This is a genomic window from Streptomyces hokutonensis (assembly GCF_042751305.1).
GTDB classification, from domain to species: domain Bacteria; phylum Actinomycetota; class Actinomycetes; order Streptomycetales; family Streptomycetaceae; genus Streptomyces; species Streptomyces hokutonensis_A.
The window spans coordinates 1-52482 of the sequence record NZ_JBHYWD010000024.1; the positions used below are offsets into that span (position 1 = coordinate 1).

48 protein-coding genes and 5 pseudogenes are annotated in these 52482 nt (G+C 68.9%); 36 read left to right on the forward strand and 17 right to left on the reverse strand.

Translation table 11 applies throughout. From position 1 onward, the window contains the following. Positions 1-134: 134 nt before the first annotated feature. The gene (locus ACFXC1_RS40860) at positions 135-2831 is read right to left on the reverse strand and encodes an ABC transporter permease subunit (RefSeq protein ID WP_381252629.1); all 2697 of its coding nucleotides are present in this window, start codon (positions 2829-2831) and stop codon (positions 135-137) included. 155 nt (positions 2832-2986) lie between these two features. Between ACFXC1_RS40860 and ACFXC1_RS40865 the strand changes: the two genes are divergently transcribed. The 4 genes from ACFXC1_RS40865 to ACFXC1_RS40880 all read left to right on the forward strand — a co-directional run bounded on the left by ACFXC1_RS40865 (position 2987) and on the right by ACFXC1_RS40880 (position 7745). Continuing rightward, positions 2987-4222 carry an ABC transporter substrate-binding protein gene (locus ACFXC1_RS40865; RefSeq protein ID WP_381252632.1) on the forward strand — a complete coding sequence of 412 codons (1236 nt, stop codon included), beginning with the start codon at positions 2987-2989 and terminating at the stop codon, positions 4220-4222. An 80-nt stretch (positions 4223-4302) separates the two neighbouring features. Then, positions 4303-5007 (forward strand): ABC transporter ATP-binding protein, encoded by a 705-nt coding sequence (locus ACFXC1_RS40870; RefSeq protein ID WP_381252635.1) that lies wholly within the window; start codon positions 4303-4305, stop codon positions 5005-5007. 18 nt (positions 5008-5025) lie between these two features. Further along, positions 5026-6369 (forward strand): phenylacetate--CoA ligase family protein, encoded by a 1344-nt coding sequence (locus ACFXC1_RS40875; protein ID WP_381252637.1) that lies wholly within the window; start codon positions 5026-5028, stop codon positions 6367-6369. Then, positions 6366-7745 carry an acyl-CoA reductase gene (locus tag ACFXC1_RS40880; RefSeq protein WP_381252640.1) on the forward strand — a complete coding sequence of 460 codons (1380 nt, stop codon included), beginning with the start codon at positions 6366-6368 and terminating at the stop codon, positions 7743-7745. The genes ACFXC1_RS40875 and ACFXC1_RS40880 overlap by 4 nt, the downstream gene beginning before the upstream one ends. Positions 7746-7877: 132 nt before the next feature. Here ACFXC1_RS40880 and ACFXC1_RS40885 read toward each other — a convergent pair whose 3' ends face one another. Together ACFXC1_RS40885 and ACFXC1_RS40890 are read right to left on the reverse strand one after the other, a co-directional pair. Further along, complete coding sequence (locus ACFXC1_RS40885) at positions 7878-8249, reverse strand: DUF2255 family protein (protein ID WP_381252643.1); 372 nt, start codon at positions 8247-8249, stop codon at positions 7878-7880. Between the two features lie 89 nt (positions 8250-8338). Then, positions 8339-9355: a zinc-dependent alcohol dehydrogenase family protein gene (locus ACFXC1_RS40890; RefSeq protein ID WP_381252646.1), complete on the reverse strand. Its 1017-nt coding sequence runs from the start codon at positions 9353-9355 to the stop codon at positions 8339-8341. Between the two features lie 236 nt (positions 9356-9591). Here ACFXC1_RS40890 and ACFXC1_RS40895 point away from each other — a divergent pair, with 236 nt between their 5' ends. From ACFXC1_RS40895 to ACFXC1_RS40905, 3 genes are all read left to right on the forward strand, one after another. After that, complete coding sequence (locus ACFXC1_RS40895) at positions 9592-10440, forward strand: helix-turn-helix domain-containing protein (protein WP_381252649.1); 849 nt, start codon at positions 9592-9594, stop codon at positions 10438-10440. Positions 10441-10568: 128 nt separating this feature from the next. After that, positions 10569-11168 carry a flavodoxin family protein gene (locus ACFXC1_RS40900; protein WP_381252652.1) on the forward strand — a complete coding sequence of 200 codons (600 nt, stop codon included), beginning with the start codon at positions 10569-10571 and terminating at the stop codon, positions 11166-11168. Between the two features lie 45 nt (positions 11169-11213). Further along, positions 11214-11603, forward strand: a complete 390-nt coding sequence (locus ACFXC1_RS40905) for a nuclear transport factor 2 family protein (protein WP_381252654.1) — start codon at positions 11214-11216, stop codon at positions 11601-11603. Positions 11604-11639: 36 nt separating this feature from the next. On the opposite strand, the gene ACFXC1_RS40910 is transcribed toward ACFXC1_RS40905, so the two are convergent. Then, positions 11640-12842, reverse strand: coding sequence for an IS110 family RNA-guided transposase (locus ACFXC1_RS40910; protein WP_381252657.1), 1203 nt, complete (start codon positions 12840-12842; stop codon positions 11640-11642). 213 nt (positions 12843-13055) lie between these two features. Between ACFXC1_RS40910 and ACFXC1_RS40915 the strand changes: the two genes are divergently transcribed. The 7 genes from ACFXC1_RS40915 to ACFXC1_RS40945 all read left to right on the forward strand — a co-directional run bounded on the left by ACFXC1_RS40915 (position 13056) and on the right by ACFXC1_RS40945 (position 20744). Further along, positions 13056-13757, forward strand: coding sequence for a type 1 glutamine amidotransferase domain-containing protein (locus tag ACFXC1_RS40915; RefSeq protein WP_381252660.1), 702 nt, complete (start codon positions 13056-13058; stop codon positions 13755-13757). A 37-nt stretch (positions 13758-13794) separates the two neighbouring features. After that, on the forward strand, positions 13795-14133 hold the full coding sequence (locus ACFXC1_RS40920; RefSeq protein WP_381252663.1) for a MoaF-related domain-containing protein: 339 nt from the start codon (positions 13795-13797) through the stop codon (positions 14131-14133). A gap of 92 nt (positions 14134-14225) precedes the next feature. Next, the gene (locus ACFXC1_RS40925) at positions 14226-15095 is read left to right on the forward strand and encodes a helix-turn-helix transcriptional regulator (protein ID WP_381252666.1); all 870 of its coding nucleotides are present in this window, start codon (positions 14226-14228) and stop codon (positions 15093-15095) included. Between the two features lie 224 nt (positions 15096-15319). Then, entirely contained in the window at positions 15320-16741 is a 1422-nt protein-coding gene (locus ACFXC1_RS40930; RefSeq protein WP_381252669.1) for an MFS transporter, read from the forward strand. A 475-nt stretch (positions 16742-17216) separates the two neighbouring features. Then, positions 17217-17753, forward strand: coding sequence for a (2Fe-2S)-binding protein (locus tag ACFXC1_RS40935; RefSeq protein ID WP_381252672.1), 537 nt, complete (start codon positions 17217-17219; stop codon positions 17751-17753). A gap of 37 nt (positions 17754-17790) precedes the next feature. Beyond that, on the forward strand, positions 17791-18771 hold the full coding sequence (locus tag ACFXC1_RS40940; protein WP_381252675.1) for an FAD binding domain-containing protein: 981 nt from the start codon (positions 17791-17793) through the stop codon (positions 18769-18771). Continuing rightward, positions 18768-20744, forward strand: coding sequence for a xanthine dehydrogenase family protein molybdopterin-binding subunit (locus ACFXC1_RS40945; RefSeq protein ID WP_381252678.1), 1977 nt, complete (start codon positions 18768-18770; stop codon positions 20742-20744). Before ACFXC1_RS40940 ends, ACFXC1_RS40945 begins: the two co-directional genes overlap by 4 nt. Before the next feature lie 252 nt (positions 20745-20996). Here the strand turns inward: ACFXC1_RS40945 and ACFXC1_RS40950 are convergent, their stop codons facing one another. From ACFXC1_RS40950 to ACFXC1_RS40970, 5 genes are all read right to left on the reverse strand, one after another. Next, positions 20997-22097 (reverse strand): PDR/VanB family oxidoreductase, encoded by a 1101-nt coding sequence (locus tag ACFXC1_RS40950; RefSeq protein WP_381252681.1) that lies wholly within the window; start codon positions 22095-22097, stop codon positions 20997-20999. A 23-nt stretch (positions 22098-22120) separates the two neighbouring features. Continuing rightward, positions 22121-23032, reverse strand: a complete 912-nt coding sequence (locus ACFXC1_RS40955; RefSeq protein WP_381252683.1) for a metal-dependent hydrolase — start codon at positions 23030-23032, stop codon at positions 22121-22123. Positions 23033-23138: 106 nt separating this feature from the next. Continuing rightward, positions 23139-24071 (reverse strand): alpha/beta fold hydrolase, encoded by a 933-nt coding sequence (locus ACFXC1_RS40960; RefSeq protein ID WP_381252686.1) that lies wholly within the window; start codon positions 24069-24071, stop codon positions 23139-23141. Next, positions 24068-25204 (reverse strand): MBL fold metallo-hydrolase, encoded by a 1137-nt coding sequence (locus ACFXC1_RS40965; RefSeq protein ID WP_381252688.1) that lies wholly within the window; start codon positions 25202-25204, stop codon positions 24068-24070. The genes ACFXC1_RS40960 and ACFXC1_RS40965 overlap by 4 nt, the downstream gene beginning before the upstream one ends. 4 nt (positions 25205-25208) lie before the next feature. Beyond that, positions 25209-26120 (reverse strand): SDR family oxidoreductase, encoded by a 912-nt coding sequence (locus tag ACFXC1_RS40970; RefSeq protein WP_381252691.1) that lies wholly within the window; start codon positions 26118-26120, stop codon positions 25209-25211. Positions 26121-26272: 152 nt separating this feature from the next. Here ACFXC1_RS40970 and ACFXC1_RS40975 point away from each other — a divergent pair, with 152 nt between their 5' ends. The 5 genes from ACFXC1_RS40975 to ACFXC1_RS40995 all read left to right on the forward strand — a co-directional run bounded on the left by ACFXC1_RS40975 (position 26273) and on the right by ACFXC1_RS40995 (position 31530). After that, positions 26273-26914, forward strand: a complete 642-nt coding sequence (locus tag ACFXC1_RS40975; protein WP_381252694.1) for a TetR/AcrR family transcriptional regulator — start codon at positions 26273-26275, stop codon at positions 26912-26914. Positions 26915-27813: 899 nt separating this feature from the next. Next, complete coding sequence (locus ACFXC1_RS40980) at positions 27814-28626, forward strand: oxidoreductase (protein WP_381252697.1); 813 nt, start codon at positions 27814-27816, stop codon at positions 28624-28626. An 80-nt stretch (positions 28627-28706) separates the two neighbouring features. Further along, a complete protein-coding gene (locus ACFXC1_RS40985; protein WP_381252700.1) occupies positions 28707-29219 on the forward strand; it encodes a nuclear transport factor 2 family protein in 513 nt (170 codons plus the stop codon). A 297-nt stretch (positions 29220-29516) separates the two neighbouring features. Next, positions 29517-30680, forward strand: coding sequence for an L-dopachrome tautomerase-related protein (locus tag ACFXC1_RS40990; protein WP_381252703.1), 1164 nt, complete (start codon positions 29517-29519; stop codon positions 30678-30680). Positions 30681-31161: 481 nt separating this feature from the next. Continuing rightward, positions 31162-31530 (forward strand): DUF1330 domain-containing protein, encoded by a 369-nt coding sequence (locus tag ACFXC1_RS40995; protein ID WP_381252706.1) that lies wholly within the window; start codon positions 31162-31164, stop codon positions 31528-31530. Positions 31531-32095: 565 nt separating this feature from the next. On the opposite strand, the gene ACFXC1_RS41000 is transcribed toward ACFXC1_RS40995, so the two are convergent. The 4 genes and pseudogenes from ACFXC1_RS41000 to ACFXC1_RS41015 form a co-directional block, all read right to left on the reverse strand. Continuing rightward, positions 32096-32341, reverse strand: coding sequence for a DUF2283 domain-containing protein (locus ACFXC1_RS41000; protein ID WP_381252708.1), 246 nt, complete (start codon positions 32339-32341; stop codon positions 32096-32098). 69 nt (positions 32342-32410) lie between these two features. After that, a pseudogene (locus ACFXC1_RS41005) lies at positions 32411-33165 on the reverse strand (transposase family protein). A 152-nt stretch (positions 33166-33317) separates the two neighbouring features. After that, positions 33318-33797: pseudogene (locus tag ACFXC1_RS41010) on the reverse strand (PIG-L family deacetylase); the annotation flags it as partial. After that, positions 33796-34431 (reverse strand): TetR/AcrR family transcriptional regulator, encoded by a 636-nt coding sequence (locus ACFXC1_RS41015; protein WP_381252710.1) that lies wholly within the window; start codon positions 34429-34431, stop codon positions 33796-33798. The pseudogene ACFXC1_RS41010 and the gene ACFXC1_RS41015, both read right to left, overlap by 2 nt. 266 nt (positions 34432-34697) lie before the next feature. Between ACFXC1_RS41015 and ACFXC1_RS41020 the strand changes: the two genes are divergently transcribed. Beyond that, positions 34698-36875 (forward strand): MMPL family transporter, encoded by a 2178-nt coding sequence (locus ACFXC1_RS41020; RefSeq protein WP_381252713.1) that lies wholly within the window; start codon positions 34698-34700, stop codon positions 36873-36875. 94 nt (positions 36876-36969) lie between these two features. On the opposite strand, the gene ACFXC1_RS41025 is transcribed toward ACFXC1_RS41020, so the two are convergent. Beyond that, complete coding sequence (locus tag ACFXC1_RS41025) at positions 36970-37680, reverse strand: MerR family transcriptional regulator (RefSeq protein WP_381252716.1); 711 nt, start codon at positions 37678-37680, stop codon at positions 36970-36972. A gap of 271 nt (positions 37681-37951) precedes the next feature. Between ACFXC1_RS41025 and ACFXC1_RS41030 the strand changes: the two genes are divergently transcribed. From ACFXC1_RS41030 to ACFXC1_RS41055, 6 genes are all read left to right on the forward strand, one after another. Next, a complete protein-coding gene (locus tag ACFXC1_RS41030; protein WP_381252719.1) occupies positions 37952-38566 on the forward strand; it encodes a DUF6230 family protein in 615 nt (204 codons plus the stop codon). 118 nt (positions 38567-38684) lie between these two features. Continuing rightward, positions 38685-39167 carry a DUF6114 domain-containing protein gene (locus ACFXC1_RS41035; RefSeq protein ID WP_381252721.1) on the forward strand — a complete coding sequence of 161 codons (483 nt, stop codon included), beginning with the start codon at positions 38685-38687 and terminating at the stop codon, positions 39165-39167. Between the two features lie 770 nt (positions 39168-39937). Next, positions 39938-40381: a hypothetical protein gene (locus ACFXC1_RS41040; protein WP_381252723.1), complete on the forward strand. Its 444-nt coding sequence runs from the start codon at positions 39938-39940 to the stop codon at positions 40379-40381. A gap of 94 nt (positions 40382-40475) precedes the next feature. Then, the gene (gene lipB, locus ACFXC1_RS41045; RefSeq protein WP_381252725.1) at positions 40476-41144 is read left to right on the forward strand and encodes a lipoyl(octanoyl) transferase LipB; all 669 of its coding nucleotides are present in this window, start codon (positions 40476-40478) and stop codon (positions 41142-41144) included. Between the two features lie 481 nt (positions 41145-41625). Continuing rightward, positions 41626-42924 carry an SNG1 family protein gene (locus ACFXC1_RS41050; protein WP_381252729.1) on the forward strand — a complete coding sequence of 433 codons (1299 nt, stop codon included), beginning with the start codon at positions 41626-41628 and terminating at the stop codon, positions 42922-42924. A gap of 249 nt (positions 42925-43173) precedes the next feature. Next, on the forward strand, positions 43174-43743 hold the full coding sequence (locus ACFXC1_RS41055; protein ID WP_381252732.1) for a TetR/AcrR family transcriptional regulator: 570 nt from the start codon (positions 43174-43176) through the stop codon (positions 43741-43743). Positions 43744-43831: 88 nt separating this feature from the next. On the opposite strand, the gene ACFXC1_RS41060 is transcribed toward ACFXC1_RS41055, so the two are convergent. Continuing rightward, complete coding sequence (locus tag ACFXC1_RS41060; RefSeq protein ID WP_381252733.1) at positions 43832-44365, reverse strand: TetR/AcrR family transcriptional regulator; 534 nt, start codon at positions 44363-44365, stop codon at positions 43832-43834. A 107-nt stretch (positions 44366-44472) separates the two neighbouring features. Here ACFXC1_RS41060 and ACFXC1_RS41065 point away from each other — a divergent pair, with 107 nt between their 5' ends. From ACFXC1_RS41065 to ACFXC1_RS41100, 8 genes and pseudogenes are all read left to right on the forward strand, one after another. Continuing rightward, positions 44473-44595, forward strand: a complete 123-nt coding sequence (locus ACFXC1_RS41065; protein WP_381252968.1) for a hypothetical protein — start codon at positions 44473-44475, stop codon at positions 44593-44595. A 72-nt stretch (positions 44596-44667) separates the two neighbouring features. After that, positions 44668-45486, forward strand: a pseudogene (locus ACFXC1_RS41070) (oxidoreductase). A gap of 92 nt (positions 45487-45578) precedes the next feature. Further along, entirely contained in the window at positions 45579-45743 is a 165-nt protein-coding gene (locus ACFXC1_RS41075; RefSeq protein WP_381252971.1) for a CocE/NonD family hydrolase, read from the forward strand. Next, positions 45722-45790: pseudogene (locus ACFXC1_RS41080) on the forward strand (hypothetical protein); the annotation flags it as partial. The gene ACFXC1_RS41075 and the pseudogene ACFXC1_RS41080, both read left to right, overlap by 22 nt. A gap of 17 nt (positions 45791-45807) precedes the next feature. Then, positions 45808-46008, forward strand: a complete 201-nt coding sequence (locus ACFXC1_RS41085; RefSeq protein WP_381252979.1) for a hypothetical protein — start codon at positions 45808-45810, stop codon at positions 46006-46008. A gap of 646 nt (positions 46009-46654) precedes the next feature. Continuing rightward, positions 46655-47356, forward strand: a complete 702-nt coding sequence (locus ACFXC1_RS41090) for an SDR family oxidoreductase (RefSeq protein ID WP_351907020.1) — start codon at positions 46655-46657, stop codon at positions 47354-47356. A gap of 368 nt (positions 47357-47724) precedes the next feature. Further along, positions 47725-47991, forward strand: a pseudogene (locus ACFXC1_RS41095) (heavy metal transporter CzcB); the annotation flags it as partial. Positions 47992-48181: 190 nt separating this feature from the next. After that, positions 48182-48703: a DUF2231 domain-containing protein gene (locus tag ACFXC1_RS41100; RefSeq protein ID WP_381252734.1), complete on the forward strand. Its 522-nt coding sequence runs from the start codon at positions 48182-48184 to the stop codon at positions 48701-48703. Between the two features lie 188 nt (positions 48704-48891). Here ACFXC1_RS41100 and ACFXC1_RS41105 read toward each other — a convergent pair whose 3' ends face one another. Continuing rightward, positions 48892-49914 carry an alpha/beta hydrolase gene (locus ACFXC1_RS41105; protein WP_381252736.1) on the reverse strand — a complete coding sequence of 341 codons (1023 nt, stop codon included), beginning with the start codon at positions 49912-49914 and terminating at the stop codon, positions 48892-48894. Positions 49915-50007: 93 nt separating this feature from the next. Further along, positions 50008-50325, reverse strand: coding sequence for a putative quinol monooxygenase (locus ACFXC1_RS41110; RefSeq protein WP_381252739.1), 318 nt, complete (start codon positions 50323-50325; stop codon positions 50008-50010). Positions 50326-50466: 141 nt separating this feature from the next. Here ACFXC1_RS41110 and ACFXC1_RS41115 point away from each other — a divergent pair, with 141 nt between their 5' ends. Both ACFXC1_RS41115 and ACFXC1_RS41120 read left to right on the forward strand, forming a co-directional pair. Next, entirely contained in the window at positions 50467-51372 is a 906-nt protein-coding gene (locus tag ACFXC1_RS41115) for an AraC family transcriptional regulator (RefSeq protein WP_381252742.1), read from the forward strand. Between the two features lie 157 nt (positions 51373-51529). After that, positions 51530-52279, forward strand: a complete 750-nt coding sequence (locus ACFXC1_RS41120) for an SDR family oxidoreductase (protein ID WP_381252745.1) — start codon at positions 51530-51532, stop codon at positions 52277-52279. Positions 52280-52482 lie beyond the last annotated feature (203 nt).

Here is a 52482-nt window from a genome sequence, read left to right on the forward strand (position 1 = left end):
GCCCGCCCCCGGGGCCCGAGAGGCGGCGGCCCGGGCGCGGCGCCCGGCCGGCGTGGCGGGCCGGCGGGGGGGGGGCAGGCCGGGCCCGGGCCGAGGCGGAAGTCATCGCCTCGGCCCGGGCCTGCCGTTCGCTCTCAGGCCGTCGTCTCCGGCTCCAGGTCACCCAGGTAGGCCGCCCGGACCGCCGGAGCGCGGCGTACCTCGTCCGGGGTGCCGACGCAGATCCGGCGGCCGAAGTCGAGGACCACGACCTGGTCGCAGACGCTCATCACCATGTCGACGTCATGCTCGACGAGCAGCACCCCCATGCCCCAGTCCTCGGCCAGTCGTCGCACGAGCTGGGCCAACTCCCGTGTCTCGTCGTCCGACAGCCCCGCCGCCGGTTCGTCCAGCAGCAGCACCGACGGCGAGGTGGCCACCGCCCGCGCGATCGCCAGCAACCGCCGCTCGCCGTACGACAGATCGCCCACCGGCCGGTCCAGACTGTCCTGGAGCCCGAACTCCCGTACGGCGACGAGTACTTGGGCGGGCAACGGGCGACTGCCCGGACGGATCAGGTCGGTGAGCCAGGCCCACCGGCCCGGTCGCTCGCAGGCGGCGTAGAGGTTGTCCAGGACCGTCATGTCCTCGAACAGCTCCAGCGACTGGAAGGACCGGCTCAGCCCCGCTGCGGCCCGCCGGTGCACCGGCACCCGGGTCACATCCCGCTCGCCGAGGCGGACACTGCCCGACGCGGCCCGGGTGAAGCCGGTGACGGCGTCGATGGCGGATGTCTTGCCGGCGCCGTTGGGGCCGATGAGGCCCACCACCCGGCCCGGTTCGACGTCCAGCGAGAGTCCGTCGACGGCGACGACACCGCCGTAGCGGACGGTGAGGTCCCGCACGTGCAGGGGGAGCGGTGCGGCGCGCGGTACGTCCGGCAGGGGAGCCGTGTTCTTCTCGGGTACGACGGCAGCGCGCTGTGGGCGCAGCTTTCGCTCAAGTCCCCTTGCCTGCCTGCCGATTTCCTTGCCGATGCCGTCCTGGTTGCCCACCAGGGTCAGCACCAGGACGATCCCGCCGATCAGCGGCATCCACTCGCTCAGCCCGGGGAGCACCAGGTCCCCGAACCGGGCGCCGACCGTGCCCGCGGCGAACGTGGCGCCGAAGAGCGGGCCGACGAGGAAGCCGACCCCGCCGATGACGGCGAGCCCGAGCGCGGTGACGGAGTCGAAGCTCGCGAAGTCGGAGAACACCACCGATGTCGAGCGGAAGCCGGTCAGTACTCCGGCGAGCGCGGCGATGGCCGAGGACAGGCCGAAGGCGTAGAGCTTTGCCGCGCGGACGTCGATGCCGAGGGCGGCGGCGGCCCGCTCGTTGGCCCGTACGGCGATGAGACGGCGGCCGGTGCGGCTGCGCCGGACGTTGGCGACCACGAGCGTGGCGGCGACGAACAGGACCAGCACCACGGCGGCGTAGCGCTGCGGATGGTCGACGCCGGAGATGCTGATGCCGAAGAGTGTTTGGTTGCCGACCGCGATGCCGTCGCTTCCGGGCGTCGTCGAGAGGTCGGTGTTCTGGAAGACCATCGCCTCCAGGGTGGTGCCGAGCCCGAGCGTGATGATCGCGAGGTTGACCCCGCGCGTGCGCACGGCCGGCAGCGCGAACAGCAGGCCGATCGGTACGGTGCCCAACACGCCTGCCAGCAGGGCGAGTTCGAAGGGCCAGCCCCAGTCCGCCGCCGCGTGCCCGGCGATGAAGGCGCCGGTCCCGGCGAGGGCGTAGGCCGCGAGGGAGACCTGGCCCGCGTAACCGGTGACCACGATGATCGACAGGATGATGAGGGAGAGCACCAGGGTGCTGGTGATCGCGTCGGCCCACAGCGGCGTCGACAGGCTGACCAGCACCAGGCCGACCACCACGGCCAGCGCGAGCGGGACGGGGCGTACCCTGCCGGTGCCCAGTGCCGGGAGGCGGTCGAGGAACGTGCCGCGCAGTGGCAGTGCCCGGCCGCGCACGACCAGCACCAGGGCGATGAAGAGGAACGGTACCGACGAGGCGAGTCCGGTGACGCCCGAGCCGAAGCGCGTCAGTTCGGACTGTGCGACCCCGATGACCAGACCGCCCGCCAGCGTGATCGGGAACGACGAGAACCTGCCGACCAGGGCGGCGGCCAGCGCGCTCAGCAGCAGCGTGGTCAGCCCGGTCACCGACAGACCGATCACCGGCACGATCAGGATGGCGGTGAGCCCCGCCAGCGCGGAGCCCAGCGCCCAGTTGCCGGCGGCGATCAGGTCCGGGGACCAGCCGAGCGAGGCGGCGATGCCCTCGTTCTCGGCGACCGCGGTGGTGCCCAGGCCGAACAGCGTGCGCTTGTAGAGGAGATGGAGTACGGCCGTCACGGCGATCGCGATGCCGAGCAGCCACACACGGTCCTCGGAGACCGTCGCTCCGGCGATCGTCAGCAGCCGGGTGGGCAGCTTGCCCGGCACCAACTGCAGGCTGTCGCCGTAGCGTTTGACGGCGATCGCGGTGAGCACGATGAACACCGCGAGGGTGCCGACCAGTCGGGCCAGGGTGGATGCCCTGCGCAGCGGACGGATCACCAACAGGTGGGTGAGCACGCCCAGTACGGCGGAGGTGAGGACGCCGCACGCGGTGGCGGGCCAGTACGGCACGCCATGGTTCGTGGCGAGTTCCCACTGCACGTAGGCGCCGGCCATTCCGATCGCGCCGTGCGCGAAGTTCAGGACGCCGGAGCCCCGGTAGACCAGCACGATGCCGTGCGCGGTGAGCGCGTAGAGGGCGCCGAGCCCCAGGCCGAGCAGCGCGAAGCGCAGGACGTCGTCCATCCGAGGAACCTCCCAGACACGGGCCAGACACGGGACGAGACAGTGCATTCATTTAAATAATTGTGCCGAGAGTACTTCACTAACCCAAAAATGCACCCCATGCTGTTCGGCATCTCGACGTCGCCCACTTTGGGCGCGAGCCCCGCGGAGGGACCATGAACGACTCACGCCGACGCAGAAGCGTCGCGGCCGGCTGTCTCACGGCGACCGGAGCCCTGCTCCTGGCAGGGTGCGGGGGAGAGGCGGCAAGCAGTTCGGCCGAGACCTCCTCGCTGAAGGGCACCCCGGTGAAGGTGATGGTCTGGGCACCGGAGAACACCCAGGGCAGCGCCCAGCCCGGGATCCACCTCACCGCCACGGCCTACGAGAAGTGGATCAACGCCAACGGCGGGATCAAGGGCGGACCCCTCAAGGTCGAGTTCTGCAACGAGAAGGGCGACCCCGACGAGGCCGAGAAGTGCGCCCAGCAGGCCGTCGCCGACAAGGTGACCGCGGTCGTCGGCTCCTACAGCCTCGCCGGGGACCGCTACATGCCCATCCTCCAGAAGGCCGGCATCCCCTACATCGGCGGCACCGGCGTCTCCGCCGCGGAGTTCTCCAACCCGCTGTCCTTCCCGGTCAACGGCGGCACCCCGGTGGTGTTCGCCGCCCACGGCCGCCAACTGGTCGAGCAGGGCTGCAAGAAGATCACCGGCGTCCGGTACGACGTGGCCGCCGCGGCCGTGGTCTCGCAGTTCCTCACCCTCGGCGTGGTCTCCGCCGGAGGAGCGTCGCCCAAGGACCTCAAGGTGCCGCTCACCGCCACCGACCTCGCCCCCCAGGTCGCCGCGACCAAGGGCAGCGACTGCGTGAGCGTCATCATGGGCACCGCCTCCGGCCTGTTCGTGAAGTCGTACGTCCAGTCCGGCGACAAGACCAAGCTCGCCAGCGTCGTCGGCAACCTCACTCCGCAGCTGGCCGCGAGCACCGGCGGCAGCGGCAGCCCGCTGGAGGGCGCCGCGATCACCGGCTACTACCCGCCGACCTCCGACGCCGTCTGGAAGGACTTCGTGACGGCGGCCAAGGGCAAGGACATCGACACCACCAACGGCGCCAACGCCACGACCTGGGTGGCCTTCAAGGTCTTCACCGAGGCCGCCAAGAAGCTGCCGACGATCTCGGCCGAGGCGCTGGTGAAGGAACTGAACACCACCTCCGGCATCGACACCGGAGGCCTGACCCCGCCCCTGAACTGGAAGGCGTCGACGGCCCTGCCGATCAAGGGACTTGACCGCATCCACAACACGACCGCCACCGAACTCACCATCCGCGACGGGAAGATCGAGTGGGCCAAGGCCGGGTCGACCTTCGTCGACGTCCGCAAGGTGCTGACGGCCGCGTCGCACGGCTGAGCCCGCTTCGGCGCGGCTGAGTCCGCTTCGGTACGGCCGACGCTGCCGCCCCCGGCCGACTCCGGTTGAGGAGAGACCTCGTGCACGACACAGATGTGCCCCTGATAGCGACCCGCGCCCTGTCCGCCGGATACGGCACCCGACCCGTCGTGAGCGACCTCGACCTGGAGGTCCGGCCGGGCGAGGTCGTCGCCCTGCTCGGCCCCAACGGCGCGGGCAAGACCACCACCCTCAGGGCGCTGTCCGGCGACCTGACCCCGATGAGCGGCGAGGTCCGCTGGCTGGGCACCCCCGGCCACGCGCCCCTGCACCGCCGCGCCCGCGAGGGCCTCGCCTACGTCGGTGAGCGGGCCGTTTTCACCCGCCTCGACACCACCGACAACCTACGGGTCGGACGCGTGCCGCCCGACCGGGCCGTCGCCCTCTTCCCCGAACTGGAGAAACGCCTGAAGACCGGCGCGGGCATGCTGTCCGGCGGCGAACAGCAGATGCTGTCGCTGGCGCGCGCGCTGTGCCGGACCCCCCGGCTCCTGCTGGCCGACGAACTCTCCCTGGGCCTCGCCCCGTTGGTCGTCGACCGGCTCCTGCGCGCCGTCCGCGAGGCGGCCGACCAGGGCCTGGGCGCACTGCTGGTCGAACAGCACGTACGCAAGGTGCTCGACATCGCCGACCGCGTCTACGTCCTGCGCCGCGGCCGGGTCGTCATGACCGGCACTCCGAAGGAACTGCGCGGAGACCTCGACGCCATCGAGTCCTCCTATCTCGCGAACAACCCGACGTCATGACTGATGGAGGCGGTTGCCGTGCCCAGCGCACGTGAGCAGATCCGGACCCTCGTCCGGTCCGGTGACACATTCGACCAACCCGCCCGGGAACTACGGGAGTTGCAGCTCGAAGCGGCGCGCGAGGCCTTCGCCGCGCACCGCGAGCGCATCCCGCTGCTGCGCACCCGGGCGGCGGAGAGCAACGTCCACGGGATCGAGAGCCCCGACGACCTCGTCCCCCTGCTGTTCTCCCACACCAGCTACAAGTCGTACCCCCTCTCCCTCATCACCGGCGGCCGATGGGACCGGCTCCTGCGCTGGTACACGACGGTGTCGGTGGTGGAGCCGGGCGATGTCGACGTCGAGGGCGTGACCGACATCGACGGATGGGCGGACCGCGTCACCGCCGCCGGCCACCGCCCGTACATCACGAGCGGTACCTCGGGAAAGGTCTCCTTCCTCAACTGCGATGCGAGCGACCTGAGTTTCCTGCACGACATCCTCGCGAACCTCACCTGCTGGCCCGACCCGCTGCCACCCGAGCGGACCCGCCGCGGCTATCTCCTGGCACCGGCGAGCGGCCCGATGCGCTCCATCGACGGCTATCGCTGGCACGCGGACGTCTTCGCACGGCCAGGAGAGACACGGCTGCTCACCGAGGACCCCATGCGTGTCTCGGAGTTGATGAGCAGCGCCCTGCTGCGCCGCCGGATGGCGGAGGGCACGGCGACCCCGCAGGAGATCAGCTCCTTCGAGGCCGCGTCCGGGGCCCGCGAGGCCGAACTCGGCGCGGCAGTCGCGCAGATCGTCGACGACATCGCCGCACACCGGACCGAGCCGCTGCTGATCGCCGGGATGAACAACCAGCAGTTCACCCTGATCCAGGCACTGCGGGCCCAGGGCGTACCCGACGGGAGCCTCCACCCGGACACGCTGGTCCTCAGTGGCGGCGGCAACAAGGGTGGGGTCCTGCCCGACGACTACCAGCAGCAGTTCGCCGCCTTCTACGACGGTGTACGGCGGGTGCGCAGTTATGGCATGACGGAGCTTCAGGGCTCCTGCCTGGCTTGCGAGTTGGGCAACTACCACATACCGCCGTGGGTGATCCCGCTGGTCCTGGACGAGCCGGGCGAGAAGCTGCTCAACACCGAACAGGGCGTGGTGGAGGGCCGGTTCGCGTTCCTGGACGTCTCGCTGGAGGGCCGCTGGGGCGGACTGATCAGCGGCGACCGGGTCTTCGTCGACTTCTCGCCCTGCGCCTGCGGCCGACCGGGACCGGCCGTCCTGCCCGACATCCGCCGCTACGGCGACCTCGGCGGCGAGGACAAGATCACCTGCGCCGCGACACTCGACTCCTATGTGCGGGGGATGATCCACGGATGAGCACCACGACCGACACCGAGGTCGTGCACGTGGTGCGCGGCGAGGTCGACCACGGCCCACCCGTCGCGTACGGCCGCGCCGGTTCCGCCTTCACCGCACCGGCACTCGACCTGGACCGCCTCGTCTGGCCGCGCACCGAACCCGGCCCCGCCTTCCACGTGCCCGTCGCGGAGATCGTCGACCTGCTGGTGGAGACCGGCGAAGCCCTCAAGGCGGACCGCGAGGGCCTGCTCGCCGAGGCCCTCGACCGCATGGTCGGGGTCAGCCCGCTGCCCGCGGAGGTCCTCGAACGCGCCTACGCCGTGCTGTGGCGCAGTTTCCAACGGCCGGGCCTGTACGCCCAGATCGACCACGAACTCGGCGGAGCGGACGTGCTTGACGGCTGGCGCGAGGTGCACCTGCCCGAGAACCGGACGGCAGCCATCCGCGCGTTCCCACCCCGCCTCGTGCACGTCATCGCCGGCAACGCACCCGGCGTGGCCGCGATGTCCGTCGTGCGCGGCGCCCTCACCAAGGGCGTCAACCTGCTGAAGCTGCCCTCGAACGACCTGTTCACCGCGACCGCGATCCTGCGCACGATGGCGGCGGTGGCTCCCGGTCACCCCGTGGTCCGCTCGTTCTCGGCCGTGTACTGGCGCGGCGGCGACGAGACGGTGGAGAGCGTGCTGTTCCGCCCCCAGTTCTTCGACAAACTGGTCGCCTGGGGCGGCGAGTCCACGATCCGCGGGGCACTGCGGTACGTCGGCCCGGGCTTCGAACTCGTCTCCTTCGACCCCAAGACCTCCATCTCGCTCATCGGCCGCGAGGCCTTCGAGACCCCCGAGGCACTCGCCCGAGCCGCTGACTCGGGGGCCGCCGACGCCACCTTCTTCAACCAACAGGCCTGCGTGGCCAGCCGCTTCCAGTTCGTCGAGGGCTCCTGGGAGGACGCCGACCGCTACGCCGCCCTGCTGTGCGAACGCCTGGGCGTGGCAAGGGAGTTCAGCTCGGCCGACGGCCCGCGGGTCGCCGCAGGACTCCGCGAGGAGATCGACGTCCTGCGCTCCCTGACCCCCGACTACCGGGTATGGGGCGGCTACGACGGCCGGGGCCTCGTCATCCGCTCGCCCGAACCGGTCGACTTCCACCCCGACGGAAAGATCGTCGACGTCGTCCCCGTCGGCACGCTGACGGAAGCCGTCGCACACGCCGGAGTCGCCACACAGACGGTCGGCGTGTACCCGGACACCCGCAAGGCGGAACTGCGCGACGCCCTCGCCTGCGCCGGAGTCCAGCGCGTGGTCTCCCTCGGCAGAGCGGGCGGAATGCCGCCGGGCCTCTCCCACGACGGCTTCTACCCGCTGCAGCGACTCATGCGCTGGGTGAACGACGAGTGAGAGACCTTTGTCCGCTGGTGACAAAAGGAGTAGATGTTTAGGACGTTGCCCACCAGCACGGCCACGCCCAGGACCACGACGAGTTCGAGACCGAGCAAGGTGCTTCTCCTGGAGGGGTGGAAGAGCCGATGTTCAGCGGGGTGCGAGCTTCAGGGTCGTGTCCCGCGCGTCCATCAGGGGATCGATGTAACTCGCGCCGTAGCGGCCGTACTTGGTGCGGTAGGCGGCATCGATGCGGTCGTTGACGCCGGGGTCGGTGACCTCGACGAGGGTGACGGTCTTGTCGACGCCGCCGGAGCGGATACGGCCCTCGTGGCTGGCCCGGGCCGCCCGGTACCACGCGCCGGCGCTGCCGCGGAAAGAGCGGACGTAGAGGTCGTCGCCGTCGCGGACGACCCAGATCGGCACGGGTGTGCGCGGTGTTCCGTCGCTGCGCGCGGGGGCCATCTGAAGTTCCTCGGCGTGCTCGATCCGGGTCAGTTCGTCGTTCGTCCAGACCGTCATGGGCTTGCCTCCTTCACGACCGTGCGGCGGGGTGTGCCCTCGCGGGCGTGAGTGCGGCCGGCGCAGCTCACGCCCACGAGGCGATCGGGTCAGGGCTTGAGGAGAGCCTTGATGGCGCGGCGCTCGTCCATCGCCTTGTAGCCCTCGGCGACCTGCTCCAGAGGCAGGGTGAGGTCGAAGACCTTGCCCGGGTTGATGTGACCGGACAGCACGCGGTCGATCAGATCGGGCAGGTAGCGGCGGACGGGAGCCGGGCCGCCGCGCAGGCCGACCTGGGAGAAGAACAGCTCCTGGCCGTCGACGGCCACCTCGTGCGGGACGCCGACGAAGCCGACGTTGCCACCCGGCCGCGCGGAGTGCAGGGCCTGGCTCATGGACTGCGAGGTGCCGACGCACTCCAGGACGGAGTCGGCGCCGATTCCGCCGGTGAGGTCCTTGATGCGGGCGATGCCTTCCTCGCCGCGCTCGCTGACGATGTCGGTGGCGCCGAACTCCAGGGCCAGCTTCTGCCGGGACTCGTGCCGGGACATGGCGATGACCCGCTCCGCGCCGAGCTCCTTCGCGGCGATGACACCGCACAGGCCGACCGCTCCGTCACCGACCACGACGGCCGTCGAGCCGGGCTTGACCTCGGCGGCGAGGGCCGCGTACCAGCCGGTGCCCATCACGTCGGACACGGCCAGCAGGCCCGGCACCAACTCGCCGGAGGGGTGCTCGTCGGTGGCGACCAGGGTGCCGTGGGCATTGGGAATGCGTACGTACTCGGCCTGGCAGGTGCCCATGAACTCGCGGTTCAGACAGGAGGACTGCCAGCCCTTCTGGCAGTTCGCACAGGTGTTGTCGGAGGTGGCGAAGGAGCCGACCACGAACTGGTCCGGCTTCACGTTGCCGACCTCGCTGCCGACCTCCTCGACGATGCCGACGTACTCGTGGCCCATCGGGTGCGGGTCGCCGACCGGCTCCAGGCCGCGGTAGGGCCACAGGTCCGAGCCGCAGACGCAGGTGGCGACCGTGCGGATGATCGCGTCCGTCGGCTTGAGGATCTTGGGCTCGGGGGCGTCCTCCACCCGGATGTCACCGGGGGCGTGGATCACGGTTGCGCGCATAACTTTTCTCCTGATGCGTTTCTCGGGCAGCAGTGCAACCCGGACGTGCCGGATTCGTCGACGAGGGGCAAAAGGGTGTACAGAAGCGCCGACGGCCTGTGGAAAACAATTGTCGGTCTCTGACTCTGTCACCGCCCGCAAGGCCCGTACAGAGGAGAATTTCACCCCCGGAGGGATGTATCCAGGGATAAAACCTTCCTACCCAGCCGAGTGGCGGACCGCGCAGACTGGACAGTATGAAAAGCAGTGCGCACCGTAAGGAGCTGGGTCAATTCCTGAAGGCCCGCCGGGCCGAGCTCAGCCCCCGTACGGTCGGTCTGCCCGAAACCGACCGGCGCCGCCGCGTGGCCGGACTGCGCCGGGACGAGGTGGCCGTGCTGGCCGCCATCAGCGTCGACTATTACACCCGTCTGGAGCAGGGCCGTAAGGCCCCCTCCTCGTCCGTGCTGGCCGAGCTCGTCCGGGTCCTGCATCTCAGTGACGACCAGCGAGACCGTCTGTTCGAGCTGGCCGGAAAGGAAGCCGGTCGGGCACGGCGGCGGGCCCCGCAGAAGGCGCATCCCCGGCTGTGCACCGTACTGAACGAGCTCAACGTGACCCCCGGCGTGATCCTGGGCCGGCACCTGGACATCCTGGCGTGGAATCCGATGGCCGCCACCCTGTTCGGCACCGATTTCGCGACGGTCCCGCAGCAGCAGCGCAACTACGTCCGGCAGCTCTTCGACGTCCCGGCCATGAGAACGCTGTACGTCGACTGGGAGGACTCCGCCCGCAACGCCGTGGCCGTGCTGCGGCAACAGGCCGCGGCCTGCCCCGACGACCGGAGACTGGCCGACCTCGTCGGTGAGCTGTCGGTCAAGGACGACCAGTTCCGCCAGTGGTGGGGAGGCCACCCTGTGGTGCCCCGGACCGGCGGCACCAAGGTGTTCCACCACCCGGTCGCCGGTGAACTCTCCCTCGCCTGGGACACCTTCACCTGCATGACCGACCCCGATCAGCAGCTGATCGTCTGGAGCGCCGAACCCGACTCGCGCACGTACGAGGGCCTGCGTTTCCTTTCCTCCTGGGCGGCGCCCCCGTCATGAATTCGTGAAATCGGCAGGTGATTCCCGGCGTAAAGCCAGGGACAAATCCTTCCTACCTTGGCTCTTGAATTCCGTGCCATGCTTCCAGAGCACGATTCAAGCAATCATTTCCGAGGAGTAATACCCCCATGTCCTCCACCTCCCGCCCCACGGTCGCCGTAGCTTTCCATTCCGGATACGGTCACACCGCCGTCATAGCCGAGGCCGTGGCGCGCGGTGCCGCCGAAGCCGGTGCCGAGGTGATCTCCGTCCCCGTGGACACGATCACCGACGAGCAGTGGGCGCAGCTGGACGCCGCCGACGCCATCATCTTTGGTGCCCCCACCTACATGGGCACCGCCTCCGCGGCCTTCCACACCTTCGCCGAGGCCAGCAGCAAGCGCTGGTACACCCAGACCTGGGTCGACAAGATCGCCGCCGGATTCACCAACTCCGGTGCCAAGAACGGCGACAAGTCCTCGACCCTGGGCTACTTCTTCACCATGGCCGCCCAGCACGGCATGCACTGGGTGAGCCTCGGCGTGCAGCCGGGCTGGGCCTCCACCGAGGGCAGTGAGAACGACATCAACCGTCTGGGCTACTTCGTCGGTGCCGGCGCCCAGACTCCGGTCGACGCTGGTCCGGAGGCCGTCCACAAGTCGGACATCGCCACCGCCGAGGGCCTCGGCGTCCGCGTCGCGCAGCAGACCGCGTTCTTCCGCGCCGGCCGCGCCGCCCTCGCCGCCTGAACCCCAAAAGCTCACCCGCAGCCTGACCCGCAAAGGAGCAGCACCATGTCCGACTCTCCGAACCTCGCTCTCGTCCGCCGCCTCTACGACTCCGGCATGGCCCCGGACGTGGCCGCCGAGGTCATCGACCCCGACATCGTCTGGGACATCACCCCCGGCTTCCCCTACGGCGGCGTCTACAAGACCTGGGCGAGCGCCGGCGGCGACTTCTTCGGCCGGCTCGCGCCCCGCTTCACCTCCTTCGGCGCGGTGGCCGAGAACTTCTACGACGCCGGTGAGCACGTGTTCGTCCGTGGCCACTACCGCGCGGTGTCCAAGTCCGGCGCGGAGTCGGATGCCCGCTTCATCCATCTGTGGACGGTGCGCGACGGCAAGCTCACCCACCTCGTGCAGGCAGCCGACAGCCACGTCGTGCAGCAGGCCGCGAACAACTGACTGCCCGCATCCACCCAGGGAGTCTCAATGACGAAGTCAAGACACTCGCGTGACCGGCGGAGCGGAGGTGAAGACACGGTTGTCACGCAGCAGCGCCCACAACACGCTCGCCCGTCGGCGGGCGAGGGCGATGACGGCCTGGACGTGCTTGCAGCCCTCACCGCGCTTCTTGAGGTAGAAGTCCCGGTTCGGTCCCTCGCGGATGATGCTGGTCTGCGCGGACATGTAGAACACTCGGCGCAGGCGGCGGCTGTAACGCTTGGGCCGGTGGAAGTTGCCGGTGCGGCGGCCGGAGTCACGCGGGACGGGCACGAGCCCGGCAGCCGAGGCCATGTGGCCGGCGTCCGCGTAGGCCGCGAGGTCCCCGGCGGCGACGACGAACTCGGCCCCGAGTATCGGGCCCATGCCGGGCAGAGACTCGATGATCTCCGCCTGCGGATGGGCGCGGAACGTCTCGCGGATCTGCTTGTCGATTCGCTTCAGCCGGTCGTCCAGAGCCAGGATCTGACCGGCCAGGTCGGCGACGATCTGCGCAGCGACATCCTCGCCGGGCAGCGCGGTCTGCTGGGCCCGTGCCGCCTCCAGCGCGGTCGCGGCGACCGTGTCCGCGCTGCGGACGCCGCGGTTGGCCAGCCAGGCCGTCAGGCGGGCCCGGCCGCGGCGACGGATCACTCCCGGAGTCTGATAGCCGGTCAGCAAGACGAGCGCGCCCTTCTGCGAGCTGTAGTCGAAGGCACGCTCCAGCGCGGGGAAGACACCGGTCAGCACGTCGCGCAGCCGGTTGATCATCCTCGTGCGGTCTGCCACCAGGTCGGAGCGGTGGGCTGTCAGCAGCGCGAGGTCAGCGGCCAGCTGGGCAGGCACGTCGATGGTGGCGAAGTCGCCTCGGTGGCGTGCGGTTTCGGCGATGACGTAGGCGTCGCGGGCATCAGTCTTCGCCTCGCCCCGGTAGGCACCCGACATGCGATTGACCGTGCGGCCGGGCACGTAGACGGCCTGCTGGCCGTGGGCCGCCAGCAAGGCGAGCAACAGCGCGGAGGCCGTGCCGGAGATGTCCACCGCCCAGCGGACCTCGTCCGCCAGGCCGAGGATCTCGCCGAGCTCGGCCAGGATCGCGGACTCGTCGTTGTCGATCTTCTTCGACCACAGGGTTGCGCCGGTCTCGTCCACCACTGCCGCCCAGTGATGGCCCTTGCCCGCATCGATGCCGCACCACACACAGCCAGGCCGCTTGCTCACTTGCCCCTCCTCGCACCGTTCGGCATGCCGTCGGCCCGAGGAACACCCCGCTGTCATCTCCGTAATCAGCGACCGCACACAGCGCGCACATCTCAATCAGCAGCCAGGGCGCCCCGGAGAGCCGGACGGCCACTCCCTGGGAGCCACAACAGGCAAGACCCCATCAGCCACATCCGACCCTCCCGGGCCGCCTAACAACTTACGGAGCACCCCATGGCGAAGATCCTCTTCCTCATCACCGCCGCCGACCACTGGACGCTGGCCGACGGGTTCGAGCAGCCGTCCGGCTTCTGGGCCGAGGAGGCCATCGGCCCGTACGGCGTCTTCAAGGAGGCCGGCTACGAGATCACCGCGGCCACCCCGGGCGGCGTCCCGCCGACCGCCGACGCGCTCAGCCTCACACCTGACTTCAACGGCGGCGAGGAGGGCGCCGAGCAGATGAAGACCGCCCTGCGCGAGGCCACCGAACTGGCGAACCCGATCCGCATCGAGGACGTCAACATCGACGGCTACGACGCCGTGTTCGTCCCCGGCGGCTGGGGCCCGATGGAGGACCTGTCCGACGACCCCGCGGCCGGCAAGCTGCTCAGCGACTGGCTGGCCTCCGGCAAGCTCGTGACGCTGGTCTGCCACGGGCCGGCCGCTCTGCTGTCCACAGTGGACGCAGACGGCAAGTCCCCGTTCTCCGGCTACCGCCTGACCGGTCTGTCCAACTCCGAGGAGATCCAGAACGGCCTCGCCGACCGGGCGAAGTGGCTTCTGCAGGACCGCCTCGTCTCGGACGTCGGCGCGGACTACCACAAGGGCGAGGAGAACTTCGCTCCCCACCTCGAAGTGGACCGCACCCTCATCACCGGCCAGAACCCCGCCTCGGCCGTCCCGCTCGCCCTGGAAGTCGTCAAGACCCTCGGCTGACCCACCGCACCGCCGCTCAAAAAAGGAGGCACTACTGATGGACAGCAACGCGACGCTCCCCAGCGTGGGCCAGACCTGGCTGGCGGACCTCGGCCAGGACACCCCGCTCGGCCACTTCACGGTGGAGATCACCTTCGATTCGGCGACCCAGGTCAGCTTCGAGGTCACGAGCGGTGCCATCAAGGGCCGCAAGCAGACGATGGAGTACACCACAACGCAGCTCCGCGACGGCCTGTTCGTCGTCCGCTGGACCGAGCCCGACGCCGGTGACCACGTCACTCACATCGAGGACTACACCGAGGGCACCTGCATGGCCAGCTCCGTCATCGGCGGCGAGTTCGTCCAGCTCCACGGGAAGTGGACCCGCGTCCGCTGAACCCGCAGGGCAGCCGGCTTCTCGACGGTGAGGACTTCCAGGGACAAAACTCTCCCCCTGACAACACCGGTTTCCGATGCCAGGGTGATGGCATGAACCGCGATCCTTACCGCCACGATCTGGGGGAATTCCTCAAGGCGCGCCGCGCCGAGCTCGACCCGGCCGCCGTCGGCCTGCCCGACGGCGGCTCGCGTCGTGTCGCGGGCCTGCGCCGTGAGGAGGTCGCCGTACTGGCGGCCATCAGCACCGACTACTACGCCCGCCTCGAACAGGGCCGCATCCAGCCGTCGCCTTCCGTACTGGAGGCCCTGGCCCGGGTGTTGCACCTAGACGACGACCAGCGCGCCTACATGTACGAGCTCGCGGCCAAGGACGACTTCCGCCCGCCACGCCGACAGCCGCGCCTCAAGGCGCAGCCGCAGCTGCAGCGCATGCTCGACGACATGGCGCACACCCCCGCCTTCGTGATCGGCCCGCGCACCGAGATCGTCGCCTGGAACGCCATGGGCGCCGCCCTGATCACCGACTTCGGAAAGATCCCCGAGAAACAGCGCTACTACATAAGGCTGCTCATCACCGACCCCACCATGCGCGAGCTGTACGCGGACTGGGAAGGCGTCACCGGGCTTGCCATCGCCCAGATGCGGATGCACAACGCGAACAACCCCGGGGACAAGCAGCTCGCCGCCCTGGTGGGCGAACTCTCGGTCAGAGACGACCAGTTCCGCCAGTGGTGGGGCTCCCACCACGTCGCCGTCCGGGACACCGGGACCAAGCACCTGCGCCACCCCGTCGTCGGCGACCTGCACCTCGACTGGAACGCCGTCACCTGGGCCGCCGACCCCGCCCTGCAGATCATCGTGTGGACCGCCGAATCCGGCACACCCACCCACGACAGCCTGCGCATGCTGGCGTCCTGGGCGGCGGACCCCAGCCACTCGACCAGCGACAGCTCCGCCTGACCTCAGCTCAGGTATTCCCTTCAAAGGGGGAGCCTTTTCTCCTACGTGCCCCGGGCCTAGGAAAAGGCTCTCCCTTCTTCGTGTACGGCACTCCTGGCACGCTCGTCACGAGGCCGACCGCGCCGCGTGTCCCCGCCCCCGGTCCGGCCCCCTTCCTACCGGTTCCTCAGCGCCGAGGCGTCCGACCTGCCTGCTCATACGCCAGGAAAGAGATCCACCTCCCCATGTCCCTGACCCAGTCCCATCCCGTGACCTTGCCCTCGGCCGCCCCGGAACCGCGCTGGACCGCCCGCCTCTGGGCCGTCCTCGCCGTGCTGTGCCTGGTGCTGTTCCTCGACGGCCTCGACGTTTCCATGGTCGGCGTCGCCCTGCCCTCCATCGGCCACGACCTCGGCATGGCCACCGGCTCACTGCAGTGGATCATCAACGGCTACGTCCTCGGCTACGGCGGCCTGATGCTGCTCGGCGGTCGCACCGCCGACCTGCTCGGACGCCGCCGGGTCTTCCTCGTCGCGCTGGCCGTCTTCGCCGCCGCCTCGCTGCTCGGTGGCCTCGTCGACAGCGGTTCGCTGCTGATCGCCACCCGCTTCGTCAAGGGCCTGGCCGCCGCATTCACCGCGCCCGCCGGCCTGTCGATCCTCACCACGACGTTCCCGGAGGGCCCGCAGCGCAACCGGGCGCTGTCGGTCTTCAGCCTCTTCGGTGCCCTGGGCTACTCCTCGGGCCTGATCCTGGGCGGTCTGCTCACCGGGATCGGCTGGCGCTGGACCTTCCTGATGCCGGTCCCGCTCGCCCTGCTCGCGCTGGTCGTCGGCCTGATACTCATCCCGCGCGACCGCCGCGCCGAAACCGGCGGCCAGGATCCGGCCGGAGCGGTCACCCTCACCGCGGGCATGCTGCTCGCCGTCTACGCCGTGGTCACCGCGCCGCAGACGGGTTGGACCTCCGCGGCGACGCTCGCAGCCTTCGGTGTCGCCGCCCTGTTGCTGCTCGCCTTCGTCCTGATAGAGAAGCGGGTCCGGCACCCGCTGGTCCGCTTCGGCATCCTGCGCAAGGCCACCACGGTCCGGGCCAACCTCAGCATCGTCGCGCTGATGGGCTCCTACCTCAGCTTCCAGTTCATGATGACGCTGTACCTCCAGGACGGCCTCGGCTGGTCGCCCCTTCGCATGGCCTTCGCACTGCTGCCGGTCGGCCTGATCGTCGCCGTCGGCTCGCCCCTCACCGGCCGACTCGTCAACCGCTTCGGCACAGCGCCGCTGATCATCACCTCGATGACCTCGCTGACCCTTGGCTACATCTGGTTCCTCGCCACCGCCGGCTCCTCACCCGACTACGTCACCGCCATGCTCCCGTCCCTGCTGCTCCTGGGCGGCGGCTTCGCGTTCGGCTACAGCGCCATCATGGCCCAGGCCACCGAAGGCATCGCCGACTCCGAACAGGGCCTCGCCTCCGGCCTGGTCCAAACCTCCGGCCAGGTCGGCGCCGCTCTCGTCCTCGCCGTCCTCACCGCCGTGATCGCCCAAGCCGGCGACAGCGGCGGTGACTTCACCGCCTACCGCCCCGGCCTGAACCTGGTCACCGGCGTCGCGGCGATCGGGCTGCTCCTGAACCTGGTCCCCGTGCTGCGCCTCCGGCGCCGCTGAGCCCTGACAGACGGAAACCCGACCCCGGGGGCCGCCCGAGGAGGGTTTCCGCGAGCAGCGGTCATGCCAGGTTCCAACTCCTTTGGCTCCGCGGCGAGATCGACGCGAAGTGCGTCAGCAGCGGGAAGCTCATGTACACCATGGTCATGCCCCCGAAATGCCGCGCATTTACCGCCTACTTGCGGACAGGGAAACCAAGGGCGGATAAAACTCTCCCTGCCGTGGGTGGTGTCGCTGGTGCAAGACTTTCGGCGTGATCAGCCGCCTTGCCGAGGCGAGCGGTCACCCTGATTCCCGCGGTGACCTTGATCCCGTGCCTTGTCTCCCGCTGGTGTACACGACTGATCCGTCCGTGATGCAAAGGCGTACGTATGTCCTCTGAACTCTCTGAATCTGTTGTACCTCCCCCCCCACTGGAGCCAGTGAGTCCACCTCGGGGCCCAGCCGGCGCACCTTCATCGCCACCAGTGCCGCGGTGGGCGGTGTCGTGGTGGCTGGAGAAACACTCCTGGCGGGCTCCGAGGAAGCGGCCGCCGCCGACGCCGCACCCTCCAGTCGTGTCTCCCTGACGGTCAACGGAACCCGCCGGACGGTGACCGTGGACAACCGCACCTCGCTGCTGGACCTGCTGCGCGAGCACCTCGACCTGACCGGCTCCAAGAAGGGCTGCAACGCCGGGGCCTGCGGGGAGTGCACGGTGCTGGTCGACGGGCAGCGGGTCAACTCCTGCCTGACACTGGCCGTTCCGCTGGAGGGCGCCGAGGTCACCACCATCGAGGGCCTGGCCAAGGGCGATCAACTCCACCCGCTGCAGCAGGCGTTCATCGACGAGGACGCCTTCCAGTGCGGGTACTGCACCCCGGGCCAGATCATGTCCGGCGTCGGCTGCATCCAGGAGGGCCACACCAACTCGCTGGAGGAGATCCGGGAGTACATGAGCGGCAACGTCTGCCGCTGTGGCCGCTACGTCAAGATCGTGCGCGCGGTCGAGCAGGCCGCTGCTCGGAAATAAGTCGAGCAGACCGCTGCTCGGAAATAAGGAGCGGCCCGTGCATCCCTTCGCCTACGCCCGCGTGAACAGTGTCCGGGAAGCCCTGGACGCCGGTCGACGCGGCGGCCGCTACATCGCCGGCCGCACCACCCTGGTCGACCTGATGCGCGAGACCGTCGAGACCCCCGACACTGTGGTCGACATCAGCGCGCTGCCCCTGCGTGAGATCACCGCCACCAAGGGCGGGGGCATCGGCATCGGCGCCCTGGCCCCGATGGCCGTGGTGACCGCCGACGCCAAGCTGAACTCCCTCTACCCGGTGGCCGCCCAGGCCCTGCGGGGCGCCTCGGCCCAGCTGCGGAACATGGCGACCATCGGCGGCAACATCATGCAGCGCACCCGCTGCACGTACTTCCGTGATGTGACAGCCGACTGCAACAAGCGCGAGCCCGGCTCCCGTTGTGCCGCCCTGCAGGGCTACAACCGGGACCACGCGATCCTCGGCGGCTCCGGTCACTGCGTGGCCGTTCACGCCTCCGACTTCGCCGTCGCCCTCACCGCCCTGGAGGCGACGGTCCACCTGCGGGCCCCTGACGGCAAGGAGCGCAGCCTGCCCTTCGCCGACTTCCTGCTCCGCCCCGGCAGCACCCCGCAGCGCGAACAGAACATCCGGCAGGGCGAGTTGATCACAGCGGTCGAGATCCCGGCGTATCCGCGTCCGCTCAAGTCGGCCTACCTGAAGATCCGCGACCGGCAGTCCTACTCGTTCGGGCTCGCCTCGGCGGCCGTCGCGCTGCATGTACGCGGCGGAGTGATCCGCGAGGCGAAGGTCGGCGCCGGCGGTGTGGCCACCGTGCCGTGGAAGCTGTCCGCCGTCGAGCGTGCCCTGATCGGCGAGCGCCCCTCGGACCGGCTGTGGGCCGAGGCTGCCGGTCACTCGGCCGACGGCGCCCGCCCCCTCCAGCACAACCGGTTCAAGGTCGAGCTGCTGAAGCGGACCGTCGAACGCCAGCTGCGCACCGTAGGAGAAATGGAATGAGCTCCCAGCCGCGGGCAGCCGTAGGTGCACCGCTGTCCCGCGTGGACGGCCGGCTCAAGGTCACCGGCAAGGCGGAGTACGCCGCCGAACACGACATCAAGGGTGCCGTGCACGCCGTCATCGTCGACGCGAGCATCGGACCTGGCCGCATCAGGTCCATCGACACGCGCGCCGCCGAGAAACGCGCGGGCGTGCTGCGAGTGATCCACCACGGCAACGCCCCGAAACTGCCCTACCGCGACAACACCGGTTCCAACAACCCGGCCGGACGCAGACTGCGCGTCTTCCAGGACGACCAGGTGCTCTTCCACGGCCAACCGATCGCCGTGGTGGTGGCCACCCCCCTGGAGGCCGCCCAGCACGGCGCCAGCCTGGTCAGGGTCCGCTATGACGCCGCAAAGCCTCCGACCGACATCACCCAGGCCAGGCCGGGCGAGCCGACGCGTTACGCGCGCGGGGACGCGGAAGCAGGGCTGCGCTCCTCCGCCGTACGGCTGGACCTGACGTACGAACTGGGCCGCAACCACCACAACCCGATGGAGCCGCACGCCACCGTCGCCCGCTGGGGCGGCAACCGGCTCACGGTCTGGGAGAAGACACAGTGGGTGATGGGCACGCACGACGAGATCGCCGCGGTCTTCGACCTCCCGGCGGACGCGGTGCGGGTCATCAACCCGTTCGTCGGCGGCGGCTTCGGCAGCGGACTGCGCTGCTGGCCGCACAAAATCGTCGCCGCGCTGGCCGCGCGCGTGACGCGGCGCCCGGTGAAGCTGGTGCTGTCGCGCAAGCAGATGTACTTCGGCACCGGATTCCGGCCGGCCTACGAATACCGTCTGCGCCTCGGCAGCGACCGGCGCGGCCGGCTGAACGCCGCGATCCACGACATCGACCACGAGACCTCGTCGTACGAGACGTTCTTCGACGCCGCCCTGGGCACGGGCCAGATGATGTACAGCATGCCCAACGTCCGCCAGGCGTACCGCCAGGTGCCGTTGGACGTGAACAACCCGATCTGGACGCGCGGACCCGGCTTCGCCCCCGCGTCGTTCGTGATCGAGTCGGCCATGGACGAGCTCGCGCACGAACGCGGCATCGATCCGGTCGAGCTGCGCCGGCGCAACGAACCGGCCCAGGACGAGTCGACCGACGAGTCGTTCTCCACCCGGCGACTTAGCGAGTGCTACACGGTCGGCGCCCGCGAGTTCGGCTGGGACCGCCGCAACCCCGAGCCGCCATCCACACGGGACGGGAACCTGCTGATCGGCCTGGGCATGGCCGCCGGGGCCTACGACTGCGGGCGATTCCCCGCGCAGGCCAGGGCGCGCCTGGATGCCGACGGCACGGCGGTCGTGGAGGCGGCCACCACCGACATGGGGCCGGGCACGTACACCTCCCAGACCCAGGTCGCGGCCGACGCCCTGGGGCTGACCATGCGCACGGTCACGTTCCGGCTGGGTGACTCGGAGTATCCGTTCACCTCGCCGCACGGCGGTTCGGCGACCATGGCCAGTGTCGGCTCGGCCGTCGTCGACGCCTGCAACCAGGTGCGGCGGCAGGCGATCAAGCTGGCCGTGCAGGACCGGGAGTCGCCGCTGTACGGGGTGAACGCGGACGACGTGGTCGTGCGCAACGGCCGACTCCACGTGCAGAACAACACGGCGCGCGGTGAGACGTACAAGAGCCTGCCGGCCCGCAACGACCGCTCCCAGCTGGACGCGAACGGTTCTTACGAGGGACCTGGCTCCGAGCGCTCCGCCTACTTCGCCTACAGCGCGACCTTCGCCGAGGTCTCGGTGGACGCGGACCTGGGGCTGGTACGGGTGCGGAGGATGCTCGGCGTGTACGACGCGGGGCGGATCATCAGCCTCAAGCTTGCCGAGAGCCAGGCATTCGGCGGGATCGTGGGCGGCATCGGCCAGGCGCTGTGGGAGCACACGGTCACCGACCACCGCGACGGGCGGATCGTCGGCTGATCAGCGACACCGGCGGGGGAAGCGTCGGACATTGGTGGTGAAGGTCAGCCAAGTGATGTCCCGTCAACTGTTCGCGGTGCGCCGGGTGGTCGGCCTGGTGGCTCTCAAGGCGACTTGCCGCTGGATCTGGCCGGTGTCCCAGGTGGACCGGCTCACCGTCCAGGCAGTGCGTCGCGCCATGGGTCGGGCATCCACCCTGCCGCTTAGGTTCTTCGCGGCGATGGCCGCGCTCTACGGGCGCTCGGCCATCGCTCACATCTCCAACACCAACCGCTCTCCTTCCGGTGCACGCGAGACGCAGGGCAGCATGGCGCCGGCCGCGCGTTCGGTGGCGGTGAGCCGGCGGTCACGGTGATCGACATGGCCATGGGTCACCCGTACCCGGCAGGTGCCGCAGAACCCTTGGCGGCAGGAGAACGGCATGTCGGGCAGGGCCTCGTGGAGAACATCCAGGGCGGAGCGGTTGCAGGGCACCGGCAGAACCCGTCCGGTGTCGCCCAGTTGAAGTTCGAAGGGGCGGCCGTCGGTGATCGGGGGTGGGGCGAAACGCTCGAAGTGCAGGGCTGACGCGCGGCTGCCACCGAACGCGCGCCGAACGCCGTCGATCATGGGCGCGGGCCCGCAGCAGTACACCGCACCCGCCGCCGGGCTCAAGCTCAACAGATCGGCTGCTTCGGGCACGCCGGACTCGTCGTCAGGACGGATGGAGACCCGGCCGGGGGCTGTGGCCGCGAGTTCGGTCAGCTCTGCCGCGAAGGGCATAGAGCCGCGGCTGCGGCCGGTGTGCACGAGCCTCCAGTCCAGCCCGCGTCGGGCGGCTTCCCGGGCCATCGGCAGGATCGGGGTGATTCCGATGCCGCCCGCTATGAGCAGGACGAAAGCTTCGGCGGCGAAGGGGAAGGCGTTCCGGGGCCCCGTGACGGCGACCCGAATACCCTCTCCGAGGGCGTCGTGCACCTCGGCCGAACCGCCTCCGCCATTGGCGATGCGGCGCACCGCGATGCGGTACCGGTGCGGGTCGGCAGGATCGCCGCACAGGGAGTACTGCCGCTTGCGGCCGGAGGGCAGGTGCAGTTCGATGTGGGCGCCGGGCTGCCAGGGCGGGAGTGTTCCCCCGTCGGGTGCTGCCAGCCGCAGGGAGACGACATCCTCTGCCTCCTGGTGCCTGGCGGCGACCACCAGTTCCCGGATCGCGGGTATCTCGTTGGCCGGCGGGCGCCTGGGTGGAGTGCTGCGCCGCGCGAGGTGCGTGACCGCGTTGTCGCTGAAAGCCGCCAGTTTCCGCATGAAGGAGTCGCTGCGCGGTCGGCCGTACAGGTCCGGCGGCCGGGTGAGGGGTGTGCTGATGTCCATGGGAGGTCTCACTGGTTGCCGGGTCATTGGGCAGCCGCTCGGGCAGCGGGGGACGCCGCCAGGTAGGCGACCGCCTGCTGGGTCGAGCCCTCCTGGGTCGGGTGGTAGCCGGGGCGGAAGTAGCGCAGTACCGAGCGAGTGAACGCGCCCGGTGGCGGCAACAGGTCCTTGCGGGCGGCGGCCAGGTAGTCGCGGAAGCGGACCTCGACCCGGTCGTCGAGTTCGGGGTCGGCGCTCATCAGGAAGCGGACTCCGCGGATCCACAGCCGGGTCAGCACCGGAGCGGTGACGAGCATGCCGACCACTCGGCGCCGGTACCGGGGATCGAGGTGCACCAGCAGGTCGAATGCCACCGAACGGTGCTCGACCTCCTCCGCGCCGTGCCAGCGGAACAGATCCAGCATCGCGGGGTCCGCGCCGGCTCGGTCCAGGTGCCCGTTGCTGAGAATCCAGTGACCCATGTAAGCGGTGAAGTGCTCGAAGGCCGCGATGAGGGCGAGCCGTTGGAGGAGGTGCGCGTGTGCCGCGGCCGGCGTCAGCTCCGGCCGGTCTCCGAGCACCCTTCGGAAGATCCATTCGGACTGAAGGGTGTACGGAGCCGGGTCCAGCCCCTTGGCGAGCAGGTGCTCCAGGACCCCCTGGTGCGCCTCGGCGTGCATCGCTTCCTGGCCGATGAAGCCGCGTACGTCCTCGCGCAGCCGGTCGTCGGTGATCAGCGGCAGTGCCTGCTCGAAGGTGCGCACGAACCAGCGTTCGAGCTCGGGGAGCATGAGGTGGAGCACATCGAAGGTGTGGGTCGCGAAGGGCTCACCCGGCAGCCAGTGCAGCGGGGTGGCGCCCCAGTCGAAGGTGACGTCCCGGGGTTGCAGCACCAGGTCGTGGTGGTCGATGGGCTCGGACGGACTCTCCGGGCGGGCATGTGCGGCTCGGAACATGACAGGTTCCTCCTCCGTCGGCGATCGGTGTGTGCGGAAGGGCGGTCAGGCAGTCGTCCAGTACTGATGGCCTGATGGCCTGATGGCCTGATGGGCTGATGGGCTGTCAGATCGGGTGCGCGGTGTGGTCCGGAGCGCGACGGGAGTCGTCTTCGACGCGGTTGGCGAATTCCGCGATCCGGGACGCGACCTCCTCGGGGTGGCTGAGCTGTACCCAGTGCCCGGCGTTGATCGGGCGCCGCTGTACCTGGCGGGTCCAGTGCTCCACTCCGGACGACAGCACCGGGGTGACGCAGAAGTCGCGGGTGGGGATGATGAGTTGAACCGGGACGGTGGTTCGCCGGTTCCGGGGACGCAGCAGGCGGGGCAGCATGTTGGCGCGGTACAGCGCGGTGCCGGACACGGCGTCGCGGGCCAGCGTCGGCGCGGGGTAGGGGGTGTGCCCGGGTACACCTTGGGAGCCGGTGAGGAAGGCGCGCCAGCGGTGTCCCAGTGCTCTCCAGGTCAGGGCGGGCAGGAGCGGGAAATGGAAGTAGCCGATGTACCAGGATCGTGCGGCCTGCCGCAGCATCTTCGGCAGATCCGGATGCCGCGGCCGAAGGCGGGCCCGGATCAGGTGACCGACGTGGTCCAGGCACGGGCCGGAGATGGAGGTGAACGAGGCGATCCGCCCGGCCAGGCGAGTGCCGGTGACCGACTCCCAGGAGTGGATCGATCCCCAGTCGTGTCCGACCAGGTGCACCGGGCGGTCGGGGCTCACGGCGTCGAGGACCGCCTCCAGGTCGGCTTCCAGGCGGGACATCCGGTAGGCGCGCAGACCCCTGGGCCGGCGGGAGGCACCGGCTCCCCGCACGTCGAAGGCGGTGACGTGGAAGCGATCGGCCAGGCGCTCGGCAGCCGGAAGCCACACGGCACTGGTGTCCGGATAGCCGTGGACCAGCACCACCGGAGGAGCCGTGGACACTCCCCACTGGTAGGCGGCCAACTCCACGCCGTCCGCGCCGTCTACGGCGATCCGGCGGGCGGCCGGGCCGGTCATCGGCCACCACGGGCAGGGCTGAGTTCGCCGTAGTTCAGACCGCCGTGGAAGAAGCTGGGCTGCACCGGCCAGTGCCGCTTGAAGGGGGCCAGTTCCGAGGAGGGCAGGATCTGCAGCCAGCGTGGATCGCGTCGGCTGGGGTCGGCGAGGATCTTCTCCTTGATCATGGAGTCGTACTGGTCGAGGGAGTCCTCCAGGGTGTTGGCGTTGGGCACCACTTCATGTCCGTAGAACGCGGCGTGGCGGCGCACCCCGGGGATGCGGGAGAGCTCGGGCTGCCAGTTGTCGGCCGAGATGCCGTTCTCGGAGGAGACCCACACGCCGTCGGGGGTGTTCAGCACCAGGGAGTGGTTGCCGTCCGTATGGCCAGGGGTCCACAACAGGCTGACGCCGACGCCGAGTTCGACATCGCCGTCGAAGGCGGTTACGCGCTCGGGTGGTACTCCGTCCATGCCTCCGTCGACGTACCAGGCCCACTGCATCGGATGCACTGATGCGAAGGTGCCCAGCTCCTTGCGGTGCACCAGCAGCCGGGCGCGCGGGAACAGCGCTTCGCGGGGCGCCCGTTCGCCGGGAATGGTGCTGGTGCTTCCCATGATCATGCGCACGTCCTGGACGTGCAGGTGGTCGAAGCTGACGAAGTCCACGTCCTCGGGTCGCAGACCGCAGGAGGGCAGGACGGTGTTCGGGTCCTGGTAGAAGCGGGCGAAGACGTGCTCGGTGAGAAAGTCCCCCGCCAGCCGCTTGAGCTGGGCGTAGAACGGCGCTTGAGCCGTTCCGGCGGCGACGGTCGGCTCCCACACCAGTGTTTTCGGCTCACCGTCGAAGCCGTCGAACTGCACGACGAGCATCCGGTTGACGATGCTCACGAACGGGTTGACGGCGAGCGCGGCGCCGTGGAAGCCGAACCGGGTCGGGTACGGGGCGGCGGCGATGTCGAAACTGCGGACGGCGTGGATGCGGCCCTGCTGGACGAACCGCTCACGGTAGGTGGCCGCTGCGCTGCGCACGGCGCGCAGCCGGTCACCGCGGGGCCATACGTCGTGGACACCTTCGAATTCGGGGATGGGACGCGGAGCGGCGGCGTCCTGGGCCTTCTTCGCGCCGGGCGCCGGCTTGGGCGTGGTGGTCACGGGCTCAACCTTCGGGATGGCGGGCGGTCCGGGTGCGCTGCTCGTAGGCCGCGCGGACCGACCGGTCGGACAGGGCGGCGAGCTGGTCGGGGACAAGGAGGTGATGCAGGGCGTCGCGGGCCCGGCCCGGCAGCAGCGCGGCCAGTCGGGTCAGGGCGGCCACCTGGCGGGGAACGAAGACCTCGAACCGCGGGCGCAGCACGACGTCGAGCACCGCGTCGGCCACCTGATCCGTCGTCAGGCGCCGGGTGGGGCCGGTCGCGGTGCCCACGGCCAGCTCGGTGTCCACGACGCCGGGCATCACCAGGGACACGTGCACGCCGGTGCCGCGCAGTTCGGCGCGGACGGCTGTGCTGTAGCCGTGGACGGCGTGCTTCGTCGCCGCGTAGGTCGCCTCGCCGGCCGGGGCGACCTTGCTGGCGGCGGAGGCGATGTTCACCACGTGGCCGCGACCGCGTTTCCGCATCCCCGGGAGCACGAGTTTCATCCCCCGCAGTACGCCGTGGACGTTGACGTCGAACTGGCGCAGGGCGGCTTCCTCCGGTTCCTCCGCGAAGGGGCCCACCCACATGATTCCGGCGTTGTTGACCAGTACGTCGATCGGCCCCAGCCGGGTCTCGACGGTGCGCAGGAAGTCTTCGAAGGAAGGTGTGTCGGTGACGTCGAGAGACAACCCGAGCAGCCGGCCACCGGGACGCGCACCAATGGCACCGGCCGCCTCCGTGGCGAGCTCCGCGTCGAGGTCGCCGATCGCCACGGCGGCTCCGGCCGCGGCGAGCCGGGCCGCGACGGCACGCCCGATTCCGCGGCCCGCCCCGGTGACCGCGATCACTCGGCCGGTCAGCGGTGGTGTGCGGGGGAGCCTGTCGCGGTCTCTTCGGCTGGACGTGTACGGGTGTTTGGGCGGTGCTGCCACGGTCGAGCCCCTTTCTTGCCCTGAGCATGAGCGGAACGCCGAGCGGAGAGAGGCCCCAACGCACGTCTGACATGAAGCCGTGTCAGATGAACTGACAAGCTAGAGTGTCAGTTCGGAGCACACCGGTGTCAACACCTCTGCGAAGGGGAGAAATGACCGGCACACAGACCGCCGGACGGCGCTACGGCGGACGTGACGCGGCGCAACGACAGCAGGAGCGCCGCACCCGCCTCATCCAGGCGGGCCTCGACCTGTTCGGCACGGTCGGATACGCCTCGGCCTCCGTCAAGCAGGTGTGCTCCCATGCCGGACTGACCGAGCGCTACTTCTACGAGTCGTTCCGCGACCGCGAAGACCTTCTCGCCGGGGTCTACAACGAGCTGATCGCTACGATCCAGGCCGAGACCGCACAGGCCGCAGCCGCTGCCGCACCCGATGTCGACGCCCAACTGCGCGCCGGCCTCGAGGTGTTCATCCGCGCACTGGCCGACGACGCCCGCAAGGCCCGCCTGGTGCTCATCGAGGTCGTGGGCGCCAGCCCCCGCCTCGAAGTACGGCGCCGCGAGGTCCTGCACGAATTCGCCGCACTGATCGCCGCCGTCGTTGCACCGCCCCCTGGCCCGGAAACCTCCTCCAACCGGCTCACCATGACCGCGATGAGCCTGGTCGGCGGAGTCAATGAACTCCTCGTGGACTGGACGCTCGGCCACCAGAACGCCACCGTCGACGAACTGATCGACCTGTGCTACACCCTGTTCATCGCGGCCTACCGAGCCATCAGCGATCAGCCCTGATCAGCCAGAGCCGGATTCCTTCAGGGGCTTCTGCACCGGACGGCAGCCCACGCCCCTGCTCCGGCCCGGCGCACTCGGCAGCCCTGTTTCGATCAGGGAGGGCGGCGAGAACCGTCGCGCGATGAACGCAAGTGTGGCGCACCTGCCGACTATTGACTCTCGGACGGTTTACCTATCGAGCATCCACCCGGAAGTGACGCAATGCGATCGGGCTGGGCGGCCGCGAACCATGACGGGCCCGTCGCGTAGTGAGAACTGCTGAACGGCGGGGGATCACCCGCCGCCTGCGTCCCCCGCTGGCGCGCCCGTCCAGGAGCCCAGCCCGCGCGGGACCGGCCCTGCCGCTATCGCCGAGTTGCCCGCAAATGTCCAGGCCCGCTGAGTGCCTGTGGCTCTCAACCGCAGTCACTGTCCGTAGTTGCGCGGTGGTTGCATTCGCCAGAATCGAGCACTGCGTTCCGTCAGTGATCATCGTCGGCGACATCGGGCTCGTGCCCGTCTCGCCGGACACCGCCGAGGGCCTCTACTGCCTCTTGGCTGCCGTGGCGGCGTATCCCTCCCTCTGCATTTGGAGCGTTTCGGGGTGTGCCGAGATCGGCCGCGTGTAGCCGATCGGCATTGGGCTGCCCATGGCGCGGGAGGCCGCTCGTGCTCCTCGATCCCGCCCTTGAGCGTGAACTCGCGATCGTGGCGCGGGGATGACGCTGTCGCGTCTCTCCTGTCTGCTCATCCGGCGTGTGCCGCTCTGTCGGCGGGCTCCGGGCAGGTCGACCTGAAGCCGGCCGGTGACGTGGCCCGCGATCAGTTCCGTGCTTGAGCTTGCGCAGTGGAAACTGACCGGTTTACAGTGAAGCCACAGGGAAACCGACCGGTTTCCCGGGCGAGTCCGGGAGTGCATGATGACGACAAATCGGCCGGTGGCCCTTGTGACGGGCGCGTCCTCCGGTATCGGCAAGCAGACCGCGCTCGCGCTGGTCGCAGCGGGTTTCGAGGTGGCTGGCACTGGCCGCGACACCTCTCGCGTCACCCCGCTCCAGGGCGTGACGTTCTTCGACCTCGACGTGGTCAGTGACAAGTCGGTCACCGCCGTGGTGCAGCAGGTGATCGACCGGTTCGGGCGGATCGACGTCCTGGTCAACAACGCCGGCATCGGCTCGATCGGCGCGGCCGAGGAAACCTCCCTCACGCAGGCCCAGGGCGTCTTCGACATCAACGTCTTCGGGGTCATGCGCATGGTGAGAGAGGTCTTGCCGCACATGCGCTCCCGAGGACGCGGCCGCATCATCAACCTCTCGTCCGTACAGGGCTTCATCCCCGCCCCCTACATGGCCGTCTACGGCGCGTCCAAGCACGCGATCGAGGGCTACTCCCAGTCCCTGGACCACGAGGTCCGCCAGTACGGCATCCGCTCGCTCCTCGTCGAACCCGCCTACACCAACACCGGATTCGAGGCCAACAGCGCCAAGCCCGACACCCCCCTGCAGACCTACGCCGGCCAGCGGCACGTCTTCGACCGCCTGATGACGGAGGCGATCAAGAACGGTGACGACCCCTCCGTGGTCGCCAAGGCGATCGTCACGGCCGCCACCGACGCGAAGCCGAAACTGCGCTACGCCGCCGGCCCCATGGCCGGACGCGCACGCATGCTCCGCTTCGTTCCCGCCTGGGTCCTGGACAAGCAGGTCCGCACGATGAACAAGCTCGTCGGCTGACACCCGCCACCCACACACCCCGTCCCCAAGCACGTCGGCACCCGCACATCCCATCGCGCCGCTGATACCGGGAGAGACCCATGTCCGAGCCCCTGCGCACAGCCGCCGCCACCGTCGCGAGCTGGCGCTCCGCCGAGGAACGCGGTGACGTCGACGCCGCGGTCGCGTGCCTGAGCCCGGACGTCGTGCTCAGCTCGCCGCTCACCGACCAGTTCCGCTTCGAGGGATCTGACCAGCTGCGCGACTTCCTGACCGTGGTGTTCGCGGCGGTCAAGGACGTCCACTATCACACCCAGACTGGCGAGGGCGACACGTACGCCCTGGTCTACCGGGCGCGGGTGGGTTCCCAGTCGTTCGAGGAGGTGCAGATGCTGACGCTCGACGACCAAGCACGCATCACGGAGATCACGCTCTTCGGGCGTCCGATGCCGGCCCTCACCGCCCTGATGCACCTCGTGGGTCCGGCGCTCGCTCGCCAGCAGGGCCGCCGGGGCCTTGCGACGCTCATGAGCGTCAGCACCGTACCCATTCACGCGATGGTCTCCTCGGGGGACCGCAGCATGGTTGCCAAGACCCGGCCGGCAGCCCGGTAGACCCGAGAGCACCAGATCCACGGGCCTTATGGCCCCGTTCCCCTTCCGGGAGTTGGCGGCAGCCGCAGGGGATGTCCCCGGCAAACAGCTTTAGGTCGCAGGAACGCACTAGGCACCCGCCGTCCAGGCGGGCTCCGGCTGGCCCTGACCACACGGGCGGCCAAGTCCCCGAGAGCGGCTGCCGGAGGCACCGTCCTCCACGGCCACGGCAACGTCCGGCCATCCCCCCCAACGCGCCGAGGTGCTGCGGCAACTCGCCGCGCCCTCCAGCAACTTGACCCAACAGGAGACGCTCCCATGAACCGACGTACGTTCCTCGCGGCGACGACCGCGTCGCTGGCCGCCACCCAACTCGCCGGACCCACCTACGCCTCCGCCTCTTCCGCCGCCTCCGGTTCAACAGCCGGTCATTACGAGGTCGTTGCCCGCTTCTGGGGCGCGATGCCGACGGGGGTCACCGTCTCGTGCCGCGGCCGCATCTTCGTCAACTTTCCCCGCTGGGGCGACGACGTCCCGTTCACCGTCGCCGAGCTGCGCGGCGGGAAGCCGGTGGCCTACCCCGACGCCGAGGTGAACCGCCAGGACGCCTCAGACCTGGCCGGGCACTTCCAGTCGGTGCAGAGCGTCGTCGTCGACGGAGCCGACCGGCTGTGGATCCTCGACACCGGAAGCCCGCTGTTCGCCGGGTCCTCCTACGGCGGCCCCAAGCTCGTGGCGGTCGACCTGCGCACGGACCGGATCGTACGGAAGATCCTCTTCCCGCCCGAGGTGGTGCCGGCGAACAGCTACCTCAACGACGTGCGCTTCGACCTGCGGCGCGGCGCCCAGGGCACGGCGTTCATCACCGACTCGGGCGGCTCCAACGGCATTGTCGTGGTCGACCTCGCCACCGGCCGCTCCTGGCGGCGACTGGCCGGGCATCCCTCGACGCTCCCGGACGAGCAGTTCCTTCCGGTCATCGATGGCGAGCCCTTCATGGTCCGCCCCGCGGGCGGCGAGCCCACGTACTACGAGACCGGTTCCGACGGTATCGCTCTCAGCGCCGACGGCACGCGCCTCTACTACTGCCCGCTCTCCAGCCGCCGGCTGCACAGCGTGTCCACCGACGCCCTCGCCGACCCGGACGCCACGGACGCCGAGGTCGCGGCGACAGTCGAAAACCTCGGGTTCAAGCCGATGGCCGACGGCCTGGAGAGCGACGACAAGGGACGACTCTACGGCGGCGACCTGGAACACAACGCCATCTGGCGCAGAAACCCGAACGGCACCTACCGCACCCTCGCCCAGGGCACCGACCTGAACTGGATCGACACTCTGTCGGTCGCCTCGGACCGGCACCTGTACGCCACCGCAAACCAACTCGACCGGCTGGCGCCCTTCCACGAGGGCCAGGACCTGCGCCGCAAGCCCTACCTCCTGGTCCGCCTGCCGATCGACGCCGGGCCGGTCAGGCTCGTATGACCTCTCCGGCTCGCGTCAGGCGCCTGGGCGGCCAGGGCACATCGAACGCCGCCCCCGTCGCTCGGATTTGCACACGAAAACCGATCGGTTTACGATGAGGGAACCGATCGGTTTCTCGTCGCGGAAGCGGGCGAGTTCCGAACCCGCATTACTTGGGAGTGCGGATGGCTTCCCGCGTGACGCCGTAGGGCAACCGCCTAGTGCTCCAGTGCAGCAGTCTGGCCTCGGCGCGGCGTTGTCAACGAGGCTGTGCGCTACCCGGGGGTGAAAGGTGTATCCAACGGCACGGGAAGCGAGCTCGGATTTCCACGACCTCATTATTCACCCGAGCCCTGGAAGTGCGTTCTTCACGGTCGGTCTCCGAGATGGCGCATATCGCGCCCGACGTCATCATCAACGATGTCCGCATCCTGCTGCCGGTGCCCCGCGCCCGCATAGAGCAGCTAACACTAGTTTCCTGATACCGGAGAGGGTATTTGTAATGAGTGCGAATTCGCAGAAGAAGTTTTACGCCCTGAATATGTTTGACGTGGCCGACTTGGAGAAGTACCTTGAGTATTTCCGCCGTTTGCCCGAAGTGGCTCCGCAATATGGTGGTCGAATGGTGGCGTTTGGCCGCTTCCGGGACAACGTAGCCGGTGACCTCGCGCCACGGCAGGTTCTGTTTGTCGTTGAATGGGAGTCCGAAGAGGCGTTCAACAGCTTCCGGGACGCTCCGGACTTGGCCGACTTCCATTCACTGCGGGAGAACGGGACGGCGTCCTATATCTGGCAGGCGTTCGATGGTCTCGATATGAGTGACCCCGCCGACGTTTCGCTCGACGATGTGCTGGCGGTGCTCAAGCCTTAAAACCGGCATCGCTACGGAGCCGGATGAGCGGGCTGACGAGTCGTTGGCTGGCGAAGGACGCCTCCGGCAAGCGCAGACTCCATTGGAGGTTCGGCGGTCCAGTTGGCACTCCAGCCGGACTTCTGTATTCCCCCTGGTCAGCGGCTTGGCAGTGGGGAGTGTAGCGGGGGTTTGGCTTGGGTGGGACGGTCTTGGGCCGGCTGTCCCACCACCGTGTGTCCACGACGCATGTAATGACAGCGCGCGGTGAGCAGTCTGTCGTCGTGACCACGGTGTACCGACGAACGCCTGGGACCTGGAACTCCAAGAACTCTTCCTGCGGACCGGAGCCCGCTTTTCCCGGGTGAAAGCCCGGCGGTGGATGCGGGACCACGTTCCGCAGACTGCTCGGCCCGGTCGGCAGAAAGAACAGCTGGCGCTCGTCGAGTACACAGAAGGGGTGGATGCGCGATGTGAACCTTCCCCTTGATCGTAGTCAGGTACTTCAACTGCGCGGGGGTATGCAGGCCGCAGTTCTCCGTGAGCCTCTTCCAACCTGTTCGCCGCGAGCGTGGTGCTCGGCTGGTCATGCACCTTCGGTGTCAATTCGCTCCGCGGACTGGAGCAGGTACTCGGGCAGTTTCGAACTGGCCGCCAATACCTCGATGCCGATGAGGCGACCCTGCTCGTCGAAGTCGAGGTTGATCATGCCGTCGACGTCCACTGGATCGCAGGGATACATGCGCGCGGACTTCACGCGTGCCTGCGGTTCGGTGAGGTATACGTACGCTGCGTTGACGGTCTTGTCGTAGGTGACTCTGACGTCTGTCATGGTGAGCGGTCTCCCTTGCTGTCGTTGATGGTGGCGCTGTCCTTGTCCACGCCTCCGGCCGCAGCGATCTCAGGCTGCCGTGGCGAGGTGCAAGGCCAGGACGGCCTTGACGATGTCGGTGATGCGGGTGGTGCTGCAACGGAGTTTGCGCAGGAGCCGCCAGCTCTTCAGGGTGGCGTTGGCCTGCTCTCCGACGGCTCGGATCTTGGCGTGGGAGGAGTTCATCGCCCGCTTCCCGGCGGGGAGCGGGCTCCAGCGGCCCGGTAAGGCACCCGGATCGCCCCCTGATATCCCTTGTCGGCCCACGTCCGGATGCCAGCTTGGGTGAGCGCTTCGATGATGCCGTGGATGCGTGCGGCCTTGATGTCGTGGACGGCACCTGGCAGGGCGGGTGAGGCCCAGAGCAGGCGTCCGAACGCGTCGGCGATGACCTGGACGTTCATGCCGCGGCGCTTGTGCTTGCCAGAGTAGTAAGGGCCGTCGGCGGCAATGCGATCGATGTGCAGCGGGGTGCCGTCCAGGATCACGAATACCTTGTTGGCGGCGACGGTCATGGCTTGCTGGAGGGTGGGGGCAGGGGCGGCCAGGACCTCAACCGCCTCGACGATGTACCGGTAGACGGTGGCCAGCCCGATTCCGAAGCCGGCCGCGAGCCGGGCGTACGTGTGCCCGCAGCGCAGATGGGTCAGCGCGAGCGGAGCCTGTCGGTCCGTGGTCAGGCGGCGCCAGCGCGTGCCGCGCTCACGCCGCCGGGATCTCAGCAGGCCGGACAGGTAGCGCAGGGTCGAGGTGGACAGATCGATCCCCGATGGGTAGACAAGCATGTGAAGCTCCGGGCGGGCAGGTTGATCTTGGTCGGCAACCCATCTACCAGGAGCTTCACCTTTCCCTCAACGCCGCTCTCAGCCAACTGACGTGCTACGCAACCAGGTTGGAAAAGCCTCCGTGTGTCCGCAGGACGGCCGCCGATCGGAGCTCAGCGCAGGCCGGCGAAGAGGTCGTTCTCGGGCAGGGGCGCGCCGGTGGTGTCGTGGACCCGGACGAACGTCTCCACCTCCATGCGCGGCGTGAACCTTTCCTTGCCCCTCCGCAGCAAGGAATTGTTCTCACCCTGGCTGGCATGCGCGGTCAGCGCGTCGAACTTCTGGCTGCCGACCTCAGCGGTGTCCACCCACGCCGTGATCTCCACATCGGGCAGGCCGATTTCGGGCCCATCTCCGGCATCGGACTGACCTGGCTCCTCCCGGTCCGCTCCGAAATCGCGCATGATCTGCCCGAACTTCTTCATCATCGAGCGCGGCGCCGTCGTCCAGTACACCTTCGACGTCATCCCGGTCAGCGACAGCGCTGCCATCGTGATCCAGTTCGTCTGGATGTGATCGGGGTGGCCGTAGAACCCGGTCTCGTCGTAGGTGAACCCTACTTTCAGGCCCGAAGCGGTCCCGGCTCCGGACTCACGGAACGTCCGCGAACCCCCGATCCTTTCCCTCGCTCACTCGCCACCCCGCTACCAATACCCCCAGGGCCCGCTCGTAGCAGTCTGCGACCGCGAGCCCGGGCGGCTCGTTCCCCGACAGCACCAGGGACACCAGGCCGTGGGCCGTTCCCCAGACCGACAGCGCGATGACCTCCGGGTCGGACTCCGAACCGAACTGCCCTGCCTGCTGTCCGCGCCGCACGGCCTCGACGAGGGGCCGGTAGGTCTCGATGACCTCACGCGGCCTCTCCGACTCCGAATCGGACGGGCACTGGACGCTGCGGTCGGAGAAGAGGATCGCGTAGAGATGCGGGTTGGCGATGGCGTATTCGCGATAGACGAGCCCAAGTCGGATCACGTCGCCGGCCGGGTCGTCCGTGGGCCGGATGGCTGCCAGGCGCGCGACGAAGAGCCGTACGGCCTCCTCGTACAGGCTGCTGAGCAGACCCGCCTTGTTGCCGAACAGCGAGTAGACCGCCGTGGTCGAGGTCTTCACGTCCGCAGCGAGCTGTCGCAGGCTCAACGCGGCAGTGCCGCGGTCGAAGACCGTGGCGGCCGCGCGGTGCAGGAGCCGGAGCCGGAGTGCCTCGTCATGTGTCTTGAGCCTGGCCATGGCGCCATCGTATGGCAACGCCGTTACGAATGCCTATCAACCCCACTTTGGCTTGTCGTCGTCCGCCCCGCCCCGCGTCAGGACCCGCCGCTTCAGAAACGAGACCCTCCTGCATACGAGCAGGTCAGAGCAGTAGATCTTGACTCTTCTCCGATTGAGAGGTGCGCAACAGCGTTGCACCGAGCAATAAAAACACTGTTACGGTTCGTTCGGCGCCGACCTTCGGATGGTTCTGCCCGGCGCTGGCTGACGATCTAGGAGAAGTCATGTTTGAGGGGTTTGGGCGTCTGCTGTACCGCAGGCGAAAGCCGGTGCTGATACTGACCATGCTGTTCGCCGTCCTGTCCGGGGCCTACGGCGCCGGAGTCTTCGGCTCCCTGACGCCGCTCGGCTTCCAGGACCCCGGCTCGGACAGCGTGCGCGCGGCCCACATCGCCGAGAAGGCGTTCCCGCAGCGCACCCCCGACGCGGTGATCGTCTACCGCGACAAGGACCGCACCGTCGACGACCTGTCCTTCCAGCAGGCGGTCGTCAAGCAGTTGGAGTCCCTGCCGAAGTCGGAGGTGACCGGTTATGTGGACTTCTGGACGACCAAGATGCCGGCGCAGGTCAGCCACGACCGGCACGCCACCTACGTCGCCCTGAACCTCCACGGCAGCAGCGAGAAGGCCAAGGAGGACGCGTACAAGGCGGTCAAGGACAAGATCCCGGCACCCGGCCTTCAGACGCTGCAAGGCGGAACGGTGCCCACCGGCCACCAGGCGAGTGAGAAGATCGAACACGACCTGAGAACCGCGGAAGTCATCTCGGCCCCCGTGCTCTTCCTGCTCCTGCTGGTCGTGTTCGGCGGCCTGACCGCCGCCTTCCTCCCGCTGCTCGTCGGGGTGCTCTCCATCCTCGGCTCGATGGCCGTCCTGCGGACCATCGCCAACATCACCGACGTGTCCGTGTTCTCCATGAGCCTGGTCACCATCCTGGGGCTCGCGGTCGCCATCGACTACGGCCTGCTGATCGTCAGCCGCTACCGCGAGGAACTGACGGCCGGCTACACCGGCGAAGCGGCGATCGGGCGCACTCTCGCCACGGCCGGACGTACCGTGATGGTCTCCGGCACCACGGTCGCGGCGGCGCTGGCCGGCCTGACCCTCTTCCCGTCCACATTCCTGAAGTCGATGTCGTACGGCGGTGTGGCCGCGGTCGTGCTGGCGGTGCTCTTCTCGCTGGTTGCGCTGCCCGCGCTGCTCGCCGTCATGGGACCGAAGGTCAACGCCTTCCCGCTGCGCCGCAAGAAGGCAGGGCGGTCGGAGGCGGCAGGGGAGGGTGCCTGGTACCGGTTCGGGCACGGCCTGATGCGGCGGCGGTGGGTCGTGGTGGTGGGCGCGGTGGGCCTGCTGCTGACGCTCGCACTGCCCTTCTCGAAGATCGAGTTCGGTTCCATCAACGCGCAGCAGCTGCGGAGCAGTTCCGAGGGCCGCCAGGTATTCGACGCCATGGAGCACGACTTCGACGGTGACGCGGTGAAGTCCATCGACTCGCTGCTCGTGCTGAAGTCCGACGGGACCTCGAAGGAGCAGGGCGCGGCGCTGAAGGCGTACGCCGAGCGGCTCGGCGCCACCGAGGGCGCCACGAGCGCCCGGATCACCGGAGTCGAGGGCACCACGGCCCGGGTGTCGGTCACCTACGACGGCAATCCCGTCTCGACCCACGCGCGCGACCTGGTGAACCGGCTCAAGGCGGTCCCCGAACCGCCGGGCGCCCGGGCGTACTTCGGCGGGGAGTCGGCGGTCTACGACGACACCCTGGACGCACTGGGCGAGACCCTGCCATGGATGCTGCTCTACATCGCGGTGATGACGTACCTCCTGCTGTTCCTCGCGTTCGGCTCGGTGCTGCTGCCGCTGAAGGCCATCGCGATGAACATGCTGTCGCTGTCCGCGACCTTCGGCGTCCTGGTCTGGATCTTCCAGGACGGCCATCTGCACAACCTGCTCGGCTTCGATCCGACGGGCAACATCGAGCCCAACATGCCGATCATGCTGTTCGCGCTGATCTTCGGACTCTCCATGGACTACGAGGTGTTCCTCGTGTCCCGGATGCGGGAGCAGTACGACAAGGCAGGCGACAGCACACAAGCCGTGGCGACCGGGCTGCAGTCCATCGGCCGCCTGGTCGTGAGCGCGGCGCTGCTGATGTGCGTGCCGCTTGCCGCGATCGGGATGAGCGATGTGCTGACGATCAAGCTCTTCGGCGTCGGCATGGTGTTCGCGGTCCTGGTGGACGTGCTGGTGGTGCGCATCCTGCTGGGAACGGCCGTCATGAGACTGCTGGGCAGAGCCGCCTGGTGGGCTCCGCGCCCACTCGCCCGCTTCTACGACCGGTTCGGCATCAAGGAGACCGACATGCCGGAGGACACCGATGAGCGGGTCCCCGTCGCCACGGGCTGAACCCTTCCGAGAGGCCGAAGTGCCTTCACCTGGGGCACTTCGGCCGCTCGCTGCCGTCGCGAGCGGGGGGTGTCGGCGGGGCACCGCTGGGGACTCACTCCTCCGGATGCTCGTCCCGCCCGCACGCACGGCGATCATGGCGACGGTGGTTCGCGTCCTCCTGGGCCAGGCGCCGTAGCAGCCGGACGACCGGCTCGAACAGCACGGTGAGGACCACCGCCCGCTCGGCGAGGGCGATGCGGTCCTCGATCCCCTCGAACTGCGCGAAGTCCAGATCGGCGGTGGAGGTGGCGAGTTGTGCGTAGGGGATGAGGTCGTCGGCCGTGTAGTCGGTGCCGAGGCGGCTCAGCGCGGCGAGACTTTCGGCGAGTGCCGGGCGGTGGGGGGACGCGTCGGAGATCCGCCAGCCCATGTTCTCGATGAGAGCGTCGACCCTCGCGGCGGTTCCGCCCGGTACCGCCTCGTCGGCGGCCCTCTCCGCTCCGGGACCGTCCTCGTTGTCCGCGCCGTTCTTCCCGTCCGTCTCCGCGGAGGGCACGGGCAGTGCGTGGTGGACGACGCCCAGGGTCTCGAACGCGTCCAGTGGACGGTCGACGGCTTCGAGTACTTCCCGGGTGCGGGCGACGGAGAGCCCGCCGAGCTGGATGAGGGAACGGATCAGACGGAGCCGCTGGATGTGCTCCTCGCCGTACTCGACCGTGGTCGGGTTCAGCGCGCGACCCTCGGGCAGCAGCCCTTCCCGTCGGTAGTACTTGATGGTCGCCGCCGGTACCCCGGACCGGCGACTGAGCTCTGAAATCCTCATGCGCTCCCTCACGCTCAACTGTCCACCAGTATCGCGTTACCGGGGGTTGCCCCGACGGGATCGATAGTGCCACTATCGGGTACTCGGTAGTAACGCTATCGAGTGCTTCCTCGGTGTGCCACTTCCTCCGTGCGTGTGGACGACATGCGCCCGCGGAAGCCGCCTGCACCGGCACGGCCACACCCAGCCGTAGTTCTTCCCCCGCTCCGGGCCCGGCCAGTCAGTTCTGGGTCCGGTCGTCCCGTACGCCTCGACAACGGAGAACCACACCATGTCCCAGCGAATCGGCAAGACCCACTGGAAGCGCTTCGCCATCGGTGCGGTCCCGACGGTGGCCGCCACCGCGGCGGTCGCCGTCTCCATGGCCCAGGGCGCACTGGCCGCTTCGTTCAGCATCTCCGGCGCCGACTTCCAGGTCTCGGCCGGCAAGTTGAGCGGCACCGGATTCGGCAACTACGCCACGGTCGACGTCGCCAAGAACGGCAAGCACGTGCCCGTCTCCGTCTCGTCCATCAAGAACGCGACGGTCACCGACATGTGCCAGTCCGTCCCGGTGGACATACCCGTCCTCGGGACCTACACCATGACGCTCAAGGCCGGCGGGGACGGTACGCCGGCCAAGGCCAAGGACCTCTACATCGACATGACCGATCTCCAGGCGAAGAAGGGCACCTTCACCAACGTCGACATCGGCGTCGCCACCGGTTCCATGACCAAGGGTCAGGTCAACCCGAAGGACCACGTCGATCCCAACGGCTACGCCCAGCAGGCGGACAAGGTGGAGATCATCGACGCCCACCAGAAGGTCTGGGCCACGACTGCGGGAACGTTCGAACTGGCGGGCCTGCACATGAACATCGCGGCCGGCCGGCACGACTGCTTCTGACCTCGCTCCCGCCCCCTCGTCTCCCGTGCGCGCAAGCGGTCGGCGACCGCCCAGGGGGCGGCAGCGCCCCATAGTCCTCGCGGACACCCTCACCCACTCACGACTTGGGAGCTGCCACATGACGAGTGCCGGTGCACCCGCGCACCCCCGCAGTGACAGCGGCTTCACCCGCGCTCGCCGGGACTTCCGGGCCTGGCGGCGCACCCGCCCCTTCTGGGCGGGCCTGCTGGTGCTCCTTGCCGCCGCGCCCATCATCTACTTCCCGTATTTCAACCTTTCCCTGGGCGCCCTGTCCGTGGCGATGTCCACCACCGCGGGGGCCGGGTCCCTGGTCATCGGCCTGACCCTGATCGTCCTCGGCGGACTCCTCTGGTTCCAGCCGATCATCAGGTTCTTCGCCGGCTGCGTCTCGGTGTTCCTCGGCGTGCTGTCGCTTCCCATCTCCAACTTCGGTGGATTCTTCGTCGGCACACTGCTCGCGGCGTCGGGCGGACTCCTCGCTCTGGCGTGGGGCCCGGTGGACGGGCACCCGGAGGACATACCCGACGGCGTCGAGGAGCCGTCAGCCGCCACCGGCCGCGGTGGGAGGACAGGGGAGTGAGTGATCAGTCGCCCGATACCCGCGGCGAGGCCGCAGCCCCCCGCTTCGTTCGACCGCCGAGAGGCCGGCACGCCATCCCCCGCACGTCCGCGCTGACGCGCCTGCGTCTGCCGGTCGGGAGGGCTCTCGCGCTGACCGCGCTGCCGACCGCCCTGATCCTGGGAAGCCAACGCCTGCCCGAGCCCGCCGACACGAGCGCCACCGCGGCGCTCTCCGTTTCCGGCGAGGGGTCAGGCGCGCCTGGAACCAGCGGTGTCGACTGCGCCCGTCCTGACGACACCTCAGCCTCCCCGACGGAGAGTCCCGCAAACCCCACCCGGTCCGCGGACCCGCGCACGGCCGGCGCTCACCCGAGTGGGGAGCCCGTCAAGCCGCCGTCGCACGCGGACGACGAGGGATCGGGCCCGACCCCGGCACCGACCGCCACTCCCACCCCCTCGCCCAGCGCAACCTCCGCGACAACGAGCCTTGCGGACATCCTCGGTCCCCTCTTCCGCGACGACGGCGAGCAACAAAGCCCGTCACCCGACGCGAGCCCCTCACTCCGCGCGAGCCCCGCACCAAGCTCGGCCACTTCGAGGCCACAGTCCGCAGCACCGCCCGAGCCCCGGCTGCCCACCACGCCTGAATCACCTGCTCCCAGCCACCGGGCCGTCGAGCCGCCGCCCCGACCGGAGTCGTCCCAGGGAACTGCACGCACCTGCGACATCAGCGACCTCAAGGCACCCGAGGAACATGAGGCCGGCCGATTCTCCGCCGAGGCATGGAACATGAAGGGGAGCCACCTCGAACTGCACGACCTTGTCTTCGGCGGCGTGGTGACCGTGGAGACAGCCGCCGGGCCCAAGCGAGTGCTCAAGTTCACCGCGGCGGCGGTCACGATCCGCGACCTGGAGATGGCGGTGCCCGTCGGCCCGCAGATCCAGCACATCGACGGAGCGCCCGGTTCCACCTCCACGCTCCGGGGAGGAGACATCGCCATGTACGTCGAAAGCCTGACAGGCACCCTCCCCAGCATCGAAAACCTTCCCGCACCACCGGTCCTCCGCCTGCACCTCACCCCGGACACCATTCCGGAGTGGCTCTACGACACGGTCGGGAAGCTCGACCTCAAGCTCCAACTCGGCCTGGACGACGCCGACATCGACCAGGCCGGCCAGACAGGCGGAAAACTCGCCATCCCAGGGATCCATGGGTACGGAACGCCACGCTGAAGCCGGCCCCAAGCGGCCGTGGTCCGTTCGTCGGGGGCGGGTTTTCGCAGGCGCGGCGCGAGGCGACGTCGTCTCAAAGGACACAGGAGAGGTAATGCAGCCAGGGGAGATGGAGCGGGTCGATCTGGGTGAGGTGCCGTATGAGGTGGCGCAGGCCGACATGGCCGGTTGGGTGGCCGTGCGGAAGCAGGGGCTTACCGGGGACCGGCTGTTTCTGCTCACCCACCCTCCCGTGATCACCTACACGGCGCGGACACCGGCCGACCAACTGCCGGAACCGGCTTCACCGATCAGCCTGGTCGAAGTCGACCGGGGAGGTCACGCCACCTGTCACGGGCCAGGGCAGCTGATCGGGTATCTCGTGCTGAACGTACGCGAGCTGGGACCGCGCGGCCTGATACGACGGATCGAAAACGCCCTGATCCGTGCGCTGGGATCACTGGGATTCGAGGCGATACGCCGGGACACACCCCGAGGCGCCGAGAGCCTGGTCGGCGTGTGGACCCCCGACCACCGCAAAATCGCCTCCATAGGGATGCGCATCAGCGGCGGCGTCACCAGCCACGGATTCGCGCTCAACGTCGACCCGGACCTCGACGTCTACACCACGTTCACGGCCTGCGCCCTGCCCGGTGTCCGGATGACCTCGTTGGCTCAACTCGCCGCCGAACTCGACCGGCCCACGCCCACGGAGGCGCAGGTGAGGGACGCTGTGGCCGACGCCGTAACAGCCGAGCTGGCGCCAACGCGCACACCCTCCTGAGCCGGGGCAGGCGCTTGCGTGGTGGCCGCCGCGCAGTTTCCAGTCCCCGCCTGCCGTAGACCGTCGGCCATGGGCCGAACCGGCCCGGCATTTCCCGCCTCGGTAACGGCGACTGCTGGGCGGGGCCGCCCCGATGGCCGTATTCGGCGCGACGGACCTGGACCGCTTGCGTGACCTGAAGCGAGCCGCTTCACTCGCGGCTCGAAGCGACCCGATGCCAGAGATGGCGCCGGCGCGTGGCTTCTTGGCGCTGCTGGGACATGAGTCGGCGCCGCGACTTGGAATTTGTAAACTGATCGGTTTACGATGAGCCTGAAACCGATCGGTTTTATCGGTCGGAGTGCGGCGGGAGGGCTGCATGCCCGGTTCCGCGTCGACGGCCGTGTGTGCCGGGATTGAACGTTCCGAGGGTCGCCGGACCGCAATGAAGCTGTCCGCCCTTCTCCGGATATGAGTGTGTTGTCCGAGACCGGAGTAAGTCATGAGTGGGATTCACCCGTTCCGCGTCCTGCGTGCCAAACCCCTGTGGATCGCCAACGGCGTCATCACGGGTGTACTCGCGCTGCTGTTCACCGTGTTCTACGTCGGGGCCAATATCGACCCCGTCGACCACATGAAGAATCTGCCCGTCGGTCTGGTCGACGCGGACAAGGGGGCCACTGTCGGCGGCAAGCAGGTCGACCTGGGGAAACAGATCACCGAGTCGATCAAGAAGTCCACCGCGAGCGGGGGCAAACTCGACTGGAAGGTGATGGATGAAAAGGAGATGAAGGAGGAGATCGGCAAGGGCAAGCTGTACGGCGCGCTTGTCGTCCCCGCCGACTTCACTTCCTCCACCACCGCACTCACCGGCGCGGCGACCACCGGGGCCCCGACCCGTCCGACGCTGACGGTGCTGACCAACCAGTCCGCCGGCAGTGTGGGCTCCAGTCTGGCCCGGACGGCGACGACGCAGGCGGCCGAGCACGCCTCGCTCCAGGTGGGCAAGGAGCTGACGGCCCGAAGTGGGACCGGGCAGGAGAAGCTGCCCGCCGCGGCGCGCGTCCTCCTGGCCGACCCGGCCGCCGTCATCGTCCAGGACGGCCATCCGCTCGACTCGCACAGCGGCCTGGGGCTGACGGCGTTCTACTACGCGCTCGTCCTGGTGGTCTGCGGCATGCTCTCCGCAAACGTCATCAGCGGCCAGGTGGACCACGCCCTCGGCTACACCCACAACGACATGGGCCCGCTGCGCCTGCACCGCCCGCTCATCCGGGCGACCCGCGTGCAGACTCTCGTCATCAGCAGCACCCTCATGGCCGGCCTGTCCCTGCTGATGGGGAGCCTGGTCATGGCGGGCGCGGTCGGCCTCATGGGTATGCAGGCCGCCCATCTGCCCCTGCTGTGGCTGTACTCGGTGTGCGCCATCGCGGTCTCCGGGATCGGCGCGCTCACCCTGCTCGCCGTCTTCGGCACGCCCGGCATGCTGGTGGTCACGCTGGTCTTCATCGGGATGGCGGTGCCGACGGCCAACGCCACCACGCCGCTGCAGGCGCTGCCCGGCTTCTACCGCTTCCTGGCCGAGTTCGAGCCGCTGCGGCAGATCACCGGCGGTATCCGCTCAATCCTCTACTACGACGCACAGGCCGACGCCGGCCTGACCCGGGGCTGGATCATGATGGCCGTCGGCCTAGTGGCAGCCGCCCTGTTCGGCTTCGGCGTGACGGGTTGGTACGACCGCAAGGGGTTGCACCGTATCCCCGCCGAGACGGAGCCCGTGAAGACCGCTGCCCCGGCGTAGCGGAAGGCGGCTCACCCAAGACGGGGCCATTACTCGGAGTGGCCCCGGTGTGCGGCGCCCCCGTGGGGACGAGAGGCGCGCGCACCATCAGGGCTCGGCGACGGCCTCTCCCTCAAGACTGTCGCCGAGCCTCTGGCTGGGCTTCAGATGTCCGCACGGCGGCGGGCATCTCCCCGGCATCCCATGGAAACCGATCGGTATGGAAACCGATCGGTTTCTATTTCGTCCGATTCGAGTTAACCTCGCGGTATGACTACCGAAGTGAAGCAAAGTCCTCGGGAGCGGCTTCTGGAGGCCGCGGCCACGCTCACCTACCGCGACGGCGTCGGCATCGGCGTCGAGGCGCTGTGTAAGGCGGCGGGAGTGTCGAAGCGGTCCATGTACCAGCTGTTCGACAGTAAGGATGAACTGCTGGCGGCGAGCTTGAAGGAGCGTTCCGCTGCCTTCGTGGCGACGGCCCTGCCTCCGGCGGACGATGGTCTTTCCCCCCGCGAGCGGATCCTGTACGTCTTCGAGCGGGTGGAGTCGCGGGCGGGTGCGGCCGAGTTCCGAGGCTGCCGCTACCTGGCTGTGCAGATCGAGCTCAAGGATGAGACCCACCCCGCGAGCCGGGTGGCCTACCAGATCAAAGCGGACCTGACGGCCTTTTTCCGTGCCGAGGCCGAACAGGGTGGCGCGAGCGACCCTGACCTGCTGGCCCGGCAGCTCATCCTGGTCTTCGACGGTGCCAGCGCCCGCGCGGGGATCGGCGCCGACAATCTGGTCGGGCTCATCGCGCCCACTGTGGTCAGCCTGCTCGATGCGGCGGGTATGCACTGATCCGCCCCGTCTTCGAGCAGGATCGGCGGCCGAAGCGGTCTTTCGGGTTGATGTCCGATTCCGGCAGGCCGGAGCAGTGCCCATGGCCTCAAGCCCCTGCTTCCCTGTAATCGGGGGGAAGTCCGATGGCCGTAAGGGTGTTGCCGAGCATGCCGCAGGCGAAGAAGTTTGCGGTCTCGTGGGTGTCGGCTCCCAATGACAGGTGCACGGTTTCCCACAGTCTCATCCAGCCGGCCCGAACGAGTTCCCCTGTCTGGTCATCGCCCTCTGCCTCGGCGGCCGCGACGACGGCGTATCCCTGCATCTGCATCAGGAGTGTTTCGGGGTGCGCCGAGATCAGCCGCGCGTACGCGTCCGCCAAGGCGCCGCGCGTCTGCTCGCTGCCTTCCGTCCCGTCGGTCGCCCGCTCGAAAGCCAGGCGGGTGTCTTCCATGCTCCGCACCAAGGCGGCGACGAAGATCGCCTTCTTGCCCGGGAAGAGCCGGAAGAGGTACGGCTGCGTGACGCCGACGCGTTTGGCGATCGCCTCGGTGGAGGTGCCGTGGTAGCCCTTGAGCGCGAACTCGGCGATCGCTGCGCCGACGACGCTTTCGCGTCTCTCCTGCGCGCTGATCCTGGCCATGCCGTCATTGTGTCAGGCGCCGGTCGGTTTGCGTCTGCCGGCAAGGCGCCTGACCGGGCGCTGGCCCGCAGGGCCCTTGTTGCGTCCGGCCGCCATGAGTCGGACTCCTGTCTGCCGCGCGTCATCAACAGCGCTCCGTCCCACCTTGGGCGAGACGCCGCAGCGGTCGCGCAGTCCGATCGGTCTCAGCGTGCAGACGTTGGCGCGGCCCGGATCGGGTCGACGCTTGAGCTTGTGCATGAAAACCGATCGGTTTACTGTGAACGGAAACTGATCGGTTTCTGTCGGGTGAGGCATCCATGATGACGACGAACCGGCTGGTGGCACTCGTGACAGGTGCGTCATCCGGCATCGGGAAGGAAACCGCGCTCGCCCTTGGTCGCAGCCGGATTCAACGTGGTCGGCACAAGCCGTGACACCTCACGCGTCACCCCGCTCGACGGCGTGACGTTCCTCGGGCTCGACGTGGCCAGGGACATCTCGGTCTCCGCAGCCGTCCAGGAGGTGAGCGAGCGGTTCGGGCGGATCGACGTCCTGGTCAACAACGCCGGCGTCGGCTCGATGGGTGCGGCCGAGGAAACCTCCGTCGAGCATGCCCGGTCCGTCTTCGACACCAACGTCTTCGGGGTCATGCGCATGGTGAACGAGGTCCTGCCGCACATGCGCGCCCAGCGACGCGGGCGCATCATCAACCTCTCGTCCGTGCTCGGGTTCCTGCCCCAGCCCTACATGGCCGCCTACGCCGCCTCCAAGCACGCGATCGAGGGATACACCGAGTCCCTGGACCACGAGGTCCGCGACCACGGCATCCGGGCGCTCAACGTCGAACCCGCCTACACCAGGACCGGGTTCGAGGCCGACAACGCGAAGCCCGACACCCCCCCCTGCACGCCTACGCGAAGCAGCGGCAGACCGTCGACCGCGTGATGGCGGAGGCGATCAGGGACGGCGATGTGCCCGCCTCCGTCGCCAAGGCGATCGTCGCGGCAGCGACCGACCCGAAGCTGAAACTGCGCTACACCGCCGGGCCCCTGGCCGGACGCGCACGCGTACTGCGCCGCCTCGCACCCGCCGGGGTCTTCGACCAGCAGATCCGCAAGATGAACCAGCTGGCCGGCTGACGTCTTCCCGTACTCAAGCACCCCGCAGGAAGAGAGACGCAATGGAGCGGCACATGGCGGAGATACAGATCGAGTGCGACGTTCCGGCAGAGATGCGTGACGGCACGGTGCTGCGCGCGGATGTCTACCGGCCCGGTGGTACGGGGCCGTGGCCGGTGTTGCTGGCACGGCTGCCGTACGGCAAGCAGACCCCGATGATGGGCGTCGTACTCGATCCTCTGGCGGCGGCCATGAGAGAGGTGTCTCCCGCAGCGTGACCGACGGCATCGTGCGGGTGCGTGCGTTGACGCCGGGCGAGGCGGCCGAGCACGTCGTGGACCTGTGGTCGACCAGCATCGTCTTCCGGGCGGGGCACCGGATACGGTCCAGGTCACCTCCAGCAACTTCCCCCGCTGGGACCGCAACCTCAACACGGGCGAACCCGAGGAGAGCGCGACCACGGCCCGGGTGGCCCGCCAGCAGGTCTTCCATGACCCCGCCCGGCCTTCTCGCATCGTCCTGCCGGTGGTTCCGGCCCAATAGGAAACACTGGAGATCCACATCGTGGACATGGGCGACTGCATCTCGCACAGGGTGATCCTCGGCACTACGTCCGTCGAGCCGCGCCACAGACGTGGGATTGATCGTCACCCGTCGGCCTGATCTGTTTCCCTCCCGACGCACCAGCGACCGGGTCGCGTTTGCGTGCGGCGTCGAGGCACTCGGCGACCGGCGCGGACTGGGCCTCTCGGCGCGAGGTCGCGTCGCCACAGAGGTCGTCGGCCGTCGTCGGGCCTGTCTTCCCTGTCGTCGCGCGCCTCGCCGACCCGGCCGCCGTACTTGGTCGCCGACCCCAGGCCAGGCTCGCAAGGGCGTGCGGCCGAGCACGTCGGCGACACCGAGCCGAACGGCACGCCATCCCTCACGTCACTCCGCTGAACTCCGCCTGAGGTCCAGCCAGGCCACGTCGATCGCTGCTGTCGGACTCGCGGTTTCACCGGCCTGTGCCCGGCGAGTACGGGCTTCGCCGCTGGACACGAGGCCGGCCGGCCCCTGAAGCCTGAGCTTCGCCCGACTCCACCTCGACCCCGCGTGCCGTGGTCATCCGGTGCTCAACCCGACTTGCATCACGAAACCGATCGGTTTACGGTGGTGAAACCGATCGGTTTCCAACTTTGTGGAGGTAGTCATGACAGCGATCAAGGGCGCCAGCGTCTTCGTCACCGGAGGCAGCCGTGGCATCGGCAAGATGCTGGTCGAGGAGCTCTACGTGCGCGGGGCCGGCAAGGTCTACGCCACGGCCCGGGACCCGCGCACGGTGACCCACCCCGATGCCGTTCCGCTGGCGCTCGAAGCAACTGACCCGGCGTCCGTGGCAGCCGCCGCCGAGCAGGCCCAGGACGTCACCATCCTGATCAACAACGCCGGCGCCTCCGTCCGCGCTTCGTACCTCAACTCCCCGATGGAGGACGTGCGCCGGGATCTGGAGACCAACTTCTACGGGCCGCTGCTGGTCACCCGGGCCTTCGTGCCGGTCATCGAGCGCAACGGCGGGGGCCACATCCTCAATGCCCACTCCGCCCTGTCCTGGCTGGCCGACGGCACGCCCTACGGCGCCTCCAAGGCCGCCCTGTGGTCGCAGACCAACTCCCTGCGCCTGGAGCTGCAGCCGCGCGGCATCGCGGTGACCGGACTTCACATGGCCTACGTGGACACTGAAATGACCTCGGGCGTCGACGCGCCCAAGGCCGACCCCCGCGACATCGCCGTGGCCGCACTCGACGGCATCGAGGCGGGAGCGCATGAGGTGCTGGCCGACGACATCACCCGCTGGGTCAAGTCCCAGCTGTCCTCCGACCTGGAAGCCATGTACGCCCAGCTGAAGAAGTGACACCACCCGCGTTTACCAGGGAGCCCCGTGCGGACGGTTTGCCCACCCACCGCTTCGCCGATGCGAGGGGGTTGCGGCTGCGCATCGGCGAACAGGGGCAAGGTCGCTGGGGTCGGCCGGGTACCGGGTCATCGCTCCCGAACAGCGCTGCTACGCCGGGAGTCATCCGCTCTCCCGGCGTGGCCGACGGAGGACGACATTCGGGCCTACGCGGAGGACTTCGTCCTGCGCGGCGAGCGGGCGTTCACCGGGGCCTTCGACTGGTGCCGGAACCTCGAACGCAACAACGAACTGCTCGTGCCGTTCCGGGGTCTCGGGATCGACGGTCCTGCGCTGGATCTGGTGGGAGATGAGACAGCGACACGTTGTCCGCGCTTCTGGCCACCGCGTACCAGACCTCGAGCAGCCTGTCGCTCAAACAGCACGACCAGGGCAACGCCTGGCTGGCGGTCGGCCGCGCGATGGCCGAGGCCGAACGCTCCGGCGACCTGGTGGTCCTCGCCTCCAGCGTCCGCGTGCTGGCCCACGTCCTGGCCCGCGAAAAGCACACTGCCCAGGCGATTACCCTCGTCCGGCACGCGGCCGACCAACTCGTCGGCTCCTACGACCGTCGCTCCCCGAAATACCTTGCCGCAGAGGCTCGCCAGGCCAACGCGTCGCCGATCGAGCGGAACTGCCGCGACACACGCTCACCCACCGGTGGGAGCTACGGGATCGGTGAGCTTGATGAGGCTCAGAGGCAACTGAGAGTTCCCTGTGAAAAGGTGCCGGGGGTTTCCGCGGCGTCCACCGTCCGGTCGACCCCTCCCCATGGCGAAAGCTCTCATGAGTCTCACTGTGGTCAACGGGCTTCCCGCGCACGTCCTGTTCGTGCATTTCGTCATCGTGCTCGTACCTCTGAGCGCCCTGGCACTCGTGGTGTGCGCGGCCTGGCCCGCAGGCGCCCGGCGGCTCGGCCTGCTGTTGCCGATCCTCGCGCTCGTGACGCTGGCCAGTGTGCCGGTGGCCACCCACGCGGGAGAGTGGCTGGAGCAGCACGTCGGCAGCAATCCGTTGGTGCGCTGGCACGCCGAACTCGGCGACGGCCTGCTTCCGTGGGCTCTCGGTCTCTTCGTTTTCTCGGCCGTCGTCTGGTGGACGGCCCGCCGGTCGGCCCCCGCTGCGGACGGCGCGGCGGGGGCCTCATGGTCGCCCTTGGTACTGGTTCGGGGCGTGGTCGTGGTCGTGGTGCTTTCCCTCGCCGTCGCGGTCGGCGCCGTGGTGGACGTCTACCGGATCGGCGACTCGGGCGCCAAGGCAGCCTGGCAGGACAACTACTCCAAGACGGCCACACAGAACGGCGGCTGACGGGACAGGGCCGACGTGGCACGTGGCGCCGGCCTGTCTGTTCGCGTCGCGCGGGACAGCGGCGTCGCCCTTGACGGGCTGGTGCCCTACCGCAGGTCAGAGATCTGGCCCGTCCTTCCGGGCCAGGGCCTGGCGCATGGCGCGTGTCGCAGGCCGACGAGGGACGGGTGGAGTGTGAGTTCGGTAGGTCACACCGACTGCGTCTCTCCTCTGCGGCCATCGGCGTGGGTGGGTCGAGTGCGTTCCGCGGAACCGTTCGGGTACAGGAGTCGGGCGAGCCAGTCGGTGCGGGTTCGGCGGGCTGCGACCGAGATGTCCGCCTGCGGGTACAGAGCGTCGAAGCCGTGGAAGCCGCCTGCCCAGACGTGGAGTTCGGCCTGGCCGCCGGCCGCCCAGATGCGGGTGGCGTAGTCGGTGTCCTCGTCACGAAACACTTCGGCGGAACCGGCGTCGATGTAGGTGGTCGGCAGGCCCGAGAGGTCTTCGGCCCGGGCGGGCGAGACGTAGGCGGACACCTCGTCGGCGGGGAGATCGCCGAGAACGGCCTGCCAGCCGAACTCGTTCATCTCGCCGGTCCAGACACCGGGCACGCCGGTGAACTGGCGGCTGGATGTGGTGGTGTTGCGGTGGTCGAGCATGGGGCAGATCAGCACCTGCGCGGCAATCGTCGGGGCGCCGAGGTCGCGGGCCATCAGCGTGAGGCCGGCAGCGAGACCGCCGCCGGCGCTGGCCCCGGCGACGATGATCCGGGTGGGGTCGATGCCCAGCTCTTCGGAGTGTTCGGCGGTCCAGAGCAGACCTTGGTAGCAGTCGTCGACGAGGGTGGTGCCGGTGGCCTCCGGTGCGAGCCGGTAGTCCACGGAGACCACGACCGCGCCGAACTCGTCGAGCCATTCCAGCGGGATGTCGATCTGCGAGAAGCGGTCGCCCATGACCATCCCACCGCCGTGGATCCAGTAGACGCAGGGGGCGGCCGTGATGGGATCGGTGTTCGCGGGGCTGAAGACCGACAGGCGGATCCGGGCACCGTCCTTGGCCGCCACCTCGACCTCGCGCCGGTGGACGTTCCGGTGTGCCAGGAGCGGGTCGACGGGCGCGGAGGGGAGCTGTCGCAGGTGCGCGAGAACTTCCGGGGTGAGCTGGGACATGAGGGGCATGCCGGTCAACAGCTCGCGCAGTTCGGGGTCCAGAGCGGGACGCGCAGGGGTCATGGCGTGGGCCTTTCGCGGTGTGGTGCCGGGCGGACGACAACGGGGGCGTCCGGGCAGGTGACGGGTGATGGGTGGACAGGTCGGTCCAGGGGCTCAGAAGGCGGTCCTGCCGAGGACCGGGACGTAGTCGGTGTACTCGGACTCCTTGGCCAGCAGCCCGGTGATCTGCGCCACGATTGCCTGAGCGGCCTCACCGGCGAAGATCCGGTGGTGGTCCTCCTCGCTGGTCCAGCCCTCCGTGACGTGGATGACGTCGGGGTCGGACGCGGATCGGGAGACGAGGTAGACGACGCAGTGTTCGCTCGCGCCGGGGCTGCCCGCGTCCAGGCCGGTCAGCAGCAGGTCGACCAATCGGCTGCCCATCCCGGGCCTGGCGGTCAGGGTGGCGTTGAAGCCGTAGTTGGCAAGCATGAGCTTCTCCTTGCGTGATGGAGTGAGGTGATCCCATTCAATGCCTCTGACCTGCTGAAACGTTAGAACGATGCTCGCGAGCACTTGCACGATCCTCGCGATTTCGGGAGCTGGGTGGCGGCGAAGTGCTGCAATGGACGCATGTCCCTGGAAGAGTTCCGAACCCTGCTGGACCGGCATGCCCGGCCCGACTGGACCACCGCCATCGACGGCGTCCTGATCTCGAAGGTCGACCGGCCGGATCCGCCGGCGCCCTCCACGTCCGGCACGGTGCTCGCCGTCATCGCCCAGGGCGCCAAACGCCTCGCGCTGGGCGACAGGGTCTACGAGTACGGGCCCGGGCAGTACCTCGTCGCATCCGTCGACCTGCCCGTCATCGGGCAGTTCACCCAGGCCGATCCCGAACAGCCGGCCCTTGGCTTCGGCCTCACCCTGGAAGCGTCCGCCGTCGCCGAACTCCTGCTGCAGGCAGGTCCCGGCGACCTTTCCCGCACCGGCGGAGGCACGCCGTCGGGGATCGCCGTCAGTGACGCCCCGCCCGCCCTGCTCGACACGGTTGTCCGGCTGCTGCGCCTGCTCGACCAGCCCCGCGACCGGGCGGTACTGGCCCCGCTGGCCAAGCGCGAGATCCTGTGGCGGCTGATCACCGGTGAGCAGGGGGCGACGGTTCGCCAACTCGGCCTGGCCGACAGCGGCCTCAGCCATGTCTCCCGGGCCGTGCGCTGGATCCGCGAGCACTACGCGCAGCCCTTCCGGGTCGAGGACGTGGCGCGGCTGTCCGGCATGAGCGTCTCCGCCTTCTACCGCAACTTCCATGCGGTGACCGCGATGAGTCCCATCCAGTTCCAGAAACAAATCCGCCTCCAGGAGGCCCGGCTGCTGCTGGCCACCCACCCCGGAGATGTCACGGGGGTCGGGCAACGCGTCGGCTACGACAACCCGTCGCAGTTCAGCCGCGAGTACCGCCGCCAGTTCGGTGAGCCCCCGAGCCGGGACGCGGTCCGCCTGCGGAACACCGCGCGCACCCCCGTGGGCATCCTTCCCTGAGTGGAGCCGGAAGATCGGAGGAGGATCATGCAAGTTCGGAGGAGGATGCTTCTACTATCTTTCCAGCTCAGAGCGATTTACTGGGATCAGTAGTTCTTCCGCTGGGTAGGAAAATGCCTGCTCGTCGCGGATCCCATCACATCGCGAGGATCACAGCATGAAGACAGTTCTGATCACTGGTGCCTCATCCGGATACGGACGGGCGACCGCCCTCTACTTCCACTCGCAGGGGTGGAACGTCATCGCCACCATGCGCACACCGCGTGCAGGTGTCCTGCCCGAGTCGGACCGGTTGCGCGTCGTCGAGCTCGACGTGACCAGGCCCGAGAGCATCACTGCCGCGTTCGAGGCAGCCGGGCCCATCGACGTCCTGGTCAACAACGCGGGCGTCCCGTCGATCGGCGTGTTCGAGGGCACCCCCATGACCCGGGTGCGGGAGGTCTTCGAGACCAACACGTTCGGCGTGATGGCAACAACGCAGGCCGTGCTCCCCGAGTTCCGTGAGCGGGGCTCCGGCGTGGTGGTCAACGTGACCTCCAGTGTGGTGCTGGGCCACATGCCCCTCTCGGCCGTCTACAAGGCGAGCAAGATGGCCATCGAGGGATTCACCGCATCCCTCTCGCTCGAACTCGCGCCCTTCGGCGTGCAGGCGAAGACGGTCGAGCCGGGTGCCTGCCTGACGACGAACTTCGCCGCCAACGCGACGAACGGCACCCCGGTGGACGAGCTGGTCCCGGCGCCCTACGCACCGTGGGCGAAGAAGACCATGGACGCCTTCACGGGTCAGGACCTGTTCACCAAGGAGAGCGACGTCGCCCAGACGGTGTGGCGTGCCGTGCACGACACGACCGGCCAGCTGCGCTTCCCGGCCGGCCCCGACGCGGTATGGCTCGCCCAGGCGAAGTGATCGACCAGCAGGCAAAGGGACACCGCACCGATGGCGGCAGCCGGCCCCGGACACACGTATGGGGCCGGCGCGTTGTCCAGTTCCAGAACCGGTTCGGCCTTGTCGCAGTCACCTCATCAGCGCGGCGCCGGGGGCCCCCCGGCGGGCGGGGGGGCCCGGTCGCGCGCGGGGTGGGGGTGGGGGGGGCGGTTGTAATAAACAAC

Bases quoted from the DNA above. Each gene is read 5' to 3' on its own strand.
- ACFXC1_RS40860 (WP_381252629.1), bottom strand. From the start codon at position 2,831: ATGGACGACGTCCTGCGCTTCGCGCTGCTCGGCCTGGGGCTCGGCGCC.
- ACFXC1_RS40865 (WP_381252632.1), top strand. From the start codon at position 2,987: ATGAACGACTCACGCCGACGCAGAAGCGTCGCGGCCGGCTGTCTCACG.
- ACFXC1_RS40880 (WP_381252640.1), top strand. From the start codon at position 6,366: ATGAGCACCACGACCGACACCGAGGTCGTGCACGTGGTGCGCGGCGAG.
- ACFXC1_RS40885 (WP_381252643.1), bottom strand. From the start codon at position 8,249: ATGACGGTCTGGACGAACGACGAACTGACCCGGATCGAGCACGCCGAG.
- ACFXC1_RS40890 (WP_381252646.1), bottom strand. From the start codon at position 9,355: ATGCGCGCAACCGTGATCCACGCCCCCGGTGACATCCGGGTGGAGGAC.
- ACFXC1_RS40895 (WP_381252649.1), top strand. From the start codon at position 9,592: ATGAAAAGCAGTGCGCACCGTAAGGAGCTGGGTCAATTCCTGAAGGCC.
- ACFXC1_RS40900 (WP_381252652.1), top strand. From the start codon at position 10,569: ATGTCCTCCACCTCCCGCCCCACGGTCGCCGTAGCTTTCCATTCCGGA.
- ACFXC1_RS40905 (WP_381252654.1), top strand. From the start codon at position 11,214: ATGTCCGACTCTCCGAACCTCGCTCTCGTCCGCCGCCTCTACGACTCC.
- ACFXC1_RS40915 (WP_381252660.1), top strand. From the start codon at position 13,056: ATGGCGAAGATCCTCTTCCTCATCACCGCCGCCGACCACTGGACGCTG.
- ACFXC1_RS40920 (WP_381252663.1), top strand. From the start codon at position 13,795: ATGGACAGCAACGCGACGCTCCCCAGCGTGGGCCAGACCTGGCTGGCG.
- ACFXC1_RS40925 (WP_381252666.1), top strand. From the start codon at position 14,226: ATGAACCGCGATCCTTACCGCCACGATCTGGGGGAATTCCTCAAGGCG.
- ACFXC1_RS40930 (WP_381252669.1), top strand. From the start codon at position 15,320: ATGTCCCTGACCCAGTCCCATCCCGTGACCTTGCCCTCGGCCGCCCCG.
- ACFXC1_RS40945 (WP_381252678.1), top strand. From the start codon at position 18,768: ATGAGCTCCCAGCCGCGGGCAGCCGTAGGTGCACCGCTGTCCCGCGTG.
- ACFXC1_RS40950 (WP_381252681.1), bottom strand. From the start codon at position 22,097: ATGGACATCAGCACACCCCTCACCCGGCCGCCGGACCTGTACGGCCGA.
- ACFXC1_RS40955 (WP_381252683.1), bottom strand. From the start codon at position 23,032: ATGTTCCGAGCCGCACATGCCCGCCCGGAGAGTCCGTCCGAGCCCATC.
- ACFXC1_RS40960 (WP_381252686.1), bottom strand. From the start codon at position 24,071: ATGACCGGCCCGGCCGCCCGCCGGATCGCCGTAGACGGCGCGGACGGC.
- ACFXC1_RS40975 (WP_381252694.1), top strand. From the start codon at position 26,273: ATGACCGGCACACAGACCGCCGGACGGCGCTACGGCGGACGTGACGCG.
- ACFXC1_RS40980 (WP_381252697.1), top strand. From the start codon at position 27,814: ATGACGACAAATCGGCCGGTGGCCCTTGTGACGGGCGCGTCCTCCGGT.
- ACFXC1_RS40985 (WP_381252700.1), top strand. From the start codon at position 28,707: ATGTCCGAGCCCCTGCGCACAGCCGCCGCCACCGTCGCGAGCTGGCGC.
- ACFXC1_RS40990 (WP_381252703.1), top strand. From the start codon at position 29,517: ATGAACCGACGTACGTTCCTCGCGGCGACGACCGCGTCGCTGGCCGCC.
- ACFXC1_RS40995 (WP_381252706.1), top strand. From the start codon at position 31,162: ATGAGTGCGAATTCGCAGAAGAAGTTTTACGCCCTGAATATGTTTGAC.
- ACFXC1_RS41000 (WP_381252708.1), bottom strand. From the start codon at position 32,341: ATGACAGACGTCAGAGTCACCTACGACAAGACCGTCAACGCAGCGTAC.
- ACFXC1_RS41015 (WP_381252710.1), bottom strand. From the start codon at position 34,431: ATGGCCAGGCTCAAGACACATGACGAGGCACTCCGGCTCCGGCTCCTG.
- ACFXC1_RS41020 (WP_381252713.1), top strand. From the start codon at position 34,698: ATGTTTGAGGGGTTTGGGCGTCTGCTGTACCGCAGGCGAAAGCCGGTG.
- ACFXC1_RS41025 (WP_381252716.1), bottom strand. From the start codon at position 37,680: ATGAGGATTTCAGAGCTCAGTCGCCGGTCCGGGGTACCGGCGGCGACC.
- ACFXC1_RS41030 (WP_381252719.1), top strand. From the start codon at position 37,952: ATGTCCCAGCGAATCGGCAAGACCCACTGGAAGCGCTTCGCCATCGGT.
- ACFXC1_RS41035 (WP_381252721.1), top strand. From the start codon at position 38,685: ATGACGAGTGCCGGTGCACCCGCGCACCCCCGCAGTGACAGCGGCTTC.
- ACFXC1_RS41040 (WP_381252723.1), top strand. From the start codon at position 39,938: ATGAAGGGGAGCCACCTCGAACTGCACGACCTTGTCTTCGGCGGCGTG.
- lipB (WP_381252725.1), top strand. From the start codon at position 40,476: ATGCAGCCAGGGGAGATGGAGCGGGTCGATCTGGGTGAGGTGCCGTAT.
- ACFXC1_RS41050 (WP_381252729.1), top strand. From the start codon at position 41,626: ATGAGTGGGATTCACCCGTTCCGCGTCCTGCGTGCCAAACCCCTGTGG.
- ACFXC1_RS41055 (WP_381252732.1), top strand. From the start codon at position 43,174: ATGACTACCGAAGTGAAGCAAAGTCCTCGGGAGCGGCTTCTGGAGGCC.
- ACFXC1_RS41060 (WP_381252733.1), bottom strand. From the start codon at position 44,365: ATGGCCAGGATCAGCGCGCAGGAGAGACGCGAAAGCGTCGTCGGCGCA.
- ACFXC1_RS41075 (WP_381252971.1), top strand. From the start codon at position 45,579: ATGCGTGACGGCACGGTGCTGCGCGCGGATGTCTACCGGCCCGGTGGT.
- ACFXC1_RS41090 (WP_351907020.1), top strand. From the start codon at position 46,655: ATGACAGCGATCAAGGGCGCCAGCGTCTTCGTCACCGGAGGCAGCCGT.
- ACFXC1_RS41100 (WP_381252734.1), top strand. From the start codon at position 48,182: ATGAGTCTCACTGTGGTCAACGGGCTTCCCGCGCACGTCCTGTTCGTG.
- ACFXC1_RS41105 (WP_381252736.1), bottom strand. From the start codon at position 49,914: ATGACCCCTGCGCGTCCCGCTCTGGACCCCGAACTGCGCGAGCTGTTG.
- ACFXC1_RS41110 (WP_381252739.1), bottom strand. From the start codon at position 50,325: ATGCTTGCCAACTACGGCTTCAACGCCACCCTGACCGCCAGGCCCGGG.
- ACFXC1_RS41115 (WP_381252742.1), top strand. From the start codon at position 50,467: ATGTCCCTGGAAGAGTTCCGAACCCTGCTGGACCGGCATGCCCGGCCC.
- ACFXC1_RS41120 (WP_381252745.1), top strand. From the start codon at position 51,530: ATGAAGACAGTTCTGATCACTGGTGCCTCATCCGGATACGGACGGGCG.